Here is a 57,076-nt window from a genome sequence, read left to right as displayed (position 1 = left end):
TTCCAGGAGTGATCGACCATGGCTGCCGTCTGCGACGTGTGTGGCAAGGGCCCCGGGTTCGGCATGTCGGTGTCCCACTCGCACCGCCGCACGCCGCGCCGTTGGAACCCGAACATCCAGTCCGTGCGGGCCGTCCTCGGCAACGGCACGCGCAAGCGCGTGAACGCCTGCACCAGCTGCATCCGGGCCGGGAAGCTCACCCGCGCCTGACCTGCACCACCGCACCTCCCCAACGACCCCGGTCGCCCTCGGCGGCCGGGGTCGTCGGCGTCCGGGGCGGGCTCACCCCTAGAGTCGACCGGTGCAGTTCCGCCGTGACCCCGAGCCCGAACCCGACGCCCCGCTCCGTCCGGGCCGCCGCCGCGACCCCGCCGTGGACTCCTCCGTGCGCACCGCCGTCCTGGAGCTGCTGGCCGAGCGGGGCTGGGACGGGCTGTCGATGGACGCCGTCGCCAGCCGGGCCGGCGTGGGCAAGGCGAGCATGTACCGCCGCTGGTCCTCGCGGGTGCAGATGGTCGCCGAGACCATCGCCGAGGCCGACCGCGGCCAGGTGACCGTGCCGTCCACCGGGTCGCTGCGGGAGGACCTGCTGGAGGTCGTCGGCGCCATGGTGGCCTCGCTGAACGGCCCGGTCGGCGCCGCCGCCCGCGCCGTCGTCGGCGTGCTGCCGCACGAGCCCGACCTGGCCGTGGCGTTCCGCGCGGGGTCGGCCGGCATCTGGGAGGACGCCTTCGTGCAGGTCTTCACCGCCGCGGTCGCCCGGGGCGAGGTCGACCCCGCCCGGCTGGGCACCGTGGCCGGCGAGGCCGGCCCGGCGGTGGTCATGCAGCGCTGGCTGGTGCTGGGCCGGCCGCTGGACGACGACCTGGTGCGCGACGTCGTCGACCGGGTCATGCTCCCGCTGCTGGCTCCCCGCTGATCCCCCGCGCCCGCGCGGCGGCGACCACCAGGTCGACCACCAGGTCGTGGTCGAAGGCGGTGGAGTCGACCACCAGGTGGTAGTGGCGCGCCTCGGCCGGGTCGCACCGGTGGTAGTGCCGCACGTAGGCCGAGCGGGCCCGGTCGGCGGCCTGCAGCTCGCGGCGCACCTCGTCGGCCGGGCGGCCCAGGTGGGCCACGGCGGCCGCGAGCCGGCGCTCGGGCGGCCCGTCGAGGCGCACGTGCAGGGCGTCGGGCCGGTCGCGCAGCACCATCGCCGCGGCCCGGCCCAGGACGACGCCGCCGGCCCCGTCGGCGATGTCGGTGACCACCCGCTCGGTCTGCAGCCGGAAGGCGCGCTCGTCGGGGACGCCGGCGTCGGGCAGCACCCCGCCGACGGGGTCGGGCATCGAGCCCAGGGACGCCACCACCCGCCACAGGCCGCGCACCACGCTCTCGTCGGCGGCCTCGGCCTCCTCGACGGGCACGCCGAGCCGCAGCGCCACCTGCGCCGGGATGACCCGGTCGTGGAAGGGCAGACCCAGCCGCTGCGCGACCGCCGGCGCGATCTCCGCGCCCCCGCAGCCGAACGTGGCCGACACCGTGACGACACCCATCAGGACCCCTCCTCCGGGACGACGGCGAGCTGCTTGCCGAGGAACACCGCGCCGGGGGCGTCGGCGTAGACGCCGTACCCGGCGACCGGTGTGTACCCGGCGCGCGCGTAGAGCGCCAGCGCCTCGGGCTGCTTGTCCCCGGTGTTGAGCACCACCCGCCGGTGGCCGGCCGCGGCCGCGGTGGCCTCCAGCCGGGACAGCACCGTCTCCGCGACACCCTGACGGCGGGCGTGCGGCGCGACGTACATCCGCTTGACCTCCACCGTGCCCGGGGCGTGCACCCGCCAGGCGCCGCAGCCCACCGCCCGGCCGCCGACCTCGGCCACCAGCAGCAGGCCGCGCGGCGGCAGCACCTCGGCCGGGTCGACCTCCATCGCGTCGCGGCCGCCGTAGCGGACGACGTACTCCTGCTGCACGGCCTCGACGAGCTCGGCCACCTGCGGGTCGTCGTAGCCGGCGGGCCGCAGCACCAGCCGCGTCGAGGTCTCAGAAGTGGACATGCCCGGCGCCCTCCCCCAGCCCCTCGGCGACGTCGGCGGCACCGACGCCGTCGACCAGCACACGGGGGGCGCCGTCCTCGACCACCCCGATGCGCACGAACCCGGCCGGCAGGTCCGCCGCGGCCGGGAAGGTGGCCAGCAGCGCGTGGTCCTCCCCACCGGTGAGCACCCAGCCCAGCGGGTTGCCGCCCACCGCCGCGGCGACCTGGGCCAGCGGCCCGGCCGGGTCGACGAAGGACTCCAGCGTGCCGCGGTCCAGGTGCAGCACCACGCCCGAGGCGTCCGCGATGTGCCCGGCATCGGCGAGCAGGCCGTCGCTGACGTCGCACATGGCGGTGGCGCCGGCGTCGGCGGCGGCCGGCCCGGCCGCGTAGGGCGGCTCGGGACGGCGGTGCGCGGCGACGGCGGCGTGCGGGGAGGTGAACCCGCGGCGCAGCACCGCCCAGCCGCACGCCGACCAGCCCAACCGCCCGGCCACCGCCACGACGTCCCCCGGCCGGGCCCCGCCCCGGGTGACCGGCGCCCGGCCCTGCAGGTCGCCGAGCGCGGTCACCGACAGCACCACGGCGTCGCTGCCGGGGGCGCTGGCGACCGTGTCGCCGCCGACCACCGCGGCGCCGTGCGGCGCGCACTCCTCGGCCATGCCGGTGGCCACGCCCTCCAGCCAGGCGGTGGGGGTGTCGGCGGGGCAGGCCAGGCCGACCAGCAGCGCGGTGGGCACCGCGCCCATCGCGGCGACGTCGGCCAGGTTCGCCGCGGCGGCCTTGTGCCCGACGTCCTCGGGCGAGGACCAGTCGCGCCGGAAGTGCCGGCCCTCGACCAGGACGTCGCACGCGGCGACCACCCGGGCATCGGGGGCGCGCACGACCGCGGCGTCGTCGCCGGGGCCGACCTCGGCCGCGGCGGCCGTGCCGGCCCGGGCGACCACCCGGTCGATGACGCCGAACTCGCCGACCGACCCGACGGTGTCGGCGGTGCCGGTGCGGGGGCCGTGCGGCCGGGGGCGCGTCACCGGTCACCCCGGTGCGCTGGGGTACGTTGCCGTCCGGCCCGCCCACCGGCGGTGCCGACGTCCTGCCCGAGGAGGGAACTGCTGTGGTCCACGCCTACATCCTGATCCAGACCGAGGTCGGCAAGGCCGCCGCGGTCGCCCAGACCATCAGCGGCATCGCCGGCGTCACCAAGGCCGAGGACGTCACCGGCCCCTACGACGTCATCGTCCGCGCCGAGGCCGGCTCGGTCGACGAGCTGGGCCGCCTGGTCGTGGCCCGGGTGCAGTCGGTCGACGGCATCACCCGCACCCTGACCTGCCCGGTCGTCAACCTCTGAGGTCCCTCCCCTGAGCAACGACCCGGGCACCACCCCCGACGGGCCGGACCCCGGTCCCGACGAGGCGCCGGAGGCCACGGAGGCACCGGAGGCACCGGAGGCACCGGAGGCACCGGAGGCACCGGAGGCACCGGAGGCACCGGAGGCACCGGAGGCACCGGAGGCACCGGAGGCCACGGAAGCACGGGAGGCACCGGCCCCCCGGACGACGGACCCGACCCGCCGCGCCGCGCTGGTGGCGACGGCGGTCGCGGTCCCGGTGGTCGTGGTGCTGCTCGTGCTGATCCGGCTGTTCGGCCCCGGCAGCGGGGACGATGGCTCCGGCGACGGCCCGGTCGCCGACGTCTCCGGCGCCACCCCCAGCCAGCGCGACGACAGCCCGGTCGAGGTCGAGACCCCCGAGATCACCCCCGAGGCCGACGCCGCCTGCCCCGCGCTGATGAGCCAGCTGCCGCTGGAGGTCGTCGGGGAGACGAGTCGACGTGTCGACTCCGACTCCCCCTACGTCTACGCCTGGGGCGACCCGGCGTCGGTGCTGGTCTGCGGCGCCGACGCCCCCGCAGGCTTCGTCGTCGGCGGCCCCCAGCTCATCGAGATCAACGGCGTGCAGTGGTTCGTGGACACCACCGACCCGACGGTCAACGTGTTCACCGGGGTCGACCGGACGGTGCCCGTGCAGATCTCGGTGCCGTCGAGCACCGACGCTGCCCTGGTCACCGCCCTCAGCCCCACCATCGCCGCGACGATCCCGTTCACCGAGCCGCAGCCCGCCGGATGAGCCCGCGGCGCTGCCCGTGCGGCACGGGGCTGACCTACGACGAGTGCTGCGGCCCGGTGCACGCCGGTGCCGCCGCACCCTCCGCCGAGGCGCTGATGCGGTCCCGGTACAGCGCCTTCGCCGTCGGCGACGCCGCCTACCTGCTGGCCACGTGGCACCCGCGCACCCGCCCGGCCGACCTGGAGCTGGACGACGACACCCGCTGGACCGGCCTGGAGATCCTGGCGGTCGAGGGCGGCGGGCTGCTGGCCGCCGAGGGCGTGGTGGAGTTCCGCGCCTCCTACCGGCGCGACGGCGAGGCGGGCGCCCAGCAGGAGCGCAGCCGCTTCACCCGGGTCGAGGGCCGCTGGGTGTACCTGGACGGCGTCACCACCGCCTGAGCCCGGCCCGGTCGGCGCGCGGGCAGGCGGTCACCGCCCAGCCATCCGGTCACCGCGTGCACCGACCGCATCGCTGCCACCTGACCGGGTGCGCGCCAGGTGACCGCACCGCTGCGGGGTGACCGGGTGGGTGGGGTCAGCCGCGGGGCAGGCGCTGCAGCTGCTGGTCGACGAGGTCGTCGACCTGGGCGAGCGCGTCCTCGGTGTCGGCGGAGACGACCGCGACCGAGACGGTGAACGGGCCGTGCGCGCACCAGGCGAACGCGGCCGGCCCGGTCAGCCGGGTGTCCTCGGCGGGGTCCTCGACGGTCAGCGTCGCGCAGCCGTCGGGCAGGTGCTCGGGGTCGCGGTCGGGGTTGCCGCCGTAGTAATCGGTGTCGTTGCGGGCCAGGTCGTCGGCGTAGGAGGCCGCGCCGTCCGGGCCCTCGAACTGGTCGACGAAGACCGACGTCAGGTCCTCGTCGGCGCCCCAGAAGCGCTCCCACCCCCAGCGGTAGCCGTACTCGGTGAGCACCTGCTCCTCGCGGTCGGCGTCCTCGGCGTAGCCGGCGACGTCGGCCAGGGACTTGGGGCCGGCGGGCGGGTCCAGCTCGTCGTCGGGCACCTGGGGCCGCCCCGACGGCACGTCGGTGACGACCAGGTCGCCGAGGCCGTCGACGGCGCCGGGCAGCGGGCCCACGTCCGCGGTGGCGGCCGAGGTCGCCGAGCCGGGCACCGCGTCCGAGCAGCCCGTCAGCGAGGCCAGCGACACCAGCACCAGGAGGCCGCGGGAGGGGCTCACCCCTCGGCCAGCGCGCCGGCCACCAGCCGGTCGACCAGCGTCGGGTAGTCCACGCCGGAGGCGGCCCACATCCGCGGGAACATCGAGATGGGGGTGAAGCCGGGCATGGTGTTGACCTCGTTGACGACCAGCCGGTCGGCACCGGTGGCCGGGTCGGTGCCCAGGAAGAAGTCGACCCGGGCCAGCCCCCGGCAGTCCAGCGCCAGGAACGCCCGGCGGGAGACCTCCTGCACCGCGGCCGTCTGCTCGGGGGTGAGGTCGGCGGGGACGTCGAAGTCCACCGCGTCGTCGAGGTACTTCGCGTCGAAGTCGTACCAGTCGACGCCCGCGCGCAGCCGGATCTCGGCGGGCAGGCTGGTCTCGGGCAGCCCGCCGCCGACACCGGCGAGCACCCCGCACTCCACCTCGCGGCCCGGGACGGCGGCCTCGACCACGACCTTGGTGTCGACCGCGGCGGCGGTGGCCACGGCGGCGTCGAAGTCGGCCCAGTCGGCGACCTTGGTGATGCCGATGCTGGAGCCGGCGCGGGAGGGCTTGACGAACACCGGCAGGCCCAGCCGGTCGCGGTGCTCCTGGGTCAGCGCCGCCGGGTCCGTGGTCAGCGCGCCGGCGGCGTCGCGCAGCACGACGTGGTCGCCCTGCTCGATGCCGGCGGCGGTGAGCAGCTTCTTGGTGAACTCCTTGTCCATGCTCGCCGCGGAGGCGAACACGCCCGAGCCGACGTAGGGCAGGCCGCTCATCTCCAGCAGGCCCTGGATGGTGCCGTCCTCGCCGTAGGCCCCGTGCAGCACGGGGAACACGACGTCGACGTCGGTCAGCCGGCCGAAGGCCTCGCCGGGTTCGAGCACCGACAGGCCGCGCCCGCCCGGGTCGCCCACCAGGGAGACCGCCGTCCCGCCGGTGACCTCGGGCAGCCGGCCGCCCTCGATGGCCAGTGGCCCGCCGTCGTGCAGCACCCAGCCGCCCTCGCGGGTGATGCCGACCGGCACCACCTCGTAGCGGGCGGGGTCCAGCGCCGCCATCACGCTGCCCGCGGACACGCACGAGATGGCGTGCTCCGCGCTCCGTCCACCGAAGACGACGGCGACCCTGGTCCTGCGTGTCTCGGTCATCGCAGGCGACCCTATCGGGCCGGGTCAGACCAGCGTGTCCAGCGCGCGGGCGAGGTCGGCGACCACGTCCGCGGTGTCCTCGATGCCGCAGGAGAACCGCACGAACCCCTCGGCGACGGCGTCCCCGCCCCACTGCGCGCGGCGGTCGACGGTGGAGTGCACGCCGCCGAAGCTGGTCGCGGCCAGCCAGAGGTCGCTGGCCCGCACCAGGGCGTGCACCGCGGCCTCGTCGGCCAGGGTCGCCGACACCACCCCGTTCATCCGCAGCATCTGCCGGGACGCCAGCTCGAAGGAGGGGTCCCCGGGCCGACCCGGCCAGCGGACGCCGGTGACCGCCGGGTGGTCGGCGAGCAGGTCGGCGACGGCGGCCGCGGTGGTGGCCTGGCGGGCCAGCCGCAGGTCCAGCGTCGACAGCGACCGGTGCGCCAGCCAGGCGTCGAAGGCGCCCGGGCCGTTGCCGGTGCGGTCGCGCCAGGCCTTGATGCGGGTGTGCAGCGCCCGCCCCCGCTCGGTGCGCGCGGCGCTGACGTGCCCCATGAGCAGGTCGCTGTGGCCGGTCAGGGCCTTGGTGTCGGCAGCCAGCACCAGGTCCGCGCCGAGCGCGAGCGGCCGCTGCCCGAGCGGGGTCGCGGTGGTGTTGTCGACCGCGAGCACGGCACCGGAGGCCTGGGTGGCGGCGGCGACGGCGGCGATGTCGCAGACGTCGAGCTCGGGGTTGGACGGCGTCTCCAGCAGCACGAACGCCGCGCCGTCGAGGTCACCGCGGGCGGCGACCTCGGCGATCTGCAGCGTCGGGACCTGCTGCACCTCGATGCCGAACCGGGTCAGCTCGCCCTCGCCGAACGCCCGGGTCTGGTAGTAGCCGTCGCTGGGGACCACGACCCGGTCGCCCGCCCCGGCCACGGCCAGGACGGCGGCGCTGATGGCGGCCATGCCGGTGGCGAAGACCAGGCACTCCCCGCCGTCGAGGTCCCCGACCGCGCGCTCGAGCACCCGCAGCGTGGGGTGGCCGGGCCGGGCGTAGAAGTCGGTCGCGTAGGGGTCCTCGGCCAGGTGGTACGGGGCGGCGAACACCGGCGAGGGCCGCAGCGGGGCCCCCGGGGTGACCGGCTCGTCGCCGCCGCGCACGACCCGCGTGCCGTCGCCGAGCTCACTCACTCTTGGCCTCCCGGCTCATGATCTCCCGCACCATCTGCACCGGTGACTCCCCCTCATGGCACACCCGGACGACGGCCTCGGTGATGGGCACGTCGACCCCGTGGGCCTGGGCCAGGTCCAGCACCGAGCGGCAGGACTTCACGCCCTCGGCGGTCTGCCGGGTCGCCGCCACCGTCTCCTCGATGCTCATCCCCCGGCCCAGGTGCTCGCCGAACGTGCGGTTGCGCGACAGCGGGGAGGAGCAGGTCGCGACCAGGTCGCCCAGCCCGGCCAGCCCGGCGAAGGTCAGCGGGTCCGCGCCCAGCGCCTGGCCCAGCCGGGCGGTCTCGGCGAGCCCGCGGGTGATCAGGGAGGCCCGGGTGTTGTCGCCGAACCCGAGCCCCTCGGCCACGCCGGCGGCCAGCGCGATGACGTTCTTCACCGCCCCGCCCAGCTCGCAGCCCACGACGTCGGGGTTGGTGTAGGGCCGGAAGTAGCGGGTGTGGCAGGCGGCCTGCAGGGCCTCGGCCCGGTCGGTGTCGGCGCAGGCGATGACCGTCGCCGAGGGCTGCTCCTCGGCGATCTCGCGGGCCAGGTTGGGCCCGCTGAGCACCGCGACCCGGTCGGGGTGGGCGCCGGTGACCTCGCAGACCACCTCGCTCATCCGCCGCGTGGTGCCCAGCTCGATGCCCTTCATGAGCGACAGCAGGGTGGCGTCGGCGGGCACCAGGTGGGCCCAGTCGGCGAGGTTCTCGCGCAGCGACTGCGACGGGATCGACAGCACCACCAGGTCCGCGCCGTCCAGGGCCCGGGCGGCGTCGTCGGTGGCGGTGACGCCGTCGGGCAGCCGGACGCCGGGCAGGTAGTCGGCGTTCTCCCGGTCGGCGGTGATCGCGGCGGCGAGCTCGGGCCGTCGGGCGAAGAGGGTGACCTCGGAGCCGGCGTCGGCGAGCACCTTGGCGAACGTCGTCCCCCAGCTGCCCGCGCTGAGCACCGCCGCCCGGGCCACGGCGCGGGTCACGCGGCGCCCGCCGACCCGGGCAGGTCGCCCGCGGTGCGGCCCGGCCGCGGGTGCACCGCCACCGGCGGGGTGGTGCCGCGGACCTCGCCCAGCTGGGCGCGGACCCGGCCCATCATCCGGTCGGTGGCCTCGCGCAGCAGGTCGGCGGTGATCGGCCGGCCCTCGCGCACCTGGGCGCGCAGGTCGGAGAGGTCGACCGGCTCCCCGACCAGGTAGTCGGCCCGGGTGCGCAGCCGCAGGTGCAGCTGCTTGGTGTGGTAGTCGTGCACCCGCTGCGGGCCCCACTGCGCCAGCGGGACGACGACGGCGTCGCTGGTCAGCGCCAGGCGCGCGGCGCCGGTGCGCGGCTGCATGGGCCACCAGTCGGGGTCGCGGGTGACCGAGCCCTCGGGGTAGATCACCACGGCCTCGCCGTCGGCCAGCGCCTGCTCGGCGGCCCGCATGGAGCTCTGCGCCGCGGAGGTGCCGCGGTGCACCGGGATCTGGCCGGCCGACCGCAGGATGGTGCCGGCCAGGCCCTTGAACACCGCGTCCTTGGCGAGGAACCGGGGCACGCGGCCGGCGTCGTAGAGCAGCATCGCGCAGGCCAGCGGGTCCAGCACCGACACGTGGTTGGCGACCACCAGGACGCCGCCGGTGGCCGGGATCCGCTCGGCGTGCCGCAGCCGGAGGTCGTAGAGCAGGCCCGCGACCGGCCAGACCACGTACAGGCACATCCGCAGCGACCAGGTCAGCGGTGGGCGCGGCCGCCACCGCCGGCGCGGCCACCGGCTGCCCGGGGCGACGTCGGAATCCACCCGGTCAGTCTGCCCCGTTCCCCCGCACCGACCGGCAGCAACCCGCGCCGCGCGGCTCAGCCGCCCCCGCCGCCTCCCCCGCCCAGCATCCAGGAGTGGCGGTTGACCGCGCCCCGGGCGTCGCCCGGCGACGCCCCGGGGTCGACGGCGTAGAAGCCGGCGCGGCGCCGCCGCAGTCCCCGGACCAGCAGGGCGACCAGCGCGACCACCACCAGGACGACGACCGCAGCCACCATGGGCGCACCGTAGGGCCTGGTCGGGCCGGGGGCGAGGGCGTTCACCCACAGTTCACCCGGCACCGTGTGGGAGCGTGGGGACGTGCAGCGCTGGTCGGTCGTCGTCCCCGCCAAGCGGCTGGCCGTGGCGAAGACCCGGCTCGGCCCGACCGGCACCCGCGCTGCCCACGAGGACCTGGTGCTGGCCATGCTGGGCGACACCCTCGACGCGGTGGCCGGCTGCGCCGCGGTGGGCTCGGCCTGGGTGGTCACCGACGACCCGCGCGCCGCGGCGGTGGCCGCCGCGGCCGGTGCCCGGGTGCTGGCCGACCCGCCGGCCGGGGGGCTGGACGCCGCCCTCCGCCACGGCGCCGCCGCCGCCGGGAACCCGCTGGTGGCGACCCTGCACTCGGACCTGCCCGCGCTGCGCGCGGACGAGCTCGCGGCCGCGCTGGGGGCCGCGGCCGCCCACCGGCGGTCCTTCGTGGCCGACGCCGAGGGCACCGGGACGACGCTGCTGGCGGTCACCGACGGCCTCCTGGAGCCGGCCTTCGGGCCCGGCTCCGCGGCCGCGCACACGGCGTCCGGGGCGGTGGCCCTGCCCGGCGGCTGGCCGGGCCTGCGGCGCGACGTCGACACCCCCGCGCACCTCGCCGAGGCCCAGCGGCTGGGCACCGGACCGCGCACCCGGGCGGCGCTGCGCCCGGCCTGCGCGTGATCACCGGCCGTTCACCGGCGTAGGCCAAGATGTCGGGGTGCCCGACACGCCGACCGAGACGGCTCCCCCCGCCCCGCAGCACCCCGACCGCTTCCTGAACCGGGAGCTGTCCTGGCTGGACTTCAACGCCCGCGTGCTGGAGCTGGCCGAGGACGAGGGCGCCCCGCTGCTGGAGCGGGTGAAGTTCCTGGCGATCTTCGCCAGCAACCTCGACGAGTTCTACATGGTGCGCATCGCCGGGCTCAAGCGCCGGCAGAGCACCGGTCTCACCGTCCGCTCCCCCGACGGGCTGACCATCCGCGAGCAGCTGGCGCGCATCTCTGACCGCACGCAGGAGCTCGTCGCCCGGCACGCCGGGGTCTTCGTCGACGACGTGCTGCCGCGGCTGGAGGAGAACGGCATCCGGATCGTGCACTGGGACCAGGTCGGCGACGGCGAGTCGATGCGGCTGCGCGAGTACTTCCGCGACCAGGTCTTCCCGGTGCTCACCCCGCTGGCCGTCGACCCCGCGCACCCCTTCCCCTACATCTCGGGCCTGTCGCTGAACCTGGCGGTGTCGGTGCGCGACCCCGAGACGGGGGCACCGCGCTTCGCCCGCGTCAAGGTGCCCGACAACGTGCCGCGCTTCGTCCCGGTGCACACCGAGGACGACCAGTCGGTCTACCTGCCGCTGGAGGACCTCATCTCCGCGCACATCGGGCAGCTGTTCCCCGGCCTGGACGTCATCGACCAGCACGTCTTCCGGGTGACCCGCAACGCCGACGTCGAGGTCGAGGAGGACCGCGACGAGGACCTGCTGCAGGCGCTGGAGCGGGAGCTGCAGCGCCGCCGGTTCGGCCCCGCCGTCCGGCTCGAGGTCACCGACTCGATGGACCCGCAGATCCTCGACGTCCTCATGCACGAGCTCGAGGTGTCCCCCACCGACGTGCTGCACGTGCCGGGCCTGCTCGACCTCGCCTCGCTCATGGCGCTGTACGGGCTGGACCGGCCCGAGCTGAAGGACGAGCCCTTCGTGCCGGGCACGCACCCGCGGCTCTCCGACGGCGAGAGCCCCAAGAGCGTGTTCGCCACCCTGCGCGAGGGCGACGTGCTGCTGCACCACCCCTACGACTCCTTCGCCACCAGCGTGCAGCGCTTCATCGAGCAGGCCGCGGCCGACCCGAACGTGCTGGCGATCAAGCAGACCCTCTACCGCACCTCGGGTGACTCCCCGATCGTGCAGGCGCTCATCGAGGCGGCCGAGGCCGGCAAGCAGGTCGTCGTCCTGGTGGAGATCAAGGCCCGCTTCGACGAGGAGGCCAACATCAGCTGGGCCAAGACGCTGGAGCGCGCCGGCTGCCACGTCGTCTACGGCCTGGTGGGCCTGAAGACGCACTGCAAGACCGCGCTGGTGGTCCGCCGGGAGAACGGCGTCCTGCGGCGGTACTGCCACATCGGCACCGGCAACTACAACCCCAAGACCGCGCGCATCTACGAGGACCTCGGCATCCTGACCGCCGACCCGCGCGTCGGTGCCGACCTGACCGACCTGTTCAACACCCTCACCGGCTACTCCCGGCAGACCACCTACCGGTCGCTGCTGGTGGCCCCGCACGGCATCCGGGCCGGGCTGCTGGAGAAGATCCGCCGCGAGGCGCGGCACGCCGCCGAGGGCCGGCCGTCCGGGATCCGGATCAAGGTGAACTCCCTCGTCGACGAGGAGCTGATCGACGCCCTCTACGAGGCCTCGGCCGCCGGGGTGCCGGTGGAGCTGTGGATCCGCGGCATCTGCGCGCTGCGGCCGGGGGTGCCGGGCCTGTCGGAGAACATCCGGGTGCGCTCGATCGTGGGCCGGTTCCTGGAGCACTCCCGGGTCATCCACGTCGCCAACGACGGGACGCCGGAGTGGTGGCTGGGCAGCTCGGACCTCATGCACCGCAACCTGGACCGCCGCGTGGAGGTCCTGCTCCGGGTGGGCGACCAGCACGCCGCCGACCAGCTGCAGCGGATGTTCGACGGCGCGATGGCCGACGACGTCCGCAGCTTCCAGCTCGGCGCGGACGGCCGCTGGACGCAGACCGGGGAGCACGACTTCCAGGCGCGGGTCATGGCCGGTGAGCTCGCTGGCTGAGCGCCTGCAGCCGGCCGCCGGCGGCGCCGTCTGGCGGACGGGCCCCGGCGGGGTGCTGGAGACCGCCGTGGTGCACCGGCCCAAGTACGACGACTGGTCGCTGCCGAAGGGCAAGCTGGACGACGGGGAGCACCCGCTGCAGGCCGCCGTGCGCGAGGTCGGCGAGGAGACCGGGCTGGCCGTGGCGGTCGGGCGGCGCAGCGTGCAGACCCGCTACGCCCACAAGCACGGCCCCAAGCGGGTCGACTACTGGACGATGCAGCACGTGGCCGGTGAGTTCGCGGTCAACGACGAGGTCGACGAGCTGCGCTGGCTGCCGGTGCCGGAGGCCTCCCAGCTGGTCACCCACCCGCACGACGCCGCGGTGCTGGCCGACCTGGCCCGCACCGACGTGCCGCGCACGCCCAGCCTGCTGCTGGTCCGGCACGCCAGCGCCGGGGAGCGCGGCGACTTCGCCGGGCCGGACGACGAGCGCCCGCTGGACGCCCGGGGCCGGGCGCAGGCCGCCCGGCTGGCGCAGGTGCTCCCCGCCTTCGGCCCCACCGAGGTGCTCGCCGCGCCACCGGTGCGCTGCGCGCAGACGATGGCCCCGCTGGCCCGGGCGCTGGGCCTGGAGGTCGGCAGCGTCCCGGAGCTGGGCGAGGACGGCTTCGGCGACGACCCGCAGGCCGGCATCGACCGGGTGGAGGCCTGGCTGGAGCAGCGCCGCGGGCCCGGCGTCACGGTGGTCTGCAGCCAGGGCGGGGCGATCCCGTCGGTGCTGATGGCGCTGGGCGTGCGGTTCCCGGGCACGACGGGGTCGCTGTGGCCGCCGGCGGCGAAGGGCAGCGTGTGGGTGCTGGGCGGTCGGCCCGGCCGGCTGCTGGCCGACTACTACCGCGACTTCCCCGCCGACCCCGACGCCTGACGGCGCCGGACCAGCCACACCACCGCCCCGACGACGGCGAGGCCCAGCAGGACCGGGACGACCCGCACCAGCAGGTTCGGCCCGTCCTCGGGCGCGGTGGCGGCGGCCTCGCTGGGCTCGGCCGGGCTCGGCGCGGCGCTCGGGGCGACGCTCGGGGTGACGGGGGCCCGGGTCGTCGTCGGCGCCTGGGTGGTGGGCACGGGGCCGGCGTAGGTGAAGACGTAGCTGCCCTCGAGCCGGTGGCCGTCGGCGGAGGTGACCGCCCAGGTGACGGTGTGCGCGCCGGTCGCGGTGGGGGTGACGGGGGCGGTGACGGCGCTGCCGTCGGCGGTGGCCGCCGCGGTGCCCACCGGGGCGCCGTCCGGGCCGGTGACGACGACGTCGGGGCCCCGGACCGTGCCGCTGAAGGTGAGCACGACCGCCGCGAGCGGGTCGGTCACCGTGGCGCCCTCGGCGGGCGCGGTGCTGCTCAGGCCGGAGTGGGCGGCGGCGCTGCCGGCGCCGAGCAGCCACAGCGGCAGGGCGAGCAGGCCGAGCAGCAGGGCGCGGGGGCGGTGGGTCACAGGGGTCCTCTCCTGGGTGTCACCTGTGCAGTCGCCCCCGCCGCCCTGCTGGTTCCCGTCAGACCGGGGTGGTGGTCGGCTTCCAGGAGGGGCGCTGCGCCTCGTAGGCGTCGATGTCGGCGAGGTGCCGCTCGGTGAGGCCGATGTCGTCCAGGCCCTCGAGCAGCCGCCAGCGGGTGTAGTCGTCGATCTCGAACCCGACGGTCCGGTCGGCCCAGCGGACCTCCCGGGCCTCCAGGTCGACGGTCACCGGCAGCGCCGGGTCGGCCTCGCAGGCGTCCTGCAGCGCCGCGACGTCCTCGGCCGGCAGCACCACCGTGAGCAGGCCGGACTTGGTCGAGTTGTTGCGGAAGATGTCGGCGAACCGCGGGCTGATCACCACCCGGAAGCCGCCGTCCAGCAGAGCCCAGTTGGCGTGCTCGCGGGAGGAGCCGGTGCCGAAGTCGGGGCCGGCGACCAGGATCGAGGCGTCGGCGTACTCGGGCTTGTTGAGCACGAAGTCCGGCTCGTTGGTGCGCCAGGCGACGAACAGGCCGTCCTCGAAGCCGGTGCGGGTGATCCGCTTGAGGTACTCGGCCGGGATGATCTGGTCGGTGTCGACCGCGCTGCGGCGCAGCGGGGCGGCGGTGCCGGTGTGGGTGGTGAAGGCGTCCATCAGGCACTGACCTCCTGCAGGTCGGCCGGGGCGGTGAGCTTCCCGGTGAGGGCGGTGGCGGCGGCGACGGCGGGCGAGACCAGGTGGGTGCGCCCGCCCTTGCCCTGCCGGCCCTGGAAGTTGCGGTTGGACGTCGACGCCGACCGCTCCCCGGGCTGCAGCTGGTCGGGGTTCATGCCCAGGCACATCGAGCAGCCCGCGCCCCGCCACTCGGCACCGGCGGCGGTGAAGACGGCGTCCAGGCCCTCGGCCTCGGCCTGCTGCTTGACCCCGATCGAGCCGGGGACGACGAGCATCCGGGTGTCGGCGGCGACCTTCCTGCCGCGCAGCAGCTCGGCGGCCACCCGCAGGTCCTCGATGCGGCCGTTGGTGCACGAGCCGAGGAAGACGGTGTCGACGGGGATCTCGCGCATCGGGGTGCCGGCGGTCAGGCCCATGTAGGCCAGTGCGTCCTCGGCCGCCCGGCGGTCGGTCTCGTCGGCGAAGTCGGCCGGGTCGGGGACCGCGCCGCTGATCGGCAGGCCCTGGCCGGGGTTGGTGCCCCAGGTGACGTAGGGGGTCAGCGACGCGGCGTCGATGACGACCTCGCGGTCGAACTCGGCGTCGTCGTCGGTGCGCAGCTCGCGCCACGCGGCGACGGCGGCGTCCCACTCGGCGCCCTGCGGCGAGTGCTCGCGACCGCGCAGGTACTCGAACGTGGTCTCGTCGGGGGCGATGAGGCCCGCGCGGGCGCCGGCCTCGATCGACATGTTGCAGATCGTCATCCGGGACTCCATGGACAGCGCCTCGATGGCGGTGCCCCGGTACTCGACGACGTGGCCCTGGCCGCCGTTGGTCCCGATCTCGGCGATCACGGCCAGGATGATGTCCTTCGCGCTGACGCCGGCGGGGAGCTCGCCGTCGACCCGCACCGACATCTGCTTGGCGGGGCGCTGGGGCAGCGTCTGGGTGGCCAGCACGTGCTCGACCTCGCTGGTGCCGATGCCGAAGGCCAGCGCGCCGAAGGCGCCGTGGGTGGAGGTGTGGCTGTCGCCGCACACGATGGTCATGCCGGGCTGGGTCAGGCCCAGCTGCGGGCCGATGACGTGCACGATGCCCTGGTCCCGGGTGCCCATGGGCGCCTGCCGGATGCCGAACTCCGCGGTGTTCTTCCGCAGCGCCTCGACCTGCGCGCGGCTGACCGGGTCGGCGATGGGGGCCAGCAGGTCGGTGGTGGGGACGTTGTGGTCCTCGGTCGACATGGTCAGGTCCGGCCGGCGGACGGTGCGCCCGGCCGCGCGGAGACCGTCGAAGGCCTGCGGGCTGGTGACCTCGTGCACCAGGTGCAGGTCGATGTAGAGCAGGTCCGGCTCGCCCTCGGTGCGTCGCACCACGTGCTGCTCGTAGACCTTCTGCGCCAGGGTCCGTCCCACGGCTGCGCCTCCTCCGGCTCGTTTGCATTCCCATTCAGTGGGATGCAAGTATCAGCTCGTGGGACAGCCTAACCCCGTCGGCGTGCTGGACAAAGCGGTCTCGATCCTGCACGCCGTCGCCGACGACCCGGCCACGCTCGCCGAGCTCGTGGAGCGCACCGGACTGCCGCGGGCGACCGCGCACCGGCTCGCCGTCGCGCTCGAGGGGCACCGGCTCGTGCGCCGCCGTCCCGACGGGTCGTGGGCGCCCGGCCCCGCGCTGGCCGAGCTCGGCCGGGGCAGCCGGGACCGCGCCGACCAGCTCGCCGAGGCCGCGACCCGGCACCTGGTCACCCTGCGCGACGCCAGCGGCGAGAGCGCGCAGTTCTACGTCCGCGACGGCGCCGCGCGGGTGTGCGTGGCCGCCGCCGAGCGGCTCACCGGGCTCCGGGACACCGTGCCGGTGGGTGCGCGGCTGCCGATGACAGCGGGCTCGGCGGCACACGCGCTGCTGGCCTTCGCGCCCGCCGAGGAGGTCACGCCGCTGCTGCAGTCGGCCTCCTTCACCGCCCGCACACTGCTGGACGTCCGCCGCCGCGGCTGGGCGCACAGCGTGGCCGAGCGCGAGCCCGGGGTGGCCTCGCTGTCGGCACCGGTGCGGGACGGCGCCGGCGGGGTGCTGGGCGCGGTGTCGGTGTCGGGGCCGGTGGAGCGGCTGGGCCGCCGCCCGAGCCCGGAGGTCGTCGGCGCGGTGCTCGACGCCGCGCACGCGATCGGCCGCACCGCCCGCTGACCGCCCCGCCGACCGCCCCGCCGGCCGCCCCGCCGGCGGGCGTCAGCTGACGCTCGGCGACCACTTCTGGCCCGGAGTGGTCGATGAGCGTCGGACGACGGTCGACCGGGGGTCAGCGAGGGCGGCGGCCGACGAGGAGGGCCTGCGGGCGGGCCCTCCACAGCGGCGGGAGGCGGAGCTCCACCACGGGCTCGAGCCCGGCGCCCGCCAGCACGGAGGCCATCTCCTGCGGCTGCCACAGGTAGGTCGTCCACCCGACGCCCTCGACCCCGTAGGCGTCCGTCCGCTGCACCTCGCCGTCCCCGACGTGGGTGCCCCACGCGAGCTGGCCGCCGGGCACCAGCGCCTCAGCCAGCACGGCCAGCACCGACGCCACCGACGCGCGCGGCAGGTGGAACAGCGACCACCAGGCCAGCACCCCGCCCAGTGACCCGGGCGCGGGCCCGAGCTCCGTGGCCGAGGCGACCTCGAAGCGCAGCTGCGGGTGGGCACTGCGCGCGTGCTCGACCATGCGCGGGGACAGGTCGACCCCCGAGACGTCCACCCCCAGCCCGGCCAGGTGCGCCGACACCTGCCCCGGGCCGCACCCGACGTCCAGCACCGGCCCCAGGTCGCGGACCTCCTCGGCGAACGCGGCCAGCGCGGCCCGCAGCCACGGGTGCGCGCCGAGGTCCCCGGCCTGCATCCCGACGTAGGCGTCGGCGACCCGGTCGTAGGACGCGCGCAGGTCGCCGAGCTCGGTCACGCGACCCGGTGCGCGCCCGGCGAGGGGACGACGACGAAGGTGCGGTAGCTGCCACCCGCCGGCTGGACGGCGGCCGTCACCGCCTCCAGGTCGCCGGTCTCCACCAGCACGATCGCCGACCCGCCGAAGCCGCCGCCGACCATCCGCGCGCCGTGCGCACCGGCGGCCAGGGCGGTGTCGACCACCGCGTCCAGCTCGGGGGTGGAGATCTCGAAGTCGTCGCGCAGCGACACGTGCCCGGCGGTCAGCACCGGGCCGATCGCCCGCGGGTCGCCGCCGTCGGTCAGCATCCGCACGACCTCCAGCACCCGGGCGTTGTCGGTCACGATGTGCCGGGCGCGCCGGCGCAACAGCTCGTCGGCCATGCCCTCGACGTCCTCGACGGTGGCGTCGCGCAGCGCGGGGACGCCGAGCGCGGCCGCGGCGGCCTCGCACTCCCGCCGCCGGTCGCCGTAGCCGCCGTCGGCGTGCGAGTGCGTGTGGCCGGTGTCGACCACCAGCAGCGCCAGCCCGGCCGCGGCCAGGTCCAGGGGCACCTGCTGCCGGCTGCGGTCACGGGTGTCCAGGAACAGCGCGTGCCCGGCCTGGCACAGCAGCGACGCCGACTGGTCGAGGATCCCGGTGGGCGCCCCGACGAAGTCGTTCTCCGCCCGCCGGGCGACGTCGACCAGGGCGTCGACCGGCAGCTCGGGCCGCAGCAGGTCGCGCAGCGCCAGCGCCACCGAGCAGGTGACCGCCGCCGAGGAGGACAGCCCGGCGCCGGCGGGGACGTCGCCGTCCACCAGCACCGAGAGGCCGCCGGGCAGGTCGAACTGCTCGGCCACGCCGGCCACGTAGCCGGCCCAGCCGGCCGGGTTGCCGGCCCGCACCTCGGCCATCGGCAGCTCCACGACCGACCCGAGCTGCTGCACCGAGGCGATGCGCAGCAGGCCGTCGGTGCGCCGGCCGACCGAGGCCAGCACCCGGTGCGGCAGGGCCACCGGCAGCACGTAGCCGTCGTTGTAGTCGGTGTGCTCGCCGATCACGTTGGCCCGGCCGGGCGCCTGCCACACGCCCTCGGGGGCGGTGCCGAAGACCTCGTCGAAGGTGCTCACGGCAGGACCACCGCCCGCAGCGCCTCGGCCGCGCCCTCGGGCGAGGTGTCGGACACGAAGGCACCCATGCCCGACTCCGAGCCGGCCAGGTACTTCAGCTTCCCGGGGGCGCGGCGGAAGCTGAACAGCTGCAGGTGCAGCCACCACTCCTCGCGCCCGGCGTGCACCGGGGCCTGGTTCCAGGAGGAGATGTAGTTCATCGGCTCGTCGAACCGGTGCGCGAAACGGCCCAGCACGTCCAGGTACACCTCGACGAAGGCGTCGCGCTCCTCGTCGGTCAGCGCGGCGACGTCGGGCACCCGGCGGTGCGGGAACAGCTGCAGCTCGTACGGCCAGCGCGCCGCGGCCGGCACGAACGCCGTCCAGTGGTCGTTGGCCGCGACCACCCGCGGGCCCGAGCGCTCGGCGGCGAGCACGTCGGCGAACAGGTCGCCCTCGTAGGCGCCCACCTGCCCGAGGATGCGCTGCACCCGGGGGGCGAGGAACGGGTAGGCGTAGACCTGCCCGTGCGGGTGCGACAGCGTCACCCCGATCTCCTCGCCGTGGTTCTCGAACAGGTAGACCTGCTCGACGCCCGGCAGCGCGGACAGCGCCTGCGTGCGGTGCGCCCAGGCATCGACGACCAGTCGGGCGCGGTCGCGGCCGAGGTCGGCGAAGGACCGGTCGTGGTCGCTGGTGAACACGATGACCTCGCAGCGCCCCTCCCCCGGCCGCAGCGTCACCAGCGGGTTGCCCTCGGCGTGCACGGGGACGTCCCGGTCGACCTCGGTGGACAGCGACGGGAAGCGGTTCTCGAAGACCGCGACCTCGTAGTCGGCCTCGGGCACCTCGGTCGCCCGGCCCGGGGTCGAGGGGCACAGCGGGCACTGGTCGGCCGGTGGCAGGAAGGTGCGGGTCTGCCGGTGCGCGGCGATGACCACCCACTCCCCCAGCAGCGGGTCCCAGCGGACCTGGGAGGCGGTCGCCACCGGCGGCAGCTCCCGCGGGTCGACGGCCTCCCGGGGCGTGGGGACGGCGTCGAAGTAGACGATCTCGCGGCCGTCCGCGAGGTGCCGGGTGGTGCTGATCACGATTGTGAACGTTAACAGCCCCACCCGGCCGCGACTCAGATCGTCGAGACCGACCCGCTGTCGACCCGGTAGTTGCTGCCGTTGACGAAGCTGGCGCGCTCCGAGCAGAGGAACGCGATGACCGCGGCGACCTCCTCGACCCGGCCGCGGCGGCCCAGCTCCATGCCCGGCCGCTCCTCCTCCAGGAAGGACTCCACGGCCTCGTCGAAGCTGGTTCCGTTCTCGTCGGCCCGCTTCTCCATCATCTTGTCCGTCATCGGCGAGGCGATGAACGCCGGCGAGACCGCGTTGACCAGCAGGCCGTCCGAGCCGTAGGTCTTCGACAGCCCCTTGACCAGCGAGAGGACGGCGGCCTTGGCCGCGCAGTAGGGCAGCTCGTCGACGTAGGGCTGGACGGCGTCCTCGCTGGCCAGCAGGACGACGCGGCCCCAGCCGTTGGCCCGCATGCCGTCGACGAAGGCGCGCACCACCCGGACCGCGGCGAAGAAGTCGATCTCCAGGGTGTCCCGCCAGCCCTGCTCGTCGATCTCGTGGAACAGGCCCTGGGCGCCGGTGATCCCGGCCGCGTTCACCAGGATGTGCGGGTCGCCGATGGCCTCGGTGACCGCCGCCTTCAGCCGCTCCACGTCGGCGGCGTCGGTGAGGTCGGCGGCCACCGCGGTGACGTCGCCGCCGAGCTCGGCGGCGGCCTTCTCCAGGGCCTCGGCGTCCTGGTCGCTGATCACCACCTTCACCCCCTCGGCGAGCAGGAGGCGGGCGGTCTCCTTGCCGATGCCGGAGTCGGCTCCGGTGATGAGGGCAGTGCGTCCGGTGATGCCGAGGTCCACGAGTTTCTCCCGAGGTCTGCGCGCCCAGGGTGGGCGCGTCCGGGGGCTCGGTGCCCCCGGACGCAGGGGGCTCAACCCTGGGTGCTCACCCCTTCGCGGCGACCTCGGCCTGGTAGCGCTCGGTCATCGTCGCCACCGCCTGCAACTGGGCGGCCGCGTAGTCCTCGCGCTTGCCCGCGGCCCGCTCCTTGGCCTGCTGGGTGGCCTGCGCATGGGTGACCTGGCCGCCCTGGAAGTGCGGGAACACGTGCTGGGCGATGAGCTCGTAGGAGCGCCGGGTGGCCTCGGGGTTGGCCCACTCGTGCGCCAGCAGCAGCATCGCACCGAACCCGCCGGACTGGTCCCACAGCTTCTGCACCTGGGCGCGGGCGTCCTCGACCGTGCCGATCGCACCGATCCCGGCGTCGTTGATGAAGTCGATCATCTCCTTGACGTCGCCGCCCTCGACCGCCATCTGCGGGAACGCCGCGGTCTTCTGGAAGTACCGGAACCACTGCTCGATGCCGAACTGCACGTCGGCGTAGGCCTGCTCCCGGGTCTCGGCCACGTGCATGAGCCCGACCAGCCGCCAGTCGCGGCGGGACACCGTCTGCCCGTGCGCCGCCGCCCGCTCCTCCACCACGCCCCAGTGGTGGGCGAGCGCGTCGAAGCCGTCCGCCGACAGCGTGGCGCCCACCGACAGCAACCCGACGCCGTGCGTGCCGGCCTGCCGGGGGCCGGTGGGCGAGGCGACCGCGGCGACGGCGACGTCGAAGAGCGGCTCGCTGTAGGGGCGCAGGTGCAGCCGGGCGTCGACGAGGGTGTGCGTGCGGGTGGTCGCGGTGACCGTCTCGCCGTGCAGCAGCCGCATGATGATGTCGAGGTTCTCGGCCAGCAGCTCCCGGGTGGCCGTGGGGTCCAGGCCCAGCATCATCGAGTCGGTGGGCAGCGAGCCCGGCCCGCAGCCCAGCATCACCCGGCCGCGGGTGAGGTGGTCCAGCAGCACCATGCGCTCGGCCACCCAGAGCGGGTTGTGGTAGCTGATCGAGGTCACCCCGGTGCCCAGCTTGATGCGCTTCGTGCGCTCGGCGGCCGCCGCGATGAAGATCTCCGGCGAGGCGATGATCTCGCTGCCGGCGGAGTGGTGCTCCCCGATCCAGGCCTCGTCGTAGTCCAGCCGGTCGAGGTGGGCGACGAGCTCGAGGTCGCGCTGCAGCGCGGTCGTGGGGTTCTCCCCGGCCGGGTGGAACGGGGCCAGGAAGATGCCGAACCGGAGCCTGCTCATGGACGCCTCCGCGCTGAGGGTGGGTGAGACCTCGATCACAGCCCACCGCGCAGGCGGCGTCAACGCACGTGCAACGCGGAGGACCCCCGGCCCTGGTGGGCCGGGGGTCCTCGTGGTGTAGCCCCGAAGGGATTCGAACCCTCGCTACCGCCGTGAGAGGGCGGCGTCCTGGGCCGCTAGACGACGGGGCCAGAACTTCAGTGCAGATAGTACAGAGGAGGTGGAGCGTTCCTCGCTGGGGTACCAGGACTCGAACCTAGACTAACGGAACCAGAAACCGTCGGGCTGCCAATTACCCCATACCCCATGGGCTGTGCTGTTGTGCGGGCCTCTCGGCGCCGTCGGAGACACTACCCGATGCCCGGACGGCGTTCACGCACCCCCCTCCCGGGACCACCGCGCGTCGGGCTCGGGCGCGGTGGCGACCGGTGCCTGCGGCGGCAGCGGCGGGGCCGGCACCCAGGTCGGCTGCCAGGCCACCGGCGCCCGGCGCAGGTCGACCGCCGGGCTGCGCAGCTCCGGCTGCAGGGTCCGCCGGGCCCGGGCCACCAGCAACACGTAGGCCCCCATCGCCACCACGTCCAGCAGCGTGATGAGCAGCGCGGTGCCGAAGGACAGCGGCAGCGCCGTGCCGGTGTCACCGCCCAGCGCCCCGGCCAGGACGAACACCACGACGTTGTTGACCGCGTGCAGCACGATCGCCGCCTCCAGCCCGCCGGTGAGCCGGGTGACCCAGGAGGCCGCCAGGCCGAAGACGAACCGGTCGAAGAACGTGAGGACGTCGGGCGGGGCGTGCGCGGCGGAGAACAGCGCCGCGGTCGCGACGGCGGCGACGACCGCGCCGGTGCGCTCGGTCCGGAACCAGGCCGCGACGGTCTGGCTGAGGTACCCGCGGAAGACGAACTCCTCGGCCGCCGACTGCAGCGGCGTGGTCAGCAGGACCACGACCAGCAGCCAGACGTAGCTGCCGTCGGGCCCGCTGACGGAGACGGGCCCGTCGATGAGCGACAGGCCGATGGTTACCACGACGCCGACGCCGACGGTGGCCAGCGCCCGCCACGTGAGCGGCCGCAGCAGCCGCCAGCGGATGCGTCCGCGGACCGAGCCCGACCAGCCCCGGCCCATGCCGTGCGCGACCGCCCACGACGCCCAGACGATCGGGATGGCCACGATCAGCGAGGCGTTGGTGAGCAGCAGGACACCGGGGTCGACCAGGTCGAGCAGGTCGGCGACCGGCACCACCCCGGTCAGCAGCACGACGAACACCACCAGGACGGCGGCCACGGCGTACAGGACGGCGAACAGCAGCAGGCCCAGCAGCGGACGCCACCACGCCCAGTCGCGGGCGCGCATCAGCCAGGCGTAGGGCTGCGGGGTGTCGAAGGGCGGCGCCCCGGGCGGGGTGACCGGCCGTCCCGCGGCCGGCGGGGGCGGGAGGACGGGCGGGGGCGGGGCGGGCACCCACGACCGCGGCACCTGGGGCTGTGCACCCCAGGGCCGCGTGGGCGGCGGACCGCCGTAGGACCACCCCGGCCCGGTCACCGCGCCGCGACCTCCCGGGCGGCGGCCAGCCGGGCCAGCGAGGCCTCGCGGCCCAGCAGCTCCATCGACTCGTACAGCGGCGGGCTGACGGTCCGGCCGCTGATCGCCACCCGGACCGGGCCGAAGGCCTGGCGGGGCTTGCGGCCCAGCTCCTCGACCAGCGCCTGCTTCAGCGCCGCCTCGACGGCCTCCGTCGTCCACTCCGGGAGGGCGGTCAGCGCCGCCGTGGCGGCGTCGAGCACCTCGACGGCGTCGGGGCCGGTGAGCTGCTTGGCCACCGCGGCCTCGTCGTACTCGGGCTGCTCGCGGAACAGGAAGCCCAGCAGGCCAACCGCCTCCGACAGCACGACCATGCGCTCCTGGGCCAGCGGCGCGATGGTGTCCAGCACCCGCTGCTGTTCGGGGGTCGGGGTGGGGTCGACCAGCCCCGCGTCGGCCAGGTAGGGGGTGACCCGGGCGACGAACTCCTCGACCGGCAGCGCGCGCAGGTGGGTGGCGTTGATCGCCTCGGCCTTCTTCAGGTCGAAGCGGGCCGCGTTGGGGCTGACCCGGCGGACGTCGAAGGCCTCGACCAGCTCGGCGGGTGAGAACACGTCGCGGTCGTCGGCGATCGCCCAGCCCAGCAGCGCCAGGTAGTTGACCAGGCCCTCGGGCAGGAAGCCGCGCTCGCGGTAGAGGTCGAGGTTGGACGTGGGGTCGCGCTTGGACAGCTTCTTGTTGCCCTCGCCCATCACCAGCGGCAGGTGGCCGAAGCGGGGGGCGCCCTGGGCGAGGCCGACGTCGGTGAGCGCGGTGTAGAGCGCGAGCTGGCGGGGGGTGGAGGAGAGCAGGTCCTCGCCGCGCAGCACGTCGGTGATGCCCATCAGGGCGTCGTCGACCGGGTTGACCAGGGTGTACAGCGGCTGGCCGCCGGCCCGGGCGAGCACGAAGTCGGGGACGGCACCGGCGGCGAAGGTGACCTCGCCGCGGACCAGGTCGTCCCAGGACAGGTCGGTGTCGGGCATCCGCAGCCGCAGCACCGGCTGGCGGCCCTCGGCGCGGAAGGCGGCCTTCTGCGCCTCGGTGGTCTCCCGGTCGGCGCCGTCGTAGCCCTGCTTGGGGTCCTGCCCGGCGGCGACCCGGCGGGCGGCGACCTCCTCGGGGGTGGAGAAGGACTCGTAGGCGTGCCCGGCCTCGAGCAGCTCGGCCAGCACGTCGCGGTAGACCTCCCCGCGCTCGGACTGCCGGTACGGGCCGTGCGGGCCGCCGACCTCGGGGCCCTCGTCCCACTCCAGGCCCAGCCAGCGCAGGCTGTCGAGCAGGTGGCGGTAGGACTCCTCGGTGTTGCGCGCCTCGTCGGTGTCCTCGATGCGGAAGACGAACTGCCCACCGGTGTGCTTGGCGTAGGCCCAGTTGAACAGGGCGGCGCGCATGACGCCGACGTGCACCGTGCCCGTGGGCGAGGGGCAGAAGCGCGTGCGGACGGGGGTGCTCATCGGGCGGTGGACGTCGTGTCCGCGCCGGTGACGGAGTTGGTCAGCTCGCCCAGGCCCTCGATGGCGACGGTGACCGAGCCACCGGCGCGCAGCGGGCCGACGCCGGCCGGGGTGCCGGTGAGCACGACGTCGCCGGGCAGCAGCGTCATGACCTGGGAGATGTAGGAGATCAGCGTCGGGATGCCGAACAGCAGCTGGCTGGTGCGGCCGTCCTGGCGCAGCTCGCCGTCGACGGTGCAGGTGACCTGCAGGTCGGCGGGGTCCTTGCCGATGCCGGGCAGGTCGGTCTCGATCCAGGGGCCGATCGGGCAGAAGGAGTCGAAGCCCTTGGCCCGGGTCCACTGGTTGTCGGCGCGCTGCATGTCGCGCTCGGTGACGTCGTTGCCGATCGTGTAGCCGAAGATGCTGGCCGCGGCCTGCTCCTCGGTGACGTGCCGGGCGCCGCGCGCGCCGATGACCACGGCCAGCTCGGCCTCGTGGTGCACGTTGGTGCTGCCCGGCGGGATGCGGATCGCGTCACCGGGGCCGATCACCGAGGTGGAGGGCTTGAGGAAGAGCAGCGGCTCCTTCGGCGCGTCGCCGGTCTTCATCTCCGCGACGTGGTCGGCGTAGTTCTTGCCGACGCAGACCACCTTGCTGGGCAGGATCGGCGAGAGCAGCCGGACGTCGGCGGCGGCGTGCCGCTGGCCGGTGAAGCTGATCTGGCCGAAGGGGTGGCCCTCGATCTGGGCGACCTGGCCGTCGCCGTCGAGGACGCCGAAGGACATGCCGGTGGGTGAGGCGTAACGGACGATGCGCACGGGTCGAGGCTACTGATGTGCGGGCGGGCACGCGGGGGGCCATGATCCGCGGGCATGGCAGCCCGGATCACCTCGGTCGTCGTCAACTGCTCCGACCCCGCCGCGCTGGCCCGGTTCTGGGCGCAGGTGCTGGGGTGGGAGGTGCAGGAGACCGACGACGACGTGGTCACCCTGGGCCCGCCCGGCCAGCCGGCGAAGGGCCCGGTGCCGGTGCTGGACTTCGTCGCGGTCCCCGACCCCACCCCGGGCCGCCGTCGGCTGCACCTGGACGTCAACCCCACCGACCGCGACCAGGCCGCCGAGCTCGAGCGGCTGCTGGAGCTCGGGGCCGTCCCGGTGGACGTCGGTCAGGGGCCGGTCAGCGAGGACATGACCTGGCACGTGCTCGCCGACCCGGAGGGCAACGAGTTCTGCCTGCTGCGCTCCCGGGTCGATCCGCTCACCGGCTGACCACGGCGTAGGTGAGGGCGTCGACCAGCGCCAGCCAGGAGGCCTCGACGACGTTCTCGTGCACGCCGACGGTGGTCCACTCCCCCGCCTTGTCCGCGGTGTCCACCAGCACCCGGGTGGTGGCGCTGGTGCCGCCGGTCCACCCCAGGATGCGCACCTTGTAGTCGCTCAGCGCCACGTCGGCCAGCTGCGGCCAGCGGCCCACCAGCGCGGCGCGCAGCGCGTTGTCCAGGGCGTTCACCGGCCCGTTGCCCTCGCCGACCGCGACCACGCGCTCGGTCCCGCCGTCGCCGTCGGGCAGCCCGACCTTGACCACGGCCTCGCTGACCACCTGCCCGTCGGTGCGGTGCTCCACGGTGGTCCGCCAGCTCTCCAGCTCGAACAGCGGCGCCGGGGCGTCGGGCAGCTCGCCGCGCAGCAGCAGCTCGAAGGAGGCGTCGGCGGCCTCGTAGGACCAGCCGCGGGCCTCGCGCTCCTTGACCGCGGTGACCACCCGGCCGACCGCGGCGTCCTGGCCGGTGAGGTCCACGCCCAGCTCGCGGCCCTTGAGCTCGACCGACGCCCGGCCGGCCATCTCGGTGACCAGGATGCGCATGTCGTTGCCGACCACCGCCGGGTCCAGGTGGTTGTACAGCTCGGGGCTGACCTTGATCGCGCTGGCGTGCAGGCCGGCCTTGTGCGCGAACGCGGAGGCGCCGACGAAGGGCTGGTGGTCGTCGGGGGTGAGGTTGGCCAGCTCGGCGATCGCGTGGCTGACCCGGGTGAGCTCGGGCAGGCACTCGGCGGGGACGACGGGCAGGCCCATCTTGGTGACCAGGGTGCCGATGAGGGTGAACGTGTTCGCGTTGCCGGCGCGCTCGCCGTAGCCGTTCGCCGTCCCCTGGACCTGGGTGACCCCGGCCTCGACGGCGGCCAGGGAGTTGGCGACCGCGCAGCCGGTGTCGTCCTGGCAGTGGATGCCGAGCTGGCCGGTGACCCGGGCCCGCACGTCGGCGACCACCCGGCCGATGCCCGAGGGCAGCATGCCGCCGTTGGTGTCGCACAGGACGCCGACCTCCGCGCCGGCGTCGAAGGCCGCCTGCAGGACGGCGACGCCGTGGTCGGGGTCGGCGGCGTACCCGTCGAAGAAGTGCTCGCAGTCCACGAACACCCGCCGGCCGTGGCCGACCAGGAAGGCCACGGTGTCGGCCACCATCGCCCGGTTCTCCTCCGGTGTGGTGCGCAGCGCGTCGCGCACGTGGCGGGGGTCGCTCTTGGCGACCAGGCAGACCACCGGCGCCTGCGAGTCCAGCAGGGCGCGCACCTGGGCGTCGTCCTCGACCCGGGTGCCCGCCTTGCGGGTGGCGCCGAAGGCGACCAGCACCGCGTGCCGCAGCTGCAGCTCGGTGCGGGCGCGGGCGAAGAACTCGGTGTCCTTGGGCAGGGCGCCCGGCCAGCCGCCCTCGATGTAGGTGACCCCGACGGAGTCCAGCAGCCGGGCGACGGCGAGCTTGTCGGCCACGGAGTAGGTGATGCCCTCGCGCTGGGCGCCGTCGCGCAGCGTGGTGTCGAAGACCTCGACGGGCGTGCTGGTCACGGGGGTGCTCCTCGCGGGGACGGGTCCGGGCACAAAAAAACCTCCCGGGGTACGGGAGGTGGGCGCGCAGTCGGGGGGGGGTGACTGCGCGCTAGGTGATGATGATCGTGCCGGTGGTGTGCATCGCCGCAGATGATGGCACCCCGCCCCGGGAGCTGTCGAGCAGCTCCCGGGGCGGGGTCGGGTGCAGGGGGCCGTCAGCCGCCGGCGAGGGCGGCCAAGCGGTCGCCGACCTCGGCGGTGCGCAACGGCTGCGCCGTGTCGCGGGTGGACAGGTCGAAGGCGACGGCGGCGTTGACCTTGCGGGCCTGCTCGGTGCGGCCGAGGTGGTCCAGCAGCAGGCCGACCGACAGCACGGTGGCGGTGGGGTCGGCGATGCCCTGGCCGGCGATGTCGGGGGCCGAGCCGTGCACCGGCTCGAACATCGACGGGTGGGTGCCCGAGGCGTCGATGTTGCCGCTGGCGGCCAGGCCGATGCCGCCGGTGACCGCGGCGGCGACGTCGGTGACGATGTCGCCGAACAGGTTGTCGGTGACGATCACGTCGTACCGGGACGGGTCGGTGACGAAGAACATCGAGGCCGCGTCCACGTGCTGGTAGGCCACGGTCACCTCGGGGAACTCCGCGGCGACCTCCTCGACCGTGCGCGACCACAGCGACCCGGCGTGGGTGAGCACGTTGGTCTTGTGGATCAGCGTCAGGTGCTTGCGCGGGCGGGCGACGGCGCGCTCGAAGGCGTAGCGGGCGACCCGCTCCACGCCGAAGGCGGTGTTGACGCTGACCTCGGTGGCCACCTCGTGCGGGGTGTCCCGGCGCAGCACCCCGCCGTTGCCGGTGTAGGGGCCCTCGGTGCCCTCGCGCACGCAGAGCATGTCGATGGTGCCCGGGGCGGCCAGCGGGCTCTCGACGCCGTCGTAGAGCTTGGCCGGGCGCAGGTTGACGTGGTGGTCGAGCTCGAAGCGCAGCTTGAGCAGCAGACCGCGCTCGAGGATGCCGGCGGGCACCCCGGGGTCGCCGACGGCACCCAGCAGGATCGCGTCGTGGCCGCGCAGCTCGTCGAGCACGGTGTCGGGCAGCAGTTCCCCGGTCCGCCGCCAGCGCGCGGCGCCGAGGTCGTAGTGGGTGGCCTCCACGTCGGGGGCGACCTCGCCCAGGACCTTGAGGCCCTCGGCCACCACCTCGGGGCCGATGCCGTCTCCAGGGATCACTGCCAGGCGCATGGGCTCAGAGGCTAGTGCCCGGGCCCGGACGCACCGGCACCCCCCGCGGTCGTGCGTCGCGGGGGGTGCCGGGGTGCGGTGGTGCTCCGGTGGTGCTCAGGTGGTGCTGCGGTGGGTCAGCCGGTGGTGTCCGCCGGCTGGTCCGTGGCGGGCGCGTCCGTCGCCGGGGCGTCCGACGCGGGTGCCTCCGTCGCCGGCGGGGCCGGCGGCTCGGTCACCTGCTCATCGGGCGCCGGCTGCGCCGGCGCCTCCTCCGCCGGCGGGACGGTGACGACCGTGGAGTCGGCACCCCCGGCGGGCGCGATCGGCACCGACTGGGTGCGGCCGGCCGCGCTGGAGTTGTGGCTCAGCACGACCATGGCGCCCTTGTCGCCGCCCACCGCGGTGTCCGCGGCGTAGGACGCGGCGTCCTGGGTGACGGCGATCTGCGTGCCGTCGGTCGCCGGGACCATGAGCGCCGTCCCGTCCTCGGTGCTGAAGGACAGCCCCGGGGCGGTCGGGTCGAAGCTCATGGCCTGCGGCGCCAGCTCCGGCCCGGCCGGCGTGCTGACCGTGCCCACGTCGTCGACCGTGCCGTTGTAGCTGGCCGACTGGACGCCGAAGGTGATCCGCCCGGTGTCCGCGGGCAGGACCGACAGCGGCACCCCGAAGACCTGCACGTCGGAGTCGTAGGCGTTGGTGTCCACGAGACCGTCGTAGAGGTTCAGCGGCGCGACGTAGGGCTCGTCGCCGGCCCCGACCAGGTTGTAGTCCCGGTCGGTGACCACGACCAGCGGCAGGTCGTAGTCGGCGATGCGGGTGGTGGTGACCTGGTAGTCCCAGACGCCGTCCCCGCTGGTGTCGATGAAGATGCCGTAGTTCACGGCCGTCTCCGCCGAGGTGTACCTGCCGTGCGCGGAGACCGCGAAGTACAGGCCCGCGTCGTCGTACTGCAGGGCGTCCGACGCGACGCCGACGCCGGCCAGGTCGACCGACCGCTCGAGCTCGGTCTTGTAGCAGGTGCTGACCAGCTCGGTGGTGCACTTGGGCATCTCCGGGCTGGTGCCCAGCTGCTCGAACGCGCTGACCAGCGAGGTGTAGCTGGTCGGCTCGAACAGGTCGCCGTCGGCCACGGCCTCGCCGGACAGGCCGATGGTCGACCCGTCCTCCGACGGGGTCGCCGTCAGGGTGGAGGACGGCTTCGGGTTGGCGTGCACCGGCACCCGCAGCGTCTCGCCCCGGTTGTTGGTCGGGGTGAGCACGACGCGGCCGCTGGCCTCGCCGAGGAACTGCCGGCCGTCGTCGACGACCACGGTCGGGTCGGCGACCTTGCGCAGGTCGTCCTGGGTGGCGGTCATGGTGATCGTCACCGTGCGGCTCTGGCCCGGCGGGACGGTCAGCCGCTGCGCGGACAGCGAGTACCGGACCCCGGGCTGCTGGACCAGCGCGTCGTAGGTGACGCGGTAGACCGCGGCGCGGGTGCCCTTGTTGTCCACCGTGATGGTCTTGGTGGCGCTGAACTGCTCCTGGTCGACCTCGACGACGCCGAAGGACGCCGTCACCACGCCGGACCCGGCCTCGGCGTACGCCAGGACCTGGTTGCGCAGGGCCGAGGCGGCGTCGATGCGGCCCGAGCCCACCCGGTTGGGCCCGTACCGGTCACCGGTCTGGCCGGGCCCGGTGTACAGGTCGTGGGTGGCGGTGTTCATCAGGTCCGCCTTGACCTCCTCGGTCGTCCACTCGGGGTGCGCCGCGCGGATGAGCGCGGTGACGCCGGCGGTGACCGGGGTGGCCATCGAGGTGCCCGAGAGGCTGGCGCCGCCCGAGCCCTGGCCGACGCCGGCGGAGTAGACGGTCACGCCCGGGGCGGTCACGTCGGGCTTGCTGCCGTCCTCCTGGCGGACGCCCCGCGAGCTGAACGAGGCGAGCAGGTCCACCTGGTCGGGGTCGGTGAACGCTGCGGCGTCCTTCAGGCTGGGCCCGAAGGTGACCGTGACGGTCGCGCCGCCGGCGACCGCGTCGCGCAGGACGCCGCCGTCGGAGGCGGTCACCAGGATGCCGGGGATCTGCGCGACACCGGTGATGCCGGTCTCGAGCAGGTCGTCGTCGGCAATGATCACGAAGCCGACGGCGCCGGCCGCGATCGCGTTGTTGCCCTTCGCCACCGAGCCGCAGGCGAACCCGTTGGCCTCGATCAGCAGGATCTTCCCGGTCGCGTACCCGGCCGGCAGGGCCGCGCAGGCGTCGGTGTTGCCCGCGGGGGCGTAGACCAGGTCACCGGTCACGTCGGGCTTGGTGGCGCCGGACTCGTCGGTGTCGCTGTAGGCGACCGACCGCAGACCCGGGCGGGTGCCGTCGAGCAGGCCCCCGGGCGAGACGACCTGCCAGCCGTCGAAGACGCCGTAGCCGTCGTTGCTCGCCGCGACGCCGATGCCGCGCGGGGCGTTGCCCGGCGAGCCACCGATGTCGTAGCTGTCCCCGGCGTTGCCGGCGGCCAGCACGGCCAGCATGCCCAGCTCCATGGCCCGGTTGATGGCCATGGAGTCCGCGTCGTCGGCCAGGCCGTAGTCCGAGCCCAGCGAGAGGTTGACGACGTCGAGGTGGTCGCTCGGGTCGCCGTCGCCGTTCGGGTCCAGCGCCCACTCGATCGCCTGCATGGTCACGTCGGTCGAGCCGTCGCAGCCGAAGACCTTCAGCGCGTACAGGTCGGCGCCGGGAGCCATGCCCGGACCGATCCGCAGGTCGCCGGGCACCCCGCCGGTGTAGCCACCGGTGTAGGTGCTGCCGTCGGCGTCGACCCCGTAGCCGGCCGAGGTGCCGGCGACGTGGGTGCCGTGGCCGTTGCAGTCCAGCGGGTTGGGGTCGGGCATGGCCACGGGCTGGTAGGCCGGGCTCGAGGGGTCGGCGTTGTAGCTGTCGCCGACGAAGTCGTACCCGCCGACCACCTTGGCGTTGGGGAAGACCCCGGCCGGGGCGGGCTGGGCCTCGTAGGCCTGCAGCGTGTCGAACTGGTCGACGCTGCCGCTGCCGCCGAAGTCGGTGTGGGTGTAGTCGATGCCGGTGTCGATGATGCCGATGGACACACCCTCGCCGGTGTTGCCGAGGTCCTGCCACGCCTGCACGGCCTGCACGACGGCGGCGGCCCCGCTGTTGGACACCTTCTTCGGGGTGATCGGGTGCACCGCGACGACGTCGGGCAGCGCGGCCAGCGCGTCGTAGTCGGCGGCGTCGGCGCGCACCGCGACGCCCGAGAGCACCGTCGAGGTCGTGTACAGCACCTGCGCGTCGGGCACGACGGCGGGCAGGTCGGCCGCCACTGCCGCGGCGGCGGCCTCGGCGGCCGGCTGGGCCGCGGCGGCCGCGGCCCCCGCGGCGGCCTCGCCGGACCCGGGCAGGGCGTCGGCGTAGACCTGCGAGGTCGAGGGCGTGCTGGTCTCGACGAAGAACGAGGCCGGACCGCTGTCGGGCAGGCCTGCGGGCCGGGTCCCGGCCTGGCGTGCCTGGAGCTGGTCGCGGACCTGCTGCAGCTGGTCCGGGCTGAGGGAGATCTGCTCCTGCCCGGCGCGCGCTGCGATGTCCGCCGGTGAGGCCAGCGCAGCGCCGGCACCCCCGGTCATGGTGAGGGCCGCCGCGATCGCGACGATCCCGCCCCGGGCGAGGACGCGGTGGCGTCCCTCCCCGGAGGAGGTGGTTGTCCTGGGAACCACGTTCACCCCTGTCGGCGTTGGGAGAAGGTCCCGGCGCGGCTCTGCGCCGGACCCGCCCAACGCTGGTCGTGAGCAACGCTTCGGACCATGACCCGAACGGCCCAGCCCGCCTCGTCCGTGTGCCGAGTCTGTGAGCGCTGGGCGCAGGGCGTGTGACAGCGAGGTCGCGGACCCGGTGGTCGGCCCAACCACCCGCGCATCCGGGTCAACGAGGTTGCTCCGGGTGCCGAGTGGACCAGTGCTCAACCAGTCCCGGCTGGCAACCACCTGGCCGCCCGCCGTCCGCGACCTGGGTCCGGACGCACCGCGGCGCCGGTCCCCGTGGTGGGGACCGGCGCCGCGGTGGAGGACGGGTGCGGGCGGCTCAGGTCGGGTTCAGGTCGGCCGACCGGGCCTCGCGGGCACCGATCTGGACGGCGATGTCGGCCAGCAGCTCACCGGTGACCTCGCTGTCGACGGTGACCGCCATGAGCGCGTCGCCGCCCTGGGTGGTGCGGCTGACCTGGGCACCGGCGATGTTGATCCCGGCGGCACCCAGCGCGGCACCCACGGTGCCCACGACGCCGGGCCGGTCGGCGTAGGTGAAGAAGAGCAGGTAGCCCTTGGCCTCGAGGTCGATCTCGAAGCCCATGACCTCGGTCAGCTTGGGCACCTGGTTCTTGCCGTAGAGGGTCCCGGAGACGGTGACCTCGGTGCCGTCGGCCATCGCGCCGCGCACGCTGATCAGGTTGCGGTAGTGCGGGCTCTCCACGTCCGAGGTCAGCGAGACCTCCAGCCCACGGGCCTCGGCCAGCAGCGGGGCGTTGACGTAGGAGACCTGGTCCTCGACGACGTCGGTGAAGACCCCCCGCAGCACGGCCAGCTGGACGACGGAGACGTCGTACTCGGCGATCTTGCCCAGCACCTGCACCTCGACCGACTGCGCGAGGCCGCCGGCGACCGCGGTGAAGACCCGGCCGAGCTTCTCGGCCAGCGGCAGACCCGGGCGGACGTCCTCGGCGACGATGCCGCCGGCCTGGACGTTGACCGCGTCGGGCACGAAGTCGCCCTGCAGGGCCAGCCGGACGCTGCGGGCGACCGCCGTCCCGGCCTTGTCCTGCGCCTCGGTGGTGGAGGCCCCCAGGTGCGGGGTGACCACGACGTTGGGCAGCGCGAACAGCGGGCTGTCGGTGCAGGGCTCCTTGGCGTAGACGTCGATGCCGGCCGCGCCCACCTGGCCCGAGCGCAGCGCGTCGGCCAGCGCGGCCTCCTCGACCAGCCCGCCGCGGGCGGCGTTGACGATGATCACGCCGCGCTTGGTCAGCGCCAGCTGCTCGGCCCCGATCATCCCGAGGGTCTCGGGGGTCTTGGGCAGGTGGATGGTGATGAAGTCCGACTCGCGGAGCAGCTCCTCCAGCGACACCAGCCGGACGCCGAGCTGCGCGGCGCGGCCGGGCTGGATGTAGGGGTCGTAGGCGATGAGGGTGACGCCGAAGGCGGCCAGCCGCTGGGCCACCAGCACCCCGATGCGCCCCAGGCCCACGACGCCGACGGTCTTCTCGGTGACCTCGACGCCGGTGAACTTCGACCGCTTCCAGGTGCCCTCGCGCAGGGAGGCGTCGGCCGCCGGGATGTGCCGGGCGGCGGCCAGCAGCAGCGCGACGGCGTGCTCGGCGGCGCTGACGATGTTGGAGGTGGGCGCGTTGACCACCAGGACGCCGCGGGCCGTGGCGGCGGGGACGTCGACGTTGTCCAGGCCGATGCCGGCGCGCGCCACCACCTTCAGGTGGGGGGCGGCGGCCAGCGCCTCGGCGTCGATGGTCGTCGCGCTGCGCACCAGCACGGCGGAGGCGTCGGCGAGGGCGGGCAGCAGGGCCGCGCGGTCGGCGCCGTCGACGTGCCGGATCTCGAACCCGGAGCCGAGCACCTCCAGGGCGCTGGGGGCGAGCTCCTCGGCGACGAGGACGACGGGCGCTGGGGTGGTCACGGGGGCACAGCCTAGGACCCGTCCGGGTGGGGGCCTGCTTGCCCCTCCCCCGGCCGCCCGCCATCCTGACTGCTCAGCACCGGTGCACCCGTCGTGCGCCGGTCCCGCGCGGAGGAGTGCAGTGAGCGAGCAGCAGGGCGAGCAGGGTCGGTCCGAGACGTCGCCGTTCGGCTCGTCGTACGAGCCGCCGTCGTACGGCCAGCAGTCCTCCTACGACCAGCAGTCCTACGGGCAGCAGTCCTACGACCAGCAGTCCTACGGGCAGCAGCAACCCCACGACCAGCAGCAGCCCTACGGCACCCCGCAGTACGGCCAGCAGGGGTACGCGGCGCAGCCCTACGGCCAGGGCTACGGCCAGGGCTACGCGCAGCCCTACGGGCAGGGCTACGGCCAGGGCTACGGGCAGGGCTACGGCTACGCCCCCGCGGCGCCGTCGAAGCCGGGCGCGGTGATCACCTCGGCGGTGTTCGGGTTCATCTTCGGCGCGATCGGCGTGCTGTTCTCCTTCGGCCTGCTCATCGGCGGCGCGGTCGTCGCCGGCGCCGGGGCCGGCGCGGGCGGCCTCGACGACGAGATCCCCGGTCTCGGCTCCGTCGTGGGCGGTGCGGCCGGCGCGATCACCGGCGTGCTCGTGGTGGTCGGCCTGCTGGTGCTGTCCTGGACCGTGCTCACCATCTGGGGCTCGGTCTGGGCGCTCACCGGGCGCAGCCGGGTGCTGCTGGTCGTGGCCGGGTCGATCTCCATCGTGGTCACCGGCATCGGCCTGGTCGGCAACCTGTCCAGCCTGGGCGACGGGTTCGGCTCGACCAGCGGCGGCGACGTCGTGGTCAGCCTGCTCTTCTTCGCCGCGGCGGTGGCCATCGTGGTGCTGCTGTGCATCCCGGCCTCGGCGCAGTTCTTCGCCGCGCACCGCGCGCGCCGCGGTCGCTGAGCCCGGCACCGTGACCGGACCCGCAGCCGGCCACCGCCCACCGCCCACCGCGGTCGCGGCGGTGGCCATCGCCGCGCTGCAGGCGGTGTTCTGCCTGCTGCCCGGCCTCAACGGCCTCAGCCTGGGGCTCGCCGCCGGCAGCCTGGTGGGCTTCGTCGTCGGCGGGCTGTACCTGGTGCTGTCCGCGGCCACCGTCCTGGGCTCGGTGCGCCTGTACCGCGGCGTCGACGTCCGCCTGCTGGCGCTCGCCGGGGTCGCGCTGGTCGTCGTGTGGCTGGTGAACCTGGTGCTGGCGATCACCGTGGCCGGCACCCTCGACGTCCTGTCGGTGCTGCTGCTGGGCCTGGCGGTCGGGGTCGTGGTGCTCACCCGCAAGCCCGAGGTGCGTGCCTGGGCCGCCTGAGCCAGGACGCACGACGGCCCCGCACCGGGCGGTGCGGGGCCGTCGTGCGTCAGGGGGTCGAGACCGCTGGGCCCGACCCGGCGCTCAGCGCTGGGCGGTGCCGGTGTAGTCGTCCGAGGCCGACACCCAGCTCATCAGCCCGCGCAGCTGACGGCCGGTCTCCTCGATCGGGTGCGCCTCGGCGGCGGCCCGCTTGGCCTTGAAGTCCGGGGCGCCGGCGTCCTGGTCGGCGATGAACTTCGCGGCCCAGGTGCCGTCCTGGATGTCCTTGAGCACCTCGCCCATCGTCTCCTTGACGCGCGCGTCGACCACGCGCGGGCCGGAGGTGTAGTCGCCGTACTCGGCGGTGTCGGACACCGACCAGCGCTGCTTGGCGATGCCGCCCTCGTACATGAGGTCGACGATCAGCTTCAGCTCGTGCAGGCACTCGAAGTAGGCGATCTCGGGCTGGTAGCCGGCCTCGGTGAGGGTCTCGAAGCCGGCCTGCACCAGCGCGGACATGCCGCCGCACAGCACGGCCTGCTCGCCGAACAGGTCGGTCTCGGTCTCCTCGGCGAAGGTCGTCTTGATGACGCCGGCGCGGGCGCCGCCGATGGCCTTGGCGTAGGACAGCGCGAGCGCCTGGGCCGAGCCCGAGGCGTCCTGCTCCACGGCGATCAGGCAGGGCACGCCCTTGCCGTCGCTGAACTCGCGGCGCACCAGGTGGCCCGGGCCCTTGGGGGCGACCATGGCGACGTCGACGCCGGCCGGGGGCTTGATGTAGCCGAACCGGATGTTGAAGCCGTGGCCGAAGAACAGCGCGTCGCCGTCCTGCAGGTTGGGCTCGATCGACTCGGCGTAGAGGGACCGCTGCACGTGGTCCGGCGCCAGGATCATGATCAGGTCGGCCTCGGCGGCGGCCTCGGCCGGGGTGACGACGCGCAGGCCCTCGGCCTCGGCCTTGGCCCGGGACCTCGACCCCTCGGGCAGGCCGACGCGGACGTCGACGCCGGAGTCGCGCAGCGACAGCGAGTGGGCGTGGCCCTGGCTGCCGTAGCCGATGACGGCGACCGTGCGCCCCTGGATGATCGAGAGGTCGGCGTCGTCGTCGTAGAAGATCTCGGCGGCCATGCGGTGGGGCTCCTTCGGTGGTTTCCGGGTGGGTCGAGCGGGGTTCAGGCGGAGCGTTCGACCGGGCGCAACGTACCGGCGCCGCTCATCGAGCGCGGTCCCCGGGCCAGGGCGACGGTGCCCGACTGGGCCATCTCCTTGATCCCGAGCGGGGCGAGGACGGCCAGCAGGGCCTGCAGCTTCTCCGTGGTGCCGGTGGCCTCGACGGTCACGGTGTCGGCGTTGACGTCGATGACCTTGGCGCGGAACAGCTCCACGGTCTGCAGCACCTGGGCGCGGTCGGCCAGCGGCGCGCGCACCTTGACCAGCAGCAGCTCGCGCTGCACCGAGGCGCCGTCCAGCTCGACGATCTTGATCACCTCGACGAGCTTGTTCAGCTGCTTGGTGATCTGCTCCAGCGGCTGGCTCTCCACGTCGACCACGATCGTCATGCGCGACAGGTCGGGGTTCTCGGTGGGGCCGACGGCGAGGGACTCGATGTTGAAGCCGCGGCGGCTGAACAGCGCCGAGACGCGGGCCAGCACACCGGACTTGTTCTCGACCAGGACCGACAGGGTGTGGCGCGTCATCAGACCGGTCCCTCCGTGAAGACCGGGCGGACGTCCCGCGCGGCCAAGATGTCGTCGTTGCTGGCGCCGGCGGCGACCATCGGCCAGACCTGGGCGTCCGAGCCGACGACGAAGTCGATGACCACCGGGCGGTCGTCGATCGCCATGGCCTCCTCGATCACCTTGTCGACGTCCTCGGCCCGCTCGCAGCGCAGCCCGACGCAGCCCAGCGCCTCGGCCAGCTGCACGAAGTCGGGGATGCGGATGGGCTCGATCTCGCCGCCGCCGGAGCCGCGGTTGTGCAGCCGGGTGTTGGAGTAGCGGCCCTCGTAGAACAGGGTCTGCCACTGCCGGACCATGCCCAGGTTGCCGTTGTTGATCAGCGCGACCTTGACCGGGATGCCCTCGATGGCGCAGGTGGCCAGCTCCTGGTTGGTCATCTGGAAGCAGCCGTCGCCGTCGACGGCCCACACGGTGGCCTCGGGGCGGCCGGCCTTGGCACCCATGGCGGCGGGGACGGCGTAGCCCATCGTCCCCAGGCCGCCGCTGTTGAGCCAGGTGCCCGGCTTCTCGTACTTCACGAACTGGGCGGCCCACATCTGGTGCTGGCCGACACCGGCGCAGTAGACCGCGTCGGGACCGGCGATCTCGCCCAACCGCTCGATGACGTACTGCGGGGAGAGCGCGCCGTCCTCGGGCAGGTCGTAGCCCAGCGGGTAGGTCTCGCGCCAGCGGTCGAGCTGGGCCCACCAGGGCGACAGGTCCGCCGGGCCGTCCTTGTCCTGCAGGGCGGTCAGCGCGGCGACGAGCTCGGTGATCGTCTCCTTGGCGTCGCCCACGATCGGGACGTCGGCCTTGCGGTTCTTGCCGATCTCGGCCGGGTCGATGTCGGCGTGCACGACGGTGGCGCCGGGCGCGAAGCTCTCCAGCTTGCCGGTGACCCGGTCGTCGAAGCGGGCGCCGAGGGCGACGAGCACGTCGGCCTTCTGCAGCGCGGCGACGGCGGTGACGGTGCCGTGCATGCCGGGCATGCCCAGGTGCTGGGGGTGGCTGTCGGGGAAGGCGCCGCGGGCCATCAGGGTGGTGACGACGGGGGCCCCGGTCAGCTCGGCGAGCTCGCGCAGCACCTCGCTGGCGCCGGCCTTGAGCACGCCGCCGCCGACGTAGAGCACCGGCTGGCGCGCGGCCTGGATGACCGCGGCGGCCTCGCGGACCTGCTTGCCGTGCGGGCGGGTGGTGGGCTTGTAGCCGGGCAGGTCGATCCGCGGCGGCCAGGAGAAGTCGGTGGTCGCCTGCAGCACGTCCTTGGGGACGTCGACCAGCACCGGGCCGGGCCGGCCGGTGGAGGCCAGGTGGAACGCCTCGGCGATCCGCTGCGGGATCTCGGCGGGGTCGGTGACCAGGAAGTTGTGCTTGGTGATCGGCATCGTGATGCCGCGGATGTCGGCCTCCTGGAAGGCGTCGGTCCCGATGAACCCGCTGGCCACCTGGCCGGTGATCGCCACGACCGGCACCGAGTCCATGTAGGCGTCGGCCAGCGGGGTGACCAGGTTGGTCGCGCCGGGGCCCGAGGTCGCCATGCAGACCCCGACCCGGCCGGTGGCCTGGGCGTAGCCGGTCGCGGCGTGGCCGGCGCCCTGCTCGTGGCGGACCAGCACGTGCCGCACGGAGGAGTCGAACAACGGGTCGTAGAGCGGGAGGATCGCCCCGCCCGGGAGGCCGAAGACCATGTCGACGCCGACGGCCTCGAGCGAGCGCACGAGGCTCTGCGCGCCGGTGATGCCGGTCGCGGGGGCGCCCGCCGGTCGGGCCGCGTCGGTCAGCGAACGGTCGGTGGACTCGACGCCGACGGTGGCCGCCGCGGCGGCCTGGGTGGGTGCACCGGGGGTGGCCTGGGCACTGGCGGTGGTGCTCATCTGGGGGGTCTCCCTGGAAGGCGTGGGCGGGCGTGCGGCGGATCCTGCTCGGGTCCCGTGGCAACAAAAAACCCCTCGTGCCGGCAGGCACGGAGGGGTGGGCGCGACGGTCGGGTGACCGTCGCGCTAGTCGATGACTACGAGGAGGGCAGAGCGCAGCACGCCGTCACTGTGCGCCCGGGGACGCACCCGCGTCAACCACCTCGTCCCATCCACTGGGACGAGGTGGACCGCTCCGTGGGACGGTCGGATCAGCCGGCGCCGACCCGGCCGACCTGGCCGGGCCACAGGTGCCCGGCGCCGGCGTCCAGCCGGGCCACCAGGGCGGGCAGGGTCAGCGGGCGGGACAGCAGGAAGCCCTGCGCGAAACCGCAGCCCAGCGCCCGCAGGACGGTGAGCTGGCTGGGGGTCTCCACGCCCTCGGCGACGACGTCGATGCCCAGCGCGCTGCCGATGCCGACGACCGAGGCGCACAGCGCACGGGGTCGGGCGTCCTTGTCCACCCGGGCGAGGAACGCGCGGTCGAGCTTGACCACGTCGACCGCCCAGCGGGTCAGGTGCTCCAGCGAGGAGGCACCGGCGCCGAAGTCGTCCAGCGCCAGGTGCACCCCCATCAACCGCAGCGCGGCGAAGTCGGCGGCCAGCGACGGGCTGTCGACCAGACCGGTGGAGCCGGTGACCTCCACGACGAGGCGCTGCGCGGGGAACCCGGTGGCCGCCAGCGCGGCCGCGACGTCGCCGACGACGGTCCCGCTGGCCAGGTGCACCGGGGAGACGTTGACGCCCAGCCGCAGCGGCTGGTCGTGCTCGGGCAGCGCGGCGGCCTGGGTCATGGCCTCGTGCAGCACCCAGCGCTGCAGGTCCCCCACCAGCCCGGCGCGCTCGGCGATCGGGATGAACTCCTCGGGCTCCAGCTCCCCGAACACCGGGTGCACCCAGCGCGCGAGCGCCTCGACCCCGGTGACCCGCTGCTCGGCCAGCGACACGATCGGCTGCCACGCGATGGCCAGCTCGCCGCGGGCGCGGGCGCCCACCAGGTCCTCGCGCAGCCGCTCGCGGCGGTCGCGGGCGGCGCCCAGCGACACCTCCCAGCGCCGCACGGACCCCGGCCCGGCCTGCCGGGCGCAGCGCACGGCCAGCTCGGCCCGGTCCAGCACGGTCTCCGCGCCCAGCCCGGCCTCCAGCGGCACCAGGCCGACGGCGGCGGTCAGGTCGACCAGGCCCAGCTGGGTGACCACGGGCTGCTCGACCACCGACAGGCAGCGGGCGGCCACCCGGTCGGGCTCGTCGCCGGTGCCGTGGGCCAGCACCGCGAACACCTCGGGACCGACCCGGGCGACCAGGTCGTCGGCCCGCACGGTGGCCCGCAGCCGCCGCCCGACCTCGACCACCGCGACGTCGACGACGTCCCGGCCGACGTTCTCCCGCGCGTCGCCCAGGCCCTCGATCTCGAACAGCAGCAGGCTGACCTCGGCGCCGGGGCCGGCCGCGGCCAGCTCCTCGGCGAGGGCGATGACGTGCGCGGCACGGTTGGGCAGGCCGGTGACCGGGTCGGTGAAGGCCAGCGAGCGCAGCTCGTCCTCGGCGTGCAGCCGGACGGTGACGTCGCGGCACTGCAGCACGAGCGCGCCCACGGCGGCGTCGGCGCGCAGGTCGGTGACACCGGCCTCCCACACCTGCCAGCTGCCGTCGGCGGCGGGCAGCCGGAAGCTGCACAGACCGGCCAGCGCGGCGCCGTCCCCCTCGCCGCCCAGCCAGGCCCGCACGGTCTCGACGTCCTGGGGGTGCACGCGGTCGGTGACCGGGGAGCCCACCAGCGGGCGGCCGGCGGCGTCGGCCGGGTCGGCCAGCGCGGGCGCGGCCCAGGTGATGACCCGGTCGGCGTCCAGGACGAGCACGGCGTCGCTGCTGGAGCGGACCAGGTTGCGGAACCAGGCCTCGCTGCGGGCCAGCCCCCCGGCGTAGCGCACCTCGTCGCCGACCACGACGACGCGGTGCACACCGGTCAGCGCGAGGCCGACCGCGACGGCGACCAGCGCGGCCGGGGTGGGTGTGGCCACGAACAGCGCGGAGGCGAGCACCAGGACGGCGGCCAGCACCATGACCGCGTGCGGCAGGAGCTGCCCGGCCAGGGTGATGCCGGTGACCAGGCGCCCGTCGGCCGGGCGTCCGTCGGCCGCGGCGCCGGGGTCGAGCGCGGCGGCCAGCGCGAGCAGCACCAGACCGCCCACGAACAGCGCCCGGGCGGCCAGGCCGAGCATCCCGAACGCGCCGGTGGAGCCCAGCACGCCCAGGCAGTCGGCGACGGTGACCGCGGCCAGCCCGGCCAGGGCGGTGCCCGCGGTGGTGCGGCGGGCCGGGCCCGCCGCGGTGAGGAAGGTGAGGCCGGCGGCCAGCAGCACCGTGGCGGCCAGGCAGCTGGCCTCCAGCCCGGCACGGGCGGCGGCGTCGAGCGGCAGCCGGCGCAGGACGGGCCCGACGACGAGGAGCTGGGCCAGCACGAACGCCGCGGTCCAGAACAGCGCGCTCTCCACCAGCAACCGGGTGCCGCCGGCGCGCAGCCGGGCGCGGCCGAGCAGGACCAGGACGGCGACCGCGCCGATGAGGTGCGGCAGGACGGAGGAGGCGGTGCGCAGCGGGTCGACCGCGCCCGGGGCGGGCCCGACCAGCTCCGCGGCACCGGCGGCGACGACGCCGACCACGAGGGCCCGGGCGACCAGCGCCCAGCCGCGGTCGGGCACGGCGCGGCCGGCCCGGGCGAGGACGGCGGCCGTGCTCAGCGCGGCGAGGACCACCACCCCGTCGGCGGCCAGCCGGTGGGCGCCGGCCGGCAGCAGCCAGGTGGCACCGAGCAGCGCGAGGCACAGCAGGCCCACGAGGGGGCTCCGGTGCCGGGTGCGTTCCACCTCAGCGAGGTCGGCAGTCCCGGCCGGCTGCAGGAGCCGGCCGGGACGCGGATCACCCCAAGGGGGCGGCTCAGCCGCAGATGGCGCCCTGGGCGGCCGAGCCGACGAGCTTGGCGTACTTGCCGAGCACCCCGCGGGTGTAGCGCGGCGCCGGGGGTGCCCAGCCCTCCCGGCGGCGGGCCAGCTCGTCGGCGTCGACGTGCAGGTCCAGGGTGCGGGTGCGCAGGTCCAGCACGATGCGGTCGCCGTCGCGGACGAGGGCGATGGGCCCGCCGTCGGTGGCCTCGGGGGCGATGTGCCCCACGCACAGGCCCGTCGTCCCGCCGGAGAACCGGCCGTCGGTGAGCAGCAGGACGTCCTTGCCCAGCCCGGCGCCCTTGATGGCACCGGTGACGGCGAGCATCTCGCGCATGCCGGGGCCGCCGCGCGGGCCCTCGTAGCGGATGACGACGACGTCGCCGGCCTTGAGCGTGCCCTCGGTGACCGCCTCCATGGCCCCGGCCTCGCCGTCGAAGACGCGGGCGGTGCCGTCGAAGACCTCGGCGTCGAAGCCGGCGCTCTTGACCACGGCGCCGTCGGGCGACAGCGAGCCGCGCAGGATCGTCAGCCCACCGGTGCGGTGGATGGGGTCGTCCATCGCCCGGATGATCGCGCCGTCGGGGTCGGGCGGGGAGATGTGCTCGAGGTTCTCGGCCATGGTCGCGCCGGTGACGGTCAGGCAGTCGCCGTGCAGCAGGCCGGCGTCCAGCAGGGCCTTGAGGACGACGGGGACACCGCCGATGCGGTCGACGTCGGTCATCACGAACCGGCCGAAGGGCTTGACGTCGGCCAGGTGCGGCGTGCGGTCGCCGATCCGGTTGAAGTCGTCGAGGGTGAGGTCCACGCCGGCCTCGTGCGCGATGGCCATCAGGTGCAGCACCGCGTTGGTGGAGCCGCCCAGCGCCATGACCACGGTGATGGCGTTCTCGAACGCCTCCTTGGTCATGATCTGGCGGGCCGTGATGCCGCGGCGCAGCAGCTCGACGACGGCCTCGCCCGAGCGGCGGGCGTAGTCGTCGCGGCGGTTGTCCGGTGCCGGCGGGGCGGCGCTGCCGGGCAGGCTCATGCCCAGCGCCTCGGCCACGCTGGCCATGGTGTTGGCGGTGTACATGCCACCGCAGCTGCCCATGCCCGGGCACGCCGCCTTCTCGATGGCGGTCAGCTCGTCGCGGCTGATCTTGCCCGCGGCGCACGCGCCGACGCCCTCGAAGACGTCGATGAGGGTCAGGTCCTTGTCGCCGAGCTTCCCCGGCAGCGTGGAGCCGGAGTAGAGGAAGACCGCGGCGAGGTCGAGGCGGGCGGCGGCCATGAGCATGCCGGGCAGCGACTTGTCGCAGCCGGCCAGCAGCACCGAGCCGTCCAGCCGCTCGGCGAACATGACCGTCTCGACGGAGTCGGCGATGACCTCGCGGGAGACCAGCGAGGCGCGCATGCCCTCGTGGCCCATGGAGATGCCGTCGGACACCGAGATCGTCCCGAACTCCAGCGGGTAGCCGCCGCCGGCGTGCACGCCCTCCTTGGCGGCCTTGGCCAGCCGGTCGAGGGAGAGGTTGCAGGGGGTGATCTCGTTCCAGGACGAGGCCACGCCGATCTGGGGCTTGTCCCAGTCGTCGTCACCCATGCCCACCGCGCGCAGCATGGCGCGGGCCGGGGCGCGGGTGATGCCGTCGGTCACCTCGAAGGACCGGGGCTTCATGGTGGAGGTGCGGTTCTCGTCCACGGTCGTCACGCCGGGGATGGTATGCCCGGGCACCTCTGGGACCATCGGCTGCGTGGCTGTCGCACGCATGAGGATGAGCCGGGTGGCCCTGCTGCCGGTGCTGGTGCTGCTGGTCTGCACGCTCCCGGTCGCGACCGCGGCGTGGTGGGGCACGCCCCTGCTGCTGGTGCCGGCGCTGGTCGCCGCCTGGGTGCTGCGGGTGGGCCTGGACATCGGCCCCGACGGCGTCACCCCGCGCACCCTGCTGACCGGCCGCACGGTGCCGTGGTCCGAGGTGGCCGGCGTCCGCGTCGACGACGACCAGTCGCTGTGGCTGGTGCGCACGTCGGGCACCGAGGTCCGGCTGCCGGTGGTGCGGGCCCGCGACCTGTCCCGGCTGGCGGCGGTGTCCGGCGGCCGCATCCCCGACCCCGAGGCCGCGCCCCCGGTTCAGTAGCGGTCGACCACGTTCTCCAGCGGCGCGCCCTCCAGCACCCGCCGCAGCTGGGCGGCGACGGCCTCGGTGGCCCGCCGTCCGGTGTCGGGGACGGCACCGGCCACGTGCGGGGTGAGCAGCAGACCCGGCGCCGACCACAGCGGGTGGCCCTCGGGCAGCGGCTCGGGCTCGGTGACGTCCAGCGCCGCGCGCAGCCGGCCGGCGGTGAGCTCGGCCAGCAGGGCGTCGGTGTCCACGACGACGCCGCGGGCGGCGTTGACCAGCAGCGCGCCGTCCTTCATGGCACCCAGGAAGGCGGCGTCGACCAGGCCGGTGGTCTCCTCGGTGACCGGGACGATGACCACCACGACGTCGGCGGCGGGCAGCAGGTCGGGCAGCTCGGCGGTGGACCGGACGCCGTCGCGGGCGGTGCGGGCGACGTAGGTCAGGTCGACGTCGAAGCCGGCCATCATCGCGCCCACCGTGCGGCCGATGTCGCCGGCGCCGACGACCAGCACCCGCGCGCCGACGAGCGAGGCGTCGGTGCGCGGGGACCAGCGGCCGGCGTCCTGCTCCCGGGTGAAGTGCGGCAGCCCGCGCTGGGCGGCCAGCGTCGCCGCGACCACCCACTCGGCGGTGGCGGGGGTGTGCGCGCCGCGGGCGTTGCAGAGCACCACGCCCTCGGGGAGCCGGCCGGCGAACTTCTCGGCCCCGGCGCTCATCAGCTGGACCAGGCGCAGGTCGGGCAGGCCGTCCAGGAAGCCGTCGGGGATGCCCGAGCCGCCGGCCGGGACCCAGACCTGCGCGCGAGCGGCGTCCCCGGTGGGCGGGCCGTCGGTGGGGTCCACCCGGTGCGCGCGGATGCGCGGGGACAGCTGCTGCAGGTGCTCGCCGAGCGCGCGGGAGGGCACCAGGACGTGCAGGTCGGCGTCGTCGGTCAGGTCGAGCACGGGCGTGTCGGGCACGGTGCCGACGCTAGGGGGCCGGGCTCGCGACGGCGATCCGGGAGGGTGCCGGTGCGTACCCTCGGCGGGGTGACCCGGGGAGCCCGCGCGCTGGTGGCCGCGACCGCGTGCGCCCTGCTCGCCGGGTGCGGCGGGGGCTACACGCCCGCCGGCCCGTTCCGCGAGGTGCAGGACGCACCCGGTCCGCAGGTCGGCCCGCCCACGGACGCGGCACCCGCCCCGGCGCCGGGCAGCCCCACGCCGGGCACCGGCCAGGAGCAGCCCGGCGACCCGAACGTGCTGGCCACCGACCTGGCCGTGCCCACCGGGCTGGTGCTGCTGCCCGACGGCACCGGCGTGGTCGCCGAGCGGGAGACCGGCCGGCTGCTGCAGGTCTTCCCCGACCGCTCCCCCGCCCGCGAGCTGATGGTGGTGCCCGGCGTCGACACCGCCGGTGACGGCGGCCTGCTCGGGCTCGCGCTGTCGCCCACCTTCGACCAGGACGGGCTGTTCTACGCCTACCTGTCCACCGCCACCGACAACCGGGTGGTCCGCTTCCCGCTCGGCGGCACCCCCAACCCGGTGGTCACCGGGATCCCGCGCGGGGAGACCCGCAACGGCGGGGGGCTGGCCTTCGGCCTCGACGGCACCCTGTACGTGGGCACCGGCGACACCGGGGTCGCGGCCCTGGCCCAGGACCCCGCGTCGCTGGCCGGCAAGGTCCTCGCCTACGACGTCTTCGGCCAGCCCGTCGGCGCCGGCCCGGTCTACAGCTCGGGCCTGTCGGACGTGAAGGGCCTGTGCCTGGGCGCCGACGGCGCGGTCTACGCCACCGACGACGCCGCGACCGGGCCCGACGAGTTCGACCGGCTGGTCGCCGGCGGGGACTACGGCTCGCCCGCGGCGCTGCCGGGCAGCCTGCCCGCGGTGCTCAGCGTGCCCGGTGGGACCGGCGGGCTGGCCGGCTGCGCGGTGTCGGGCAGCTTCGTCTTCCTCGGTGCGCTGGACGGCCGCCAGGTCGTGCTCGCCCAGCTCGGACCCGACGGCGCGCCGGTCGAGGAGCCCCAGCCGTTCCTCGCCGACGAGTACGGCCGGCTGCGGTCGGTGGCGGTCGACGCCGAGGGCGCGCTGTGGATCACCACGTCCAACACCGACGGGATCGGCTCCCCCGCCGAGGACGACGACAAGGTGCTGCGCATCCAGCCGCCCGCCTCGGACGCCACCAGCCCGCTGTAGCACGGTCGCCCTCCGGTCTCCGACCGCGGCCAGGTGCCGTCCCGGCGTGCGCTGAGCCCTCCGCCGTCGTCCTCGGCGACCCTGCGGGCCACCTCGTCGGCCGGGCATCGCACGGCGCGCCCGGTCGGCGCGGGTGCAGCCGGTCACCTGGCGGCGATGCGGTCACGGCACGCGGTGAACGGATCGCTGCACCCTGACCGGTCGCGGGTCCCACCGGTGGCTCGGTGCGGTCCGCGGGCAGCGGGTCGTGCGGCGTCAGGGCGTCCGCCCACGCCGCAGCACGACGTGCCGGCGGTCGTCGGCCGGGTTGTCGGGCTCCAGCTCGCCCTCGGCGACCCGCACGAAGCCGGCCCGCTCCAGCGCGCGCCAGGACGCGCGGTTGTCCGCGTGCACCGGGACGACGACGTCGGCGGCGTCCGCGTGGTCGGCGAACCCGCGGTCCACGGCGGCGCGCACCAGCGCCGTCCCCACCCCGCGGCCGCGGGCGGCGGGCTCCCCCACCAGGTAGTCGATGCTCAGCGCGCCGTCGGGGACGGCGAGCAGGTGGGCGAGCTCGGCGGCGTAGGCCGGCTCGTCGGCGAAGCAGTACACCTGCACGAAGCCGACGGGGGCGCCGTCCTCGAGGACGAGGTACAGCGCGGTGGGGTCCGCGCCGTCCAGGGCAGGTCCGTAGCGCGCGGCGACCTGCGCCGGGTCCTCGGCCCACCAGCGGGCCACGAGGGGCTCGGCCAGCCACGCAGCGAGCAGACCGAGGTCCGCCCGCTGCAGCGGCTGCAACGAGATCACCCGCCCAGGACCCGTTCCTCGAGCATCCGGCGGACGGTGGCTGCATCGGCCTTGCCGCGGGTCTCCTTCATGACCGCGCCGACCAGCGCGCCCAGGGCCGCGGTCTTGCCGCCGCGGACCTTCTCCACCACGTCGGGGGCGCCGGCGATCGCTGCGTCGACGGCGGCCCCGAGCTCGTCGGAGTCACCCATCACCGCGAGCCCGCGGGAGTCCACGACCTGCCGCGGGGAGCCCTCGCCGGCCAGCACGCCGTCGAGCACCTGGCGCGCCAGCTGGTCGTTGACGGTGCCCTCGGCGACCAGCTGGGTGAGCTCGGCGACCTGGGCCGGGGTCACCGCCAGGTCACCGAGCTCGACGCCGGCGTCCTTGGCGCGGCGGGACAGCTCGCCCAGCCACCACTTGCGGGCGTCCGCGGGGTCGGCGCCGGCGGCCACGGTGTCGCTGACCAGGCCGAGGGCACCGGCGTTGACCAGCCAGGCCATCTCGGTGTCCGACAGGCCCCACTCCTCGCGCAGCCGGGCGCGACGGGCGGCGGGCAGCTCGGGGAGGTCGGCGCGCAGCTGCTCGACCCAGTCGGTGTCGGGGGCCATCGGCACGAGGTCGGGCTCGGGGAAGTACCGGTAGTCGGTGGCCTCCTCCTTGCTCCGCCCGGCCGAGGTGGAGCCGGTGTCCTCGTGGAAGTGCCGGGTCTCCTGCAGGATCCGCTCGCCGTCGTCGAGCAGCGCGGCCTGCCGGCGCATCTCGTAGCGCACCGACCGCTCGACCGAGCGCAGCGAGTTGACGTTCTTGGTCTCGGTGCGGGTGCCCCACTCCAGCGACCCGGTCGGGGCCAGGGAGGTGTTCACGTCGCAGCGCAGGTTGCCGCGCTCCATGCGGACCTCGGAGACGCCCAGGGCCAGCAGGATCTCGCGCAGCTCGGCGACGTAGGCGCGGGCGACCTCGGGGGCCTTGGCGCCGACGCCGGCGACCGGCCTGGTGACGATCTCCACCAGCGGGATGCCGGCGCGGTTGAAGTCGACCAGCGAGTGGTCGGCACCGTGGATGCGCCCGGTGGCCCCGCCGACGTGCAGGTTCTTGCCGGTGTCCTCCTCGAGGTGCACCCGCTCGATCTCCACCCGGTAGGTCTCGCCGTCGACCTCGACGTCCAGGTGCCCCGCGGTGCACAGCGGCTCGTCGTACTGCGAGGTCTGGAAGCCCTTGGGGATGTCGGGGTAGAAGTAGTTCTTCCGGGCGAACCGGCACCAGGTGGCGATCCGGCAGCCCAGCGCCAGGCCGATCCGGATGGTGGCCTCGATGGCCGCGGCGTTGGCCACCGGCAGCGCGCCGGGCAGGGCGAGGCAGACCGGGCAGGTCTGGGTGTTGGGCTCGGCGCCGAAGGTGGTGGCGCAGCCGCAGAACATCTTCGAGGCGGTGCCCAGCTCGACGTGGGTCTCCAGGCCGAAGACCGGCTCGTAGCGGGAGACGACGTCGTCGAACTCGAGCAGACGGTCGGTGCTCACGAGGCCTCCTCGCTGGCGCTCGTCGGACGCGTTCGCGTGGCTGCTGTGCCCTCGCGTTCGCTCGTAAGCTCGCTCACTTCTGCTCCTTCTTGGCTTCCCGGGCCTCCGCACGGCCGGTGACCACGGCACCGACGGCGGTGAGGACCCCGAGGACGATGAACACGGCGAACACGGCGCGGCCGGTGGTCGCCCACAGCACGGCGCCGGCGAGGACGACGAAGGCGGTCAGCCCCCACGCGGCCTTCAGGGCGGTGCTCATGCGCGCGCCGCCAGCTGACCCAGGAAGGTGCCGCCGCGGGCGGCGTCCTGCGCGGCCTCGAGCGCGGCACCGACGCGGTAGCAGCGGTCGTCGGCCAGTGCAGGGGCCATCACCTGCAGGCCGACGGGCAGGCCCTCGGACAGCCCGCACGGCACCGAGATGGCCGGCAGGCCGGCCAGGCTGGCCGGCAGCGTGCACAGGTCGGCGGCGTACATGGCCAGCGGGTCGTCGACCCGCTGGCCGATCGGGAAGGCCACGCTCGGGGAGGTCGGGCTGACCAGCACGTCGACGCCGTCGCCGAAGGCGGTGAGGAAGTCGCGGCCGATGAGCGTGCGGACCTTCTGCGCCTGGCCGTAGTAGGCCTCGTAGTAGCCGGCCGACAGCGCGTAGGTGCCGAGGATGATGCGCCGCTTGACCTCGGGCCCGAAGCCCTGCTCGCGGGTGAGCGCCATGACCTCGTCCAGGTCGCGGCTGCCGTCGTCGCCGACCCGCAGGCCGTACCGGACGCCGTCGAAGCGGGACAGGTTGGACGACGCCTCGCTCGGCGCGATCAGGTAGTAGGCGGCCAGCGCCAGGTCGAAGCTGGGGCAGGACACCTCGCGGACCTCCGCACCCAGCGCACGCAGCTGGTCGACCCCGGTGCGGAACGCCTCGAGGACGCCGGGCTCGTAGCCTCCGGCGTGGCCCTCGCCGCCGAGCTCGCGGACGACGCCGACCACGGTGCCGGTCAGGTCGCCCTGCGCACCCTGCTGCGCGGCCGCCACGTAGGGCGCGGCCGGGGCGTCGATGGAGGTGGAGTCGCGCGGGTCGTGCCCGCCGATGACCTCGTGCATGAGCGCGGCGTCGGCCACGGTGCGGGCCATCGGGCCGGCCTGGTCGAGGCTGGAGGAGAACGCGATCAGGCCGTAGCGGGACACCGAGCCGTAGGTGGGCTTGTGCCCGACCAGGCCGGTGACCGCGGCGGGCTGGCGGATCGAGCCACCGGTGTCGGTGCCGATCGCCCAGGGCGCCAGGAACCCGGCGACGGCGGCCGAGGACCCGCCGGAGGAGCCGCCGGGGATGCGGTCGTGGTCCCACGGGTTGCGGGTGGGGCCGTAGGCGGAGTTCTCGGTGGAGGAGCCCATCGCGAACTCGTCCATGTTGGTCTTGCCCAGCAGGACGGTGCCGGCGGCCTTGAGGCGTGCGGCGACGGTGGCGTCGTAGGGCGGCCGCCAGCCCTCGAGGATGCGCGAGCCGCTGGTGGTGGGGACGCCGTCGGTGACCACGACGTCCTTGAGCGCGACGGGGACGCCGGCCAGCCGGCCCAGCTCCTCGCCGGCGGCGCGGCGGCGGTCGACCTCGGCGGCGGTGGCCAGCGCGGTCTCGCCGTCGACGTGCAGGTAGGAGTTCAGCGCGCCGTCGGTGGCCTCGATGGCGTCCAGGTGGGCGCGGGTGACCTCGACGGCGCTGGTCTCGCCACCGGCGAGGGCGGCCTGCAGGGCGGTGACGTCCAGGCGGGTCAGCTCGGCGCTCACGCCTCCTCCCCCAGGATGCGCGGCACGCGGAACCGGTCGTCCTCGGCCGCCGGGGCACCGGCGAGCACCTGCTCGCGGGGCAGGCTGGGGGTGACGACGTCGGGCCGGTGCACGTTGGTCAACGGCACGGCGTGCGTGGTCGGGGTGACGTCGGTGGTCGGCGCATCCTGGACCCGGGCGACGGCGCCGAGCACGACGCCGAGCTGGTCGGCGAAGCGGTCGAGCTCCTCGTCGGTGACGGCGAGCCGGGACAGCCGCGCCAGGTGCGCGACGTCGTCTCGGGACAGGCTGTGTGCGTCCGTGCTCATGCGGTGGTGGGACCCCACTGTCGGTCTGCTCGGTGGACGGCGGGGAGCACGCGGCACCCCGACCCTGTGAGTCTACGTGGGGCGGGCCACGCCCCCGGGCCCGCGAGGCGGGTTGGCCTCGACGGGGGTCCGTGCGGCAGGCTGGCGGCGCCCACGATCGACGGAGATCGACACCCGGCGGTCCTGCGGAGGTGCCCGTGTCCTACCTGCTCCGGCTGGTCGTGCCCGACCGGCCCGGCATCCTCGGCGCCGTCGCGACGGCGCTCGGTCTGGCCGGCATCGACATCGTGTCGGTGGACGTGCTGGAGCGCGGCGACGGGATCGCCGTGGACGACATCGTGGTGGAGCTGCCCGAGGACCGGGTGGTCGACGGGCTGATCACCGCGGTGATGACGGTGCCGGGCGTGCAGGTGGAGTCGCTGCGCCCCTTCTCCGGTCAGCTGGACACCCACCGCGAGCTCGAGCTGCTGGAGTCCCTGGGCCGCGCGGGCAGCGGCACCGCGGCGCTGTTGGCCGGCGAGCTGCCGCGGGTGCTGCACGCCGGGTGGGCGGCGGTGCTGGCCGGCACCACGGACGGCGTCTCGGTGCACGCGGCCTCGGAGGCCGCCCCCGACCTCACCGGGGTGGCGCTGCCGTGGCTGCCGCTGACCGCGCCGGTGCTGCTGCCCAGCGAGGAGGACTGGGTGCCGGCGCTCTGGCAGGAGATGGCCGTGGAGATGATGGCCGCGCCCTTCGACGGCGGGGCCGTGGTGCTGCTGGGCCGCTCGGGCGGGCCGGCGTTCCGCCGCTCGGAGCTGCTGCGGCTCACCCACCTGACCGGCATCGCCGCGACGGTGGCCCAGCTCCCCCCGGTCTAGGCCCCCTCCTCCGCGCCCGCCGGCGCGGTGCCCTGCTCGGCGGTGCCCTGCTCGGCAGTGCCCTGCTCGGCGTCCGCGGCCTTCTTCCGACGGGGTGCCCGCTTCCTCGGCGCCGGGGCCTCGGCCACGTCCTCGGCGGTCGGCGCGGGCTCGCTGCCGTCGCCGACCGTCGCGACCTCGCGGGCGGCGTCGGGGCCCTGCTCCAGCAGCACCGCGAAGCCGTCGTCGTCGAGGATCGGTGCCTTGACCGCCACGGCCTTGTCGTACTTGCTGCCGGGGTCGGCGCCGACCACGACGAAGCCGGTCTTCTTGGACACCGAGCCGGTGACCTTGCCGCCCCGCTCCTGGATGGCGGCGATGGCCTGGTCGCGGCTGTGGTCGCGCAGGGAGCCGGTGACGACGACGGTGACCCCGGTGAGCGGGCCGGGCCCGGCGTCGGAGGCCTCGTCCTCCATCCGGACGCCGTCGCGGCGCCACTTCTCGACCACGCCGAGGTGCCAGTCAACGGCGAACCAGTCGCGGACCGCGGCGGCGATGGTCGGGCCGACGCCGTCGGCGGCGGCGAGCTCCTCCTCCGAGGCGGCCATCAGCCGGTCCATCGACCGGAACTCACGGGCCAGGGCCTGGGCGGCGGTGGGGCCGACGTGCCGGATCGACAGCGCGACCAGCACCCGCCAGAGCGGGACGTCCTTGCGGGTCTGCAGGTTGGTCAGCAGCCGCTGCCCGTTGGCCGACAGGGTGCCGTCCTTCCTGGTGAAGAAGTCGGCGGTGGCCAGCTGCTCGGCGGTCAGGGAGAACACGTCGCCCTCGTCGGTGAGCAGGCCGCTGGCCAGCAGCGAGGTGGCCGCCTCGTAGCCCAGCACCTCGATGTCGAAGGCGCCGCGGCCGGCGACGTGGAAGACCCGCTCCCGCAGCTGGGCCGGGCACGAGCGGGCGTTCGGGCAGCGGATGTCGGCGTCGCCCTCCTTCTCGTGCCGCAGCTCGGTGCCGCACTCGGGGCAGTGCGTGGGCATGACGAACTCGACCTCGTCGCCGGTGCGCACGTCGACGACCGGGCCGAGGATCTCGGGGATGACGTCGCCGGCCTTGCGGATGACCACGGTGTCGCCGATCAGCACGCCCTTGCGGACGACCTCGCTGGCGTTGTGCAGCGTGGCCAGCTGCACGGTCGAGCCGGCGACCTTCACCGGCTCCATGTAGCCGAACGGGGTGACCCGGCCGGTGCGGCCGACGTTGACCCGGATGTCCAGCAGCTTGGTGGTGGCCTCCTCGGGCGGGTACTTGAACGCGATCGCCCAGCGCGGGGCGCGGCTGGTCGACCCCAGCCGGCGCTGCAGGGCGACCTGGTCGATCTTGACCACGACGCCGTCGATCTCGTGCTCGACGGAGTGCCGCTGCTCGCGGTAGCGCTCGATGTAGGCCCACACGGCCTCGAGATCGGGCACCACCTCGTACCGCTCGCTGGTGGGCAGGCCGAAGGCCTTGAGCTTCTCGTAGGCCTGCGACTGCCGCTCCAGCTCGAAGCCCTCGCGGGCACCGATGCCGTGCACGAGCAGCCGCAGCGGGCGACCGGCGGTGACCCTCGGGTCCTTCTGCCGCAGCGACCCGGCGGCGGCGTTGCGGGGGTTGGCGAAGGGCGCCTTGCCGGCCTCGACCTGGGCGGCGTTGACCTCCGCGAAGGCGGCGACCGGGAAGTAGACCTCGCCGCGCACCTCGACCAGCTCGGGCACGTCGTCGCCGGCCAGCTGCTGCGGGACGTCGGCCATGGTGGCGACGTTGGCCGTGACGTCCTCTCCGGTGGTGCCGTCGCCGCGGGTGGCTGCGCGCACCAGCCGGCCGCGCTCGTAGACCAGGTCGATGGCCAGCCCGTCGATCTTGAGCTCGCAGAGGTAGCCGGCCCCGGCGGCGCCGTCGCGGTCGGCACGGGCGGCCCAGGCCGACAGCTCGTCGGAGCTGAAGGCGTTGTCCAGGCTCTGCATGCGCTCGAGGTGGGTGACCGGGGAGAAGGTGGCGCCGAAGCCGCCGTTGACCTTCTGGCTGGGCGACTCGGGGGTGACCAGGGCGGGGTGCTCGGCCTCGAGCGCCTTGAGCTCGCCCATGAGCTCGTCGTACTGGCCGTCGCTGACCAGCGGGGCGTCCTTGACGTAGTAGGCGAAGGCCAGCCGGTCGAGCTCCTCGGACAGCTCGCGGTGCCGGTCGCGGGCGGCGTCGGGCACCTCGGTGACGTCGGCCCGGTCCTGCTCGGCCTCGACCTGGGGTGCTGCGTCGTCCGTGATCACGAGGTGCACGGTAGCCAGGGGGTCCGACAGGAAAACTCAGTCCGGCAGGAGGTACTTCGCCGCCTCGCGGACGTGCGCCATCGCCGCGCGGGCGTAGGCGGGGCTGGCCCCGGCGAGCCCGCAGGTGGGGGTCAGCGTCACCGCGGTGTGCAGTTGCTCGGCCGGGAAGCCGAGCCGTCCCCACCACTGCTGCAGCCGGGTCGCGGTGGCCTTCGGTGCGGGCAGGACGGTGTCGGTGCCCGGGACGACGCCCAGCACCAGGTGCGTGCCGGCGTCGACCGCGGTGCCGACCGCGTCGAGGTCGGTGACGAGACCCAGGTCGAACCCGACGGCGTCGGCACCGGCGGTGCGCAGCAGGGCCAGCGGCACCTGGCGGGCGCAGCAGTGCACCACGACGGGGTGCCCGAGGGCCTCGAGGAAGCGGGTGGTCTCCTCCAGCGCGACCGGCTCCTCGACGGCGGGCAGCTTGCCGAAGCCGCTGGCCGTGGGCAGGGCGCCCTGCAGCACGGCCGGCAGGGACGGCTCGTCGACCTGGACGACGACGGCCGCTCCGGGCAGGCGGGCCGAGACCTCGGCGACGTGCGCCCGCAGGCCCTCGGCGAGGGACTGCGCCAGGTCGCGGCGGGCGCCGGGGTCGACGACGGCGCGGTCGCCGCGGGTGCGCTCCAGCATCGAGGCCAGCGTCCAGGGGCCGGCGGCCTGCACCTTGAACGGTCCGGTCCAGTCGCCGGCGACGTCGTGCAGGGCGTCGAGGTCGCGGGCGAGGAACTCCTCCGCGCGCTGCAGGTCCTTGCCGGGGCGGGGCACCAGCCGCCAGCCGGCGGGGGTCAGGTCGACGGCCAGGTCCACCAGCAGGGCGGCGGTCCGGCCGGTGATGTCGGCGCCGGCGCCGCGGGCGGGCAGCTCGGGCAGGTGCGCGAACCCGGGCAGCTCGCCCACGGCCAGGCGGACGGCCTCGGCCGGGTCGGTGCCGGGGAGCGAGCCGACGCCCGAGGCCGGCCCCCACGGTGACGTGGGGACCGGCCTCGGGTCGGTGGTGCCGGGAGTGCTGTCGTGCTGGGTGCTGCTACCGCTGGGTGACGCCACGCCCGCGACGGTAGCCCGCCGCGGTGGCGACCCCGCCGGCCAGCAGCAGGCCGACGCCGAGGGCGGTCAGCTGCCCGGTGGCCGCACCGGTGTTGGCCAGCTGGCCGGTCCCGATGCCGTTGCCCGGGTTGGCGACCGGCTGGGTGCCCGGCGTGCCGGGGGTCCCGGAGCCGCCGCCCGCGCCGCCGCCGTCGCCGGGGTCGGCGGGGCAGGTGAAGCCGGCCCCGGCGACGCCGAGGGCACCGCTGCTGGCATCGACCGTGCCGACCGGCTGGGGCTCGGTGGTGGTGCCACCGAGGCCCACCGCCGGGGCGGGCGCCGTCGCGAACGTGGTCGGCGTGCCGTGGTCCGCCGCCGGCGGGTCGACCGGCGAGTTGGCCTCGAAGTAGTCGACCGCGGTGTCGACGTCGACCGGGCCCGTCGTCGGGTCGGTGCCGTTGGTGAAGGCGGTGAAGCTGTCGCCACCGGCGACGAGGAAGGAGTTGGCGACCACCCGGTAGCTGGCGGCGGGGTCGATGACCGTGCCGTCCAGCGTGATGCTGGCCGGGTCCACCCGCTGGCCGTAGGGCTGGGCGAGGTCGAAGGAGTAGGCGAAGCCCTCCGAGGTGCCCAGGCGCAGGTTGCTCGCCCGCGGCCCACCGGGGTTCTGGAACTGCTGCTCCAGGATGCCGCGGATGTCGGCGCCTGTCAGGGTGATGGCGTTGACCGTGTTGCCGAACGGCTGCACGGCGAACAGCTCGGCGTAGGTCACGTCGCCGGCCAGGATGTCGGTCCGCAGGCCGCCCGGGTTCATGAACGCAATGACCGGGTCGCCGTAGGCCGGGTCCTGCAGGGCCTCGAGCTGGGCCTGCGCGACGAGGTTGCCCAGGCTGGACTCGCCGTCGCGGACGGCGGTGAACGAACCGTCCGGGTTCAGCGTGCCGGCCCGGCGGATGTCGGCGGTGGCGCTGCCCTCGACCACGTCGCCGGCCTCGGCCGACGCGTCCTGCCAGTACCCGACGATGGCGGCGATGTCCGGGTCGGGCGCGTTGCGGGTGACCGGGACGTTGGTGGCCTGGTAGATGCCGCACAGGCGGTCGACGTCACCGGTGGTGCCGTCGAGGACGAGCCGGATGTCGGAGATCAGCCGGCCGTAGAACCCGGCCTGGGTGAGCAGCCGCGGGTTGCCGGCCGGGTCGGGGACGATGCAGTTGTAGGCCTGGTGGCTGTGGCCGCTGATGATCAGGTCGACGGCGGGGTCGACGCCGGCGTTGATGTCGACGATCGGGCCGGTGAGCTGGTCGCACCCGTTGGCGTCGAGGGAGTCCCCGCCCTCGTTCTCCCCGCCCTCGTGGATCAGCACGCCGATGGCCTCGATGCCCTGGGCCTGCAGCACCGGCACCCACCGGTTGACGGCCTCCGCCTCGTCGATGAACTCGACGTCGGCGATGCCGGCCGGGGACACGATGGTCGGCGTGGTCTCGGTGACCACACCGATCAGCGCCATCTGCTTGCCGCCGCCGACGTCGAACACCTCGTAGGGCGGGAGCATGGGCTCACCGGAGGCCGTGTCGATGACGTTGGCGGCCAGGTAGGGGTAGTCCGTGCCGTGGAAGTCCTCACCGGTGCTGTCGGTGAAGCAGCCGTCCACGCCGGCCTCGAAGGGCTGACCGCCGAGGGTGGCCGGGCAGGCGTCGACGTCGTCGGAGTACTCGCCGTCGGTGGCCGCCGAGATGCGTCGCAGCTCGTCGGTGCCACGGTCGAACTCGTGGTTGCCGACGGAGGACACGTCCAGGCCCATCGCGTTCAGCACCTCGATGGTCGGCTCGTCGCGGAAGACGCTCGAGTCGAACGGCGAGGCGCTGATCAGGTCACCGGCGCCGACGAAGAGCGAGGCCTCGGGC

At 74.9% G+C, this 57,076-nt stretch carries 53 protein-coding genes and 2 tRNA genes (1 of these 55 cut by a window edge); 15 read left to right on the top strand and 40 right to left on the bottom strand.

The genetic code is table 11. From position 1 onward, the window contains the following. The first annotated feature begins 18 nt into the window (after window positions 1-18). Both rpmB and BLT39_RS16550 read left to right on the top strand, forming a co-directional pair. Window positions 19-210 (top strand): 50S ribosomal protein L28, encoded by a 192-nt coding sequence (rpmB, locus tag BLT39_RS16555; protein WP_091065972.1) that lies wholly within the window; start codon window positions 19-21, stop codon window positions 208-210. 91 nt (window positions 211-301) lie between these two features. Beyond that, on the top strand, window positions 302-919 hold the full coding sequence (locus BLT39_RS16550) for a TetR/AcrR family transcriptional regulator (protein ID WP_091065970.1): 618 nt from the start codon (window positions 302-304) through the stop codon (window positions 917-919). Here BLT39_RS16550 and BLT39_RS16545 read toward each other — a convergent pair. The 3 genes from BLT39_RS16545 to BLT39_RS16535 are packed head-to-tail and all read right to left on the bottom strand — an operon-like array spanning window position 891 to window position 3,047. Further along, window positions 891-1,535: a cytidylate kinase-like family protein gene (locus tag BLT39_RS16545; RefSeq protein ID WP_091065967.1), complete on the bottom strand. Its 645-nt coding sequence runs from the start codon at window positions 1,533-1,535 to the stop codon at window positions 891-893. The two genes, BLT39_RS16550 and BLT39_RS16545, sit on opposite strands and share 29 nt — an antisense overlap. Beyond that, a complete protein-coding gene (locus BLT39_RS16540) occupies window positions 1,535-2,035 on the bottom strand; it encodes a GNAT family N-acetyltransferase (RefSeq protein WP_091065964.1) in 501 nt (166 codons plus the stop codon). The genes BLT39_RS16545 and BLT39_RS16540 overlap by 1 nt, the downstream gene beginning before the upstream one ends. Beyond that, window positions 2,022-3,047, bottom strand: a complete 1,026-nt coding sequence (locus BLT39_RS16535; protein WP_091065961.1) for a thiamine-phosphate kinase — start codon at window positions 3,045-3,047, stop codon at window positions 2,022-2,024. The genes BLT39_RS16540 and BLT39_RS16535 overlap by 14 nt, the downstream gene beginning before the upstream one ends. Before the next feature lie 83 nt (window positions 3,048-3,130). Between BLT39_RS16535 and BLT39_RS16530 the strand changes: the two genes are divergently transcribed. The 3 genes from BLT39_RS16530 (at window position 3,131) to BLT39_RS16515 (ending at window position 4,522) form a co-directional block, all read left to right on the top strand. After that, a complete protein-coding gene (locus BLT39_RS16530) occupies window positions 3,131-3,364 on the top strand; it encodes an Lrp/AsnC ligand binding domain-containing protein (RefSeq protein WP_091065957.1) in 234 nt (77 codons plus the stop codon). Window positions 3,365-3,632: 268 nt separating this feature from the next. Beyond that, window positions 3,633-4,142 carry a DUF3515 domain-containing protein gene (locus tag BLT39_RS16520; protein WP_242658486.1) on the top strand — a complete coding sequence of 170 codons (510 nt, stop codon included), beginning with the start codon at window positions 3,633-3,635 and terminating at the stop codon, window positions 4,140-4,142. Further along, on the top strand, window positions 4,139-4,522 hold the full coding sequence (locus BLT39_RS16515; RefSeq protein ID WP_091065949.1) for a YchJ family protein: 384 nt from the start codon (window positions 4,139-4,141) through the stop codon (window positions 4,520-4,522). The genes BLT39_RS16520 and BLT39_RS16515 overlap by 4 nt, the downstream gene beginning before the upstream one ends. Window positions 4,523-4,658: 136 nt before the next feature. Here BLT39_RS16515 and BLT39_RS16510 read toward each other — a convergent pair whose 3' ends face one another. Genes BLT39_RS16510 through BLT39_RS16485 form a run of 6 tightly spaced genes read right to left on the bottom strand, consistent with a single transcriptional unit; the run spans window position 4,659 to window position 9,606 of the window. Beyond that, the gene (locus BLT39_RS16510) at window positions 4,659-5,303 is read right to left on the bottom strand and encodes a DUF7373 family lipoprotein (protein ID WP_091065946.1); all 645 of its coding nucleotides are present in this window, start codon (window positions 5,301-5,303) and stop codon (window positions 4,659-4,661) included. Then, entirely contained in the window at window positions 5,300-6,415 is a 1,116-nt protein-coding gene (locus BLT39_RS16505) for a D-alanine--D-alanine ligase family protein (protein WP_091065945.1), read from the bottom strand. The genes BLT39_RS16510 and BLT39_RS16505 overlap by 4 nt, the downstream gene beginning before the upstream one ends. Window positions 6,416-6,439: 24 nt before the next feature. Next, on the bottom strand, window positions 6,440-7,573 hold the full coding sequence (locus BLT39_RS16500) for a cystathionine gamma-lyase (RefSeq protein ID WP_091065942.1): 1,134 nt from the start codon (window positions 7,571-7,573) through the stop codon (window positions 6,440-6,442). Then, complete coding sequence (locus tag BLT39_RS16495) at window positions 7,566-8,573, bottom strand: NAD(P)H-dependent glycerol-3-phosphate dehydrogenase (protein ID WP_091065939.1); 1,008 nt, start codon at window positions 8,571-8,573, stop codon at window positions 7,566-7,568. The genes BLT39_RS16500 and BLT39_RS16495 overlap by 8 nt, the downstream gene beginning before the upstream one ends. Next, complete coding sequence (locus BLT39_RS16490) at window positions 8,570-9,370, bottom strand: lysophospholipid acyltransferase family protein (protein WP_242658485.1); 801 nt, start codon at window positions 9,368-9,370, stop codon at window positions 8,570-8,572. Before BLT39_RS16490 ends, BLT39_RS16495 begins: the two co-directional genes overlap by 4 nt. A 56-nt stretch (window positions 9,371-9,426) precedes the next feature. Next, a complete protein-coding gene (locus BLT39_RS16485; RefSeq protein WP_131801502.1) occupies window positions 9,427-9,606 on the bottom strand; it encodes a hypothetical protein in 180 nt (59 codons plus the stop codon). An 82-nt stretch (window positions 9,607-9,688) separates the two neighbouring features. Between BLT39_RS16485 and cofC the strand changes: the two genes are divergently transcribed. Genes cofC through BLT39_RS16470 form a run of 3 tightly spaced genes read left to right on the top strand, consistent with a single transcriptional unit; the run spans window position 9,689 to window position 13,320 of the window. Continuing rightward, window positions 9,689-10,303: a 2-phospho-L-lactate guanylyltransferase gene (cofC, locus tag BLT39_RS16480; protein ID WP_091066335.1), complete on the top strand. Its 615-nt coding sequence runs from the start codon at window positions 9,689-9,691 to the stop codon at window positions 10,301-10,303. Between the two features lie 37 nt (window positions 10,304-10,340). Continuing rightward, window positions 10,341-12,413 carry an RNA degradosome polyphosphate kinase gene (locus BLT39_RS16475; protein ID WP_091065928.1) on the top strand — a complete coding sequence of 691 codons (2,073 nt, stop codon included), beginning with the start codon at window positions 10,341-10,343 and terminating at the stop codon, window positions 12,411-12,413. Further along, window positions 12,397-13,320 carry an NUDIX hydrolase gene (locus BLT39_RS16470; RefSeq protein WP_091065926.1) on the top strand — a complete coding sequence of 308 codons (924 nt, stop codon included), beginning with the start codon at window positions 12,397-12,399 and terminating at the stop codon, window positions 13,318-13,320. Before BLT39_RS16475 ends, BLT39_RS16470 begins: the two co-directional genes overlap by 17 nt. Here the strand turns inward: BLT39_RS16470 and BLT39_RS16465 are convergent. From BLT39_RS16465 to leuC, 3 genes are read right to left on the bottom strand one after another with little or no spacing between them, the layout of a single operon-like run. Continuing rightward, the gene (locus BLT39_RS16465) at window positions 13,287-13,883 is read right to left on the bottom strand and encodes a copper resistance CopC family protein (RefSeq protein ID WP_091065923.1); all 597 of its coding nucleotides are present in this window, start codon (window positions 13,881-13,883) and stop codon (window positions 13,287-13,289) included. The genes BLT39_RS16470 and BLT39_RS16465 overlap by 34 nt on opposite strands. Before the next feature lie 58 nt (window positions 13,884-13,941). Next, entirely contained in the window at window positions 13,942-14,538 is a 597-nt protein-coding gene (gene leuD, locus BLT39_RS16460; RefSeq protein WP_091065916.1) for a 3-isopropylmalate dehydratase small subunit, read from the bottom strand. Next, window positions 14,538-15,950: a 3-isopropylmalate dehydratase large subunit gene (leuC, locus tag BLT39_RS16455; protein ID WP_091065912.1), complete on the bottom strand. Its 1,413-nt coding sequence runs from the start codon at window positions 15,948-15,950 to the stop codon at window positions 14,538-14,540. Before leuC ends, leuD begins: the two co-directional genes overlap by 1 nt. A gap of 82 nt (window positions 15,951-16,032) precedes the next feature. On the opposite strand from leuC, the gene BLT39_RS16450 reads away from it, so the two are divergent. Next, the gene (locus BLT39_RS16450; protein ID WP_278247001.1) at window positions 16,033-16,722 is read left to right on the top strand and encodes an IclR family transcriptional regulator; all 690 of its coding nucleotides are present in this window, start codon (window positions 16,033-16,035) and stop codon (window positions 16,720-16,722) included. A 112-nt stretch (window positions 16,723-16,834) separates the two neighbouring features. Here BLT39_RS16450 and BLT39_RS16445 read toward each other — a convergent pair whose 3' ends face one another. From BLT39_RS16445 to BLT39_RS16400, 10 genes are all read right to left on the bottom strand, one after another. Continuing rightward, a complete protein-coding gene (locus BLT39_RS16445; RefSeq protein WP_242658484.1) occupies window positions 16,835-17,467 on the bottom strand; it encodes a class I SAM-dependent methyltransferase in 633 nt (210 codons plus the stop codon). Further along, on the bottom strand, window positions 17,464-18,561 hold the full coding sequence (gene galK, locus BLT39_RS16440) for a galactokinase (protein WP_091065905.1): 1,098 nt from the start codon (window positions 18,559-18,561) through the stop codon (window positions 17,464-17,466). The genes BLT39_RS16445 and galK overlap by 4 nt, the downstream gene beginning before the upstream one ends. Next, window positions 18,558-19,631 (bottom strand): galactose-1-phosphate uridylyltransferase, encoded by a 1,074-nt coding sequence (gene galT / locus BLT39_RS16435; protein ID WP_091065901.1) that lies wholly within the window; start codon window positions 19,629-19,631, stop codon window positions 18,558-18,560. The genes galK and galT overlap by 4 nt, the downstream gene beginning before the upstream one ends. A gap of 35 nt (window positions 19,632-19,666) precedes the next feature. After that, the gene (locus tag BLT39_RS16430) at window positions 19,667-20,458 is read right to left on the bottom strand and encodes an SDR family NAD(P)-dependent oxidoreductase (RefSeq protein ID WP_091065898.1); all 792 of its coding nucleotides are present in this window, start codon (window positions 20,456-20,458) and stop codon (window positions 19,667-19,669) included. 85 nt (window positions 20,459-20,543) lie between these two features. Further along, on the bottom strand, window positions 20,544-21,722 hold the full coding sequence (locus BLT39_RS16425; protein WP_091066328.1) for an LLM class flavin-dependent oxidoreductase: 1,179 nt from the start codon (window positions 21,720-21,722) through the stop codon (window positions 20,544-20,546). A gap of 118 nt (window positions 21,723-21,840) precedes the next feature. Next, window positions 21,841-21,913: transfer RNA gene (locus tag BLT39_RS16420), tRNA-Glu, on the bottom strand. Between the two features lie 44 nt (window positions 21,914-21,957). Beyond that, a tRNA-Gln gene (locus BLT39_RS16415) sits at window positions 21,958-22,029 on the bottom strand. 65 nt (window positions 22,030-22,094) lie between these two features. Then, window positions 22,095-23,183 carry a CPBP family intramembrane glutamic endopeptidase gene (locus BLT39_RS16410; RefSeq protein ID WP_131801501.1) on the bottom strand — a complete coding sequence of 363 codons (1,089 nt, stop codon included), beginning with the start codon at window positions 23,181-23,183 and terminating at the stop codon, window positions 22,095-22,097. Window positions 23,184-23,260: 77 nt separating this feature from the next. Next, window positions 23,261-24,739 carry a glutamate--tRNA ligase gene (gene gltX, locus BLT39_RS16405; protein WP_091065891.1) on the bottom strand — a complete coding sequence of 493 codons (1,479 nt, stop codon included), beginning with the start codon at window positions 24,737-24,739 and terminating at the stop codon, window positions 23,261-23,263. Continuing rightward, complete coding sequence (locus BLT39_RS16400; RefSeq protein ID WP_091065888.1) at window positions 24,736-25,539, bottom strand: fumarylacetoacetate hydrolase family protein; 804 nt, start codon at window positions 25,537-25,539, stop codon at window positions 24,736-24,738. The genes gltX and BLT39_RS16400 overlap by 4 nt, the downstream gene beginning before the upstream one ends. A 54-nt stretch (window positions 25,540-25,593) precedes the next feature. Here BLT39_RS16400 and BLT39_RS16395 point away from each other — a divergent pair, with 54 nt between their 5' ends. After that, complete coding sequence (locus BLT39_RS16395) at window positions 25,594-25,989, top strand: VOC family protein (protein WP_091065884.1); 396 nt, start codon at window positions 25,594-25,596, stop codon at window positions 25,987-25,989. Here BLT39_RS16395 and cimA read toward each other — a convergent pair. The 4 genes from cimA to serA all read right to left on the bottom strand — a co-directional run bounded on the left by cimA (window position 25,979) and on the right by serA (window position 34,437). Continuing rightward, a complete protein-coding gene (gene cimA, locus BLT39_RS16390; RefSeq protein ID WP_091065881.1) occupies window positions 25,979-27,565 on the bottom strand; it encodes a citramalate synthase in 1,587 nt (528 codons plus the stop codon). The two genes, BLT39_RS16395 and cimA, sit on opposite strands and share 11 nt — an antisense overlap. 197 nt (window positions 27,566-27,762) lie before the next feature. Further along, complete coding sequence (locus BLT39_RS16385) at window positions 27,763-28,785, bottom strand: 3-isopropylmalate dehydrogenase (protein WP_091065878.1); 1,023 nt, start codon at window positions 28,783-28,785, stop codon at window positions 27,763-27,765. Window positions 28,786-28,901: 116 nt separating this feature from the next. Continuing rightward, window positions 28,902-32,471, bottom strand: a complete 3,570-nt coding sequence (locus BLT39_RS16380) for a S8 family serine peptidase (protein WP_131801500.1) — start codon at window positions 32,469-32,471, stop codon at window positions 28,902-28,904. A gap of 364 nt (window positions 32,472-32,835) precedes the next feature. Then, on the bottom strand, window positions 32,836-34,437 hold the full coding sequence (gene serA / locus BLT39_RS16375; protein WP_091065871.1) for a phosphoglycerate dehydrogenase: 1,602 nt from the start codon (window positions 34,435-34,437) through the stop codon (window positions 32,836-32,838). Window positions 34,438-34,558: 121 nt separating this feature from the next. Between serA and BLT39_RS16370 the strand changes: the two genes are divergently transcribed. Both BLT39_RS16370 and BLT39_RS16365 read left to right on the top strand, forming a co-directional pair. Beyond that, a complete protein-coding gene (locus BLT39_RS16370) occupies window positions 34,559-35,368 on the top strand; it encodes a hypothetical protein (RefSeq protein ID WP_091065868.1) in 810 nt (269 codons plus the stop codon). Window positions 35,369-35,378: 10 nt separating this feature from the next. After that, window positions 35,379-35,771, top strand: a complete 393-nt coding sequence (locus tag BLT39_RS16365) for a hypothetical protein (RefSeq protein WP_091065864.1) — start codon at window positions 35,379-35,381, stop codon at window positions 35,769-35,771. Between the two features lie 84 nt (window positions 35,772-35,855). Here BLT39_RS16365 and ilvC read toward each other — a convergent pair whose 3' ends face one another. From ilvC to ilvD, 5 genes are all read right to left on the bottom strand, one after another. Next, window positions 35,856-36,881, bottom strand: coding sequence for a ketol-acid reductoisomerase (ilvC, locus tag BLT39_RS16360; RefSeq protein WP_091065860.1), 1,026 nt, complete (start codon window positions 36,879-36,881; stop codon window positions 35,856-35,858). A gap of 44 nt (window positions 36,882-36,925) precedes the next feature. Then, window positions 36,926-37,450, bottom strand: coding sequence for an acetolactate synthase small subunit (gene ilvN, locus BLT39_RS16355; protein WP_091065858.1), 525 nt, complete (start codon window positions 37,448-37,450; stop codon window positions 36,926-36,928). Then, complete coding sequence (locus BLT39_RS16350; RefSeq protein ID WP_091065854.1) at window positions 37,450-39,345, bottom strand: acetolactate synthase large subunit; 1,896 nt, start codon at window positions 39,343-39,345, stop codon at window positions 37,450-37,452. The genes ilvN and BLT39_RS16350 overlap by 1 nt, the downstream gene beginning before the upstream one ends. A gap of 251 nt (window positions 39,346-39,596) precedes the next feature. Beyond that, window positions 39,597-42,221, bottom strand: a complete 2,625-nt coding sequence (locus tag BLT39_RS16345; RefSeq protein WP_091065851.1) for a putative bifunctional diguanylate cyclase/phosphodiesterase — start codon at window positions 42,219-42,221, stop codon at window positions 39,597-39,599. Between the two features lie 100 nt (window positions 42,222-42,321). Beyond that, on the bottom strand, window positions 42,322-44,019 hold the full coding sequence (ilvD, locus tag BLT39_RS16340) for a dihydroxy-acid dehydratase (RefSeq protein WP_242658483.1): 1,698 nt from the start codon (window positions 44,017-44,019) through the stop codon (window positions 42,322-42,324). A gap of 43 nt (window positions 44,020-44,062) precedes the next feature. Here ilvD and BLT39_RS16335 point away from each other — a divergent pair, with 43 nt between their 5' ends. Continuing rightward, complete coding sequence (locus BLT39_RS16335; RefSeq protein ID WP_242658482.1) at window positions 44,063-44,446, top strand: PH domain-containing protein; 384 nt, start codon at window positions 44,063-44,065, stop codon at window positions 44,444-44,446. Here BLT39_RS16335 and BLT39_RS16330 read toward each other — a convergent pair. After that, window positions 44,440-45,390 (bottom strand): 2-hydroxyacid dehydrogenase, encoded by a 951-nt coding sequence (locus BLT39_RS16330; protein ID WP_207508061.1) that lies wholly within the window; start codon window positions 45,388-45,390, stop codon window positions 44,440-44,442. The two genes, BLT39_RS16335 and BLT39_RS16330, sit on opposite strands and share 7 nt — an antisense overlap. 69 nt (window positions 45,391-45,459) lie before the next feature. Here BLT39_RS16330 and BLT39_RS16325 point away from each other — a divergent pair, with 69 nt between their 5' ends. Beyond that, a complete protein-coding gene (locus tag BLT39_RS16325; RefSeq protein ID WP_165640294.1) occupies window positions 45,460-46,605 on the top strand; it encodes a PQQ-dependent sugar dehydrogenase in 1,146 nt (381 codons plus the stop codon). A gap of 255 nt (window positions 46,606-46,860) precedes the next feature. On the opposite strand, the gene BLT39_RS16320 is transcribed toward BLT39_RS16325, so the two are convergent. The 5 genes from BLT39_RS16320 to gatC form a co-directional block, all read right to left on the bottom strand. Beyond that, window positions 46,861-47,391, bottom strand: coding sequence for a GNAT family N-acetyltransferase (locus tag BLT39_RS16320; protein WP_091065848.1), 531 nt, complete (start codon window positions 47,389-47,391; stop codon window positions 46,861-46,863). Beyond that, entirely contained in the window at window positions 47,388-48,890 is a 1,503-nt protein-coding gene (gene gatB, locus BLT39_RS16315; protein WP_091065845.1) for an Asp-tRNA(Asn)/Glu-tRNA(Gln) amidotransferase subunit GatB, read from the bottom strand. The genes BLT39_RS16320 and gatB overlap by 4 nt, the downstream gene beginning before the upstream one ends. A gap of 73 nt (window positions 48,891-48,963) precedes the next feature. Then, complete coding sequence (locus BLT39_RS16310; RefSeq protein ID WP_091065842.1) at window positions 48,964-49,149, bottom strand: hypothetical protein; 186 nt, start codon at window positions 49,147-49,149, stop codon at window positions 48,964-48,966. Next, window positions 49,146-50,663, bottom strand: a complete 1,518-nt coding sequence (gene gatA, locus BLT39_RS16305; protein WP_165640293.1) for an Asp-tRNA(Asn)/Glu-tRNA(Gln) amidotransferase subunit GatA — start codon at window positions 50,661-50,663, stop codon at window positions 49,146-49,148. The genes BLT39_RS16310 and gatA overlap by 4 nt, the downstream gene beginning before the upstream one ends. Beyond that, window positions 50,660-50,971, bottom strand: a complete 312-nt coding sequence (gene gatC, locus BLT39_RS16300; protein WP_091065836.1) for an Asp-tRNA(Asn)/Glu-tRNA(Gln) amidotransferase subunit GatC — start codon at window positions 50,969-50,971, stop codon at window positions 50,660-50,662. Before gatC ends, gatA begins: the two co-directional genes overlap by 4 nt. A 197-nt stretch (window positions 50,972-51,168) precedes the next feature. Between gatC and BLT39_RS16295 the strand changes: the two genes are divergently transcribed. Next, window positions 51,169-51,828, top strand: a complete 660-nt coding sequence (locus BLT39_RS16295; protein ID WP_091065833.1) for an ACT domain-containing protein — start codon at window positions 51,169-51,171, stop codon at window positions 51,826-51,828. Here the strand turns inward: BLT39_RS16295 and ligA are convergent. The 3 genes in view from ligA to BLT39_RS16280 are tightly spaced (at most 36 nt apart) and all read right to left on the bottom strand, a layout consistent with a single transcriptional unit that may run on beyond the window. Next, complete coding sequence (gene ligA, locus BLT39_RS16290) at window positions 51,825-54,107, bottom strand: NAD-dependent DNA ligase LigA (protein ID WP_207508059.1); 2,283 nt, start codon at window positions 54,105-54,107, stop codon at window positions 51,825-51,827. The genes BLT39_RS16295 and ligA overlap by 4 nt on opposite strands. A gap of 36 nt (window positions 54,108-54,143) precedes the next feature. After that, window positions 54,144-55,193 carry a methionine synthase gene (locus BLT39_RS16285; RefSeq protein ID WP_091065830.1) on the bottom strand — a complete coding sequence of 350 codons (1,050 nt, stop codon included), beginning with the start codon at window positions 55,191-55,193 and terminating at the stop codon, window positions 54,144-54,146. Further along, window positions 55,174-57,076, bottom strand: the 3' portion of a protein-coding gene (locus BLT39_RS16280) for a bifunctional metallophosphatase/5'-nucleotidase (protein WP_091065827.1). It continues 308 nt past the right edge of the window; the window shows 1,903 of its 2,211 coding nt (coding positions 309-2,211); the start codon falls outside the window, past its right edge; the stop codon is at window positions 55,174-55,176. Before BLT39_RS16280 ends, BLT39_RS16285 begins: the two co-directional genes overlap by 20 nt.

The organism is Klenkia brasiliensis, assembly GCF_900100695.1.
GTDB lineage: Bacteria > Actinomycetota > Actinomycetes > Mycobacteriales > Geodermatophilaceae > Klenkia > Klenkia brasiliensis.
This window is presented reverse-complemented; position numbering and strand designations above follow the sequence as displayed.

Coding starts and splice junctions, on each gene's coding strand:
- gltX (WP_091065891.1), bottom strand. CDS start 24,739: ATGAGCACCCCCGTCCGCACGCGCTTCTGCCCCTCGCCCACGGGCACG.
- BLT39_RS16395 (WP_091065884.1), top strand. CDS start 25,594: ATGGCAGCCCGGATCACCTCGGTCGTCGTCAACTGCTCCGACCCCGCC.
- BLT39_RS16505 (WP_091065945.1), bottom strand. CDS start 6,415: ATGACCGAGACACGCAGGACCAGGGTCGCCGTCGTCTTCGGTGGACGG.
- leuD (WP_091065916.1), bottom strand. CDS start 14,538: ATGGACGCCTTCACCACCCACACCGGCACCGCCGCCCCGCTGCGCCGC.
- BLT39_RS16385 (WP_091065878.1), bottom strand. CDS start 28,785: ATGCGCCTGGCAGTGATCCCTGGAGACGGCATCGGCCCCGAGGTGGTG.
- BLT39_RS16425 (WP_091066328.1), bottom strand. CDS start 21,722: ATGAGCAGGCTCCGGTTCGGCATCTTCCTGGCCCCGTTCCACCCGGCC.
- ilvN (WP_091065858.1), bottom strand. CDS start 37,450: ATGACGCGCCACACCCTGTCGGTCCTGGTCGAGAACAAGTCCGGTGTG.
- rpmB (WP_091065972.1), top strand. CDS start 19: ATGGCTGCCGTCTGCGACGTGTGTGGCAAGGGCCCCGGGTTCGGCATG.
- BLT39_RS16515 (WP_091065949.1), top strand. CDS start 4,139: ATGAGCCCGCGGCGCTGCCCGTGCGGCACGGGGCTGACCTACGACGAG.
- BLT39_RS16540 (WP_091065964.1), bottom strand. CDS start 2,035: ATGTCCACTTCTGAGACCTCGACGCGGCTGGTGCTGCGGCCCGCCGGC.
- BLT39_RS16545 (WP_091065967.1), bottom strand. CDS start 1,535: ATGGGTGTCGTCACGGTGTCGGCCACGTTCGGCTGCGGGGGCGCGGAG.
- ilvC (WP_091065860.1), bottom strand. CDS start 36,881: ATGGCCGCCGAGATCTTCTACGACGACGACGCCGACCTCTCGATCATC.
- BLT39_RS16485 (WP_131801502.1), bottom strand. CDS start 9,606: ATGGTGGCTGCGGTCGTCGTCCTGGTGGTGGTCGCGCTGGTCGCCCTG.
- BLT39_RS16350 (WP_091065854.1), bottom strand. CDS start 39,345: ATGAGCACCACCGCCAGTGCCCAGGCCACCCCCGGTGCACCCACCCAG.
- BLT39_RS16310 (WP_091065842.1), bottom strand. CDS start 49,149: ATGAGCACCGCCCTGAAGGCCGCGTGGGGGCTGACCGCCTTCGTCGTC.
- gatC (WP_091065836.1), bottom strand. CDS start 50,971: ATGAGCACGGACGCACACAGCCTGTCCCGAGACGACGTCGCGCACCTG.